The organism is Micromonospora sp. BQ11 (assembly GCF_052068135.1).
GTDB lineage: Bacteria > Actinomycetota > Actinomycetes > Mycobacteriales > Micromonosporaceae > Micromonospora.
The window spans coordinates 57,223-114,893 of record NZ_JBQHDB010000017.1 but is presented as its reverse complement, the minus strand read 5'-3'; the positions used below and the strand labels follow the sequence as shown (position 1 = coordinate 114,893).

Genomic DNA, 57,671 nt, shown 5'->3' with positions numbered 1-57,671 from the left:
GTCGCCGGGCACCGCTGGTGCTGGAGATCGGTTCGGGAATGGGCGACACCACCGCCACGATGGCCGCGAACGACCCGGATCGAGACTATCTGGCGGTCGAGGTGCACACGCCGGGAATCGCCAACCTGCTGGACCTGATCGAGCAGCGTGGGCTGCGTAACGTGCGGGTGGCCGAGGGGGACGCGCTCGACCTGGTCCGGAGCCTGCCGGAGGGTTCGCTGGACGCGGTGCACGTGTTCTTCCCCGACCCGTGGCCGAAGTCCCGACACCACAAGCGGCGGATCATCCAGCCCACCCACGTGGCACTGCTGCGCTCCCGGCTGCGGCCGGGTGGCACGCTGCACTGTGCGACGGACTGGGCCGAGTACGCCGAGGCGATGCGGGACACCCTCGACGGTGATCCGGGGCTGGTGAACGCGTACGACGGCTTCGCCCCGCGCCCGGCGCACCGCCCGGTGACGAAGTTCGAGCGCCGCGCCCTGGTCGCGGGCCGGCCGATCGCGGACCTCATCCACGTGAAAGGAAGGGCCCCCGCTTAACGCCTGGTGAGGTGGAAGGGCCCCCTCTTAACGCCGAGCAAACGCCGAGCGCCCACCCGGCTGGCGCGGCGGCTCATGATCCAGGCACCATGGGAGCCGCCATGACACTCACCGCCGCGCTGCCGAAGAGCCCAGACCCCGACACCCTGTACGACGCGTTCGCCAGTTGGGCGTCCGAGCGCGGCCTCAACCTCTATCCCCACCAGGAGGAGGCGGTCATCGAGATCGTCTCCGGCGCCAACGTGATCATGAATACGCCGACCGGCTCGGGCAAGAGCCTGGTCGCGATCGCGGCGCACTTCGCGGCCCTGGCCGACGACCGCACGACCTTCTACACCGCCCCGATCAAGGCGCTGGTGTCGGAGAAGTTCTTCGCGCTGTGCGAGGTGTTCGGCGCGGAGAACGTCGGCATGCTGACCGGTGACGCCAGCGTCAACGCGGACGCGCCGATCATCTGCTGTACGGCGGAGATCCTGGCCAACCTCGCCCTGCGGGAGGGTTCCCGGGCCGACGTCGGCCAGGTGGTCATGGACGAGTTCCACTTCTACGCCGAGCCGGACCGGGGCTGGGCGTGGCAGGTGCCGCTGATCGAGCTGCCGCAGGCGCAGTTCGTCCTGATGTCCGCCACGCTCGGCGACACCACCCGGTTCGTCGACGACCTGACCCGGCGCACCGGCCGGCCGACCGCCACCGTCCGCTCGGCCGAGCGGCCGGTCCCGCTCCTCTTCTCGTACGCGATGACGCCGCTGCACGAGACCCTGGAGGAGCTCCTGCAGACCAAGCAGGCCCCGGTGTACGTCGTGCACTTCACGCAGGCCGCCGCGCTGGAACGCGCGCAGGCACTGATGAGTGTGAACGTCTGCACCCGGGCCGAGAAGGACATGATCGCCCAGGCGATCGGGAACTTCCGGTTCACCTCCGGCTTCGGGAAGACCCTGTCCCGGCTGGTCCGGCACGGCATCGGCGTGCACCACGCGGGCATGCTGCCCAAGTACCGCCGCCTGGTGGAGACCCTCGCCCAGGCCGGCCTCCTCAAGGTCATCTGCGGCACCGACACCCTCGGTGTCGGCATCAACGTGCCCATCCGCACCGTGCTGTTCACCGGCCTGTCGAAGTACGACGGGGTACGCACCCGGCTGCTCAAGGCCCGGGAGTTCCACCAGATCGCCGGGCGCGCCGGCCGGGCCGGCTTCGACACCCTCGGCCGGGTCGTCGTCCAGGCTCCCGAGCACGTCATCGACAACGAGAAGGCCCTCGCCAAGGCCGGCGACGACCCGAAGAAGCGCCGCAAGGTGGTCAAGAAGAAGCCGCCGGAGGGCTCGATCGGCTGGGGCGAGCCGACCTTCCAGCGCCTGGTCGAGGCCGAGCCGGAGCCGCTGACCTCCAGTTTCCAGGTCAGCCACTCGATGCTGCTCAACGTCATCGGCCGCCCCGGCGACGCGTTCGCCTCGATGCGGCACCTGCTCACCGACAACCACGAGGACCGGGCCGCCCAGCGGCGGCACATCCGCCGGGCCATCGCGATCTACCGGGCGCTGCGCGCCGGTGGGGTCGTCGAGCAGCTCGACGCGCCGGACGAGGCCGGTCGACGGGTCCGACTCACCGTCGACCTGCAGCTCGACTTCGCCCTCAACCAACCCCTGTCGCCGCTCGCCCTGGCCGCGATCGAACTGCTCGACGTGGCGTCCCCGTCGTACGCCCTCGACGTGCTCTCGGTGATCGAGTCGATCCTCGACGACCCCCGCCAGGTGCTGTCCGCGCAGCAGTTCAAGGCCCGCGGCGAGGCGGTCGCCGCGATGAAGGCCGAGGGCATCGAGTACGAGGCACGCCTCGAACTGCTCGACGAGGTCACCTGGCCCAAGCCCCTGGCCGAGCTGCTGGACTCGGCGTACGAGATGTACCGGCAGGGTCACCCCTGGGTCGCCGACCACCAGCTCTCCCCCAAGTCCGTCGTACGGGACATGTACGAGCGGGCGATGACCTTCACCGAGTACGTGCAGTTCTACTCCCTCACCCGCTCCGAGGGGCTGGTGCTGCGCTACCTCGCCGACGCGTACAAGACGCTGCGGCAGACCGTGCCCGAGGACGCCAAGACCGAGGAACTGGTCGACCTCATCGAGTGGTTGGGCGAGCTGGTCCGCCAGGTCGACTCCAGCCTCATCGACGAGTGGGAGCGGCTGCGCAACCCGTCCGACGTGGCCGAGGTGGCCTCCAGCCTGGAGGACCGGCCACCGGCGGTCACCCGCAACGCGCGGGCGTTCCGGGTGCTGGTGCGCAACGCGCTGTTCCGCCGGGTCGAGCTGGCCGCGCTTCGCCGTTGGGACCTGCTCGGCGAGTTGGACGCCGCGTCCGGGTGGGACGCCGACGCGTGGGCGGACGCCCTGGAGCCGTACTTCGATTCCTACGACGCGATCGGGGTCGGGCCGGACGCGCGCGGGCCGGCGCTGCTGATGATCGAGCAGGGCTCCCAGCGGTGGACGGTGCGGCAGATCCTGGACGACCCGGAGGGCGACCACGACTGGGGCATCAGCGCCGAGGTCGACCTGGCCGCCTCCGACGAGGCGGGTGCCGCGGTCGTACGGATCACCTCGGTCGGTCAGCTCTGAGCCCGTCACACGGATCGGCGGGGGTGGGACCGGGTCTCCGGTCCCACCCCCGCCGGGTGTACTGGCGCTGATCAGTCGCGCGGGGCCTGCAGCACCACGCGGCGACGGCGGAACAGCACGAGCAGGACGGCACCGAGCGCGAGCACGGCGACGCCGGTGCCCGCGAGGGCCATCGCCGGAGCGCCGGTGACCGGCAGCCCGCCGCCGGAGCCGCCGTCGTCGTCCCCGCCGGAACCGCCGCCGGAGGCGAAGACGATGCGGGCGGTGTTGTTCGCCGGCTTCGACTCGGTCGACGAGGTGGCGCCGTCGACGACGATCGTGCCGTCGGCACCCGGCGCGGACTTGATCTTCAGCTTGACGGTGGCCGTGATCCTGCCGTAGCCCGAGGCGACGGACGGGAACTCACTCTCGAAGTTGCACCGCAGCTTCGCCGATTCCGGCTCGACCCGCCCCGGGGTGCCGTCGGTGTAGCACCACTCGGCAGGCAGCAGGACCGTGCCGGTCGGCGCGGTGATGAGCACACCGGGACCACCGCCGTCCGACGGTCCGTTGTTGACGACCTCGTAGGTGAGGTCGACGGTCTGCCCGACCGTGCCCGTGACCGGCTTGGCGGTGACGGCGACGTCGAGGGTGTTCGGCTTGCTCCAGAACAGGAAGTCCGCGTAGTTGTCCTGGTCGTCGAGCTCGCGCTGCACGACGCTCTGCCGGGCGAGACCGGCCTTCACGGCCTTCGCGTGCAGCCCACGGGCGGCAGCGGCGAACGACGGCCCGGTGCCCTTGGCGCGCGCGCCCGCCTTCGCCGCGCGTGCCTCCTCGGCGAGGGCGGTGCTGAACAGCCCGTAGTGCTCCTGCGGACCGGACAGGTTACGGCCGAACGTCAGGTTGAACAGTGACGTGCCGGTCTCCTCGTCGAAGAACAGCAGACCTTCACCGGGTGCCAGGGTGAGCGGAACCACGCAGGTGACGGCACTCGGTCCGTACACGTAGGGCGCACCGGTGTCCTTCGGGTAGTAGTCCGTGTAGGTGCAGTCGCTGTAGCGCTCGGCGAAGGTGGCGCCGGTCGGCGCGTCGACGGAGATCGTGAAGTTCGTCGCGTCGCTGTCGCCCTCGTTGTAGACGCCGGTGTGCAGCGGAGCGGTGTCACCGGGGCCGAGACGGGCCGCCTCGCTGTTCAGGTTGTCGGCGGCGGCGACCAGGTCAGCGCCGGACAGACGCACCGTGACCGGGAACGTGGTGGTGTTGTCGTCCGGGTTCGCGTCGTCCTCCGCGCCGGCGATGGCGACACCGACCGAGCCCGCGTCGCCGGCTGCGGCACCCGGGCGGCTGGCGAGCGACAGCGGGTACACCGTCTCGGTCTGGCCCGCCTCGAGCACTCCGATGAGGCAGGTGACCTTCTCGCCCTCGAGCTTGCAGGACTCCATCCACTCCGGAACGGAGGCGACGACGCGGTCGGAGACCCCGCTCAGGTCGAGGGTGATGGTGACCGCGGTGGCCCGCGCCTCGCCGTAGTTGTAGAGGAACATGCCGATGTACGTGCCGCTGTTGTCGATCTCCGCCACCGGGTCGGTGGTGAACGAGACGGACAGGTCGGGCAACGGGTCCGCGGCGCGGGCGGGCGCCGCGGGGCCGAAGAGTGCGGTCGTGGCCAGCACCGCCACGACGGCGGCGAGGCGCGGCCAACGGGCCGTCAGGGATGTCATCTGTGCTCCGAGGGTGACGATGGGAGCCCGCACTCTAACCAAAGATCACCTGCGCTGATGTCCCGCCTCGTGCGGCCGTGCCCACAATGGGCCGATCGGGCCGTGGGAACAGTCCACACACCCCACCTCGCGGAAGTCCTCCCAACCCCTGGGCGATGTCACTCCCGTCGATTAGAATGTATGTACTAATCGAGTTGTTGACCTGGGAGGACGCCCGTGACCGCGCCCACCTCCACCGCCCCACTGACCCCCTACGCCACCCTCCTCGGGTTCACCCGCTACGTCGACCGCACCGGGCCCACCAAGGCCACCTTCGTCGGCGGGTTGCGCAAGCAGCGGGCCAGCCGCTCCGGCTTCAACCCGCACGGCCAGTTCGTCAAGGCGCTCAAGGCCGACATCGCCTTCCACACCGGCGGCACCCACCTCGACCAGGTGGTCGACGTGGTCAAGCCCCGCTGGCGTCCGCTCTACCAGGCACTCGTCCCGGGGGCGACCGCCTGGCTGCACTCGCTGGGCGAGCCACGCGACGTCGACCTGGCCCAGACCCGGGACGCACTGGCCATGCTGGGCGACCTGCCAGTCAAGATCAACCCCCACTTCGGCGTACGCCACGCCGACGGTCGCGTGCAGGCCGTCCGGCTGCACTTCGACGAGGCCCCGCCCAGCGAGGAGGCGGTCCTCGCCACCCTGCACCTGATGGCCCGCCACATGGACGCGGTGCTGCCGCACGCCGAGCCGGTCCTGGTCGACGTTCGCCGCGGCCAGGCCCACCAGATGCCCGAGAGCGCCAAGACCGACCAGATCGAACAGTGGCTGGCCGGCGAAGCAGCGGCCTTCCAAGCCATCTGGTCCACCGCCGCCTAACCCCCTCGCCCCCTCGCCCCCTCCCCCTCCCCCTCCCCCTCGCCCCCTCCCCCTCCCCCATCGCGATTGCGGCTGCATTTACCGAGAAAGAGTGGCTATTCGGCGAAGAATGGCCACTCTTTCTCGGTAAGTGCGCCGATCGGGCCGGACGTGTGGGTTATCCTCAGGGGGTTACGTGGCGGGTGGGGGCGGGAGAGGCTTGCCGGTATGGCTCGCGCACCTCGCCGTCCGGCCGGACTGGCCGGGCAGGTCTTCTTTGCCCGTGACGTCATCCATCGAGGTCTTCTCACCAGGAACGAGCTACGCACGAGCGCGTGGCAGCGCCTGTTCCACAACGTCTATGCGGACGCGCGACTGGCGATCTCACATCGCACCCGCTGCCGAGCGGCCGCATCCTGGCTCTTTCCGCCGGGCTGCGTGATCGCGGGCAGGTCGGCGGTAGCGCTGCACGGTGGTCCGGAACCCCAGCCAGACGAGCCGGTCGAGGTCCTGGTCGATCCCACCTCCCGGTTCGGCCCGTTCGGCGGCCTTCTCATCCACGTCGCCCCGTTGCGCGACACCGACATACAGCGGCTCGACGATGTGCCGGTCACCACCGCCGTACGCACGTGTTGGGATCTGACGTGCTGGCTGGAGACCGGTGAGGCCGTGGCGCACATCGACGCGCTTCGTCGGATGGGCCTGGTCCACCTCGAGGATCTCGAGCACTACCTGTTCGAACACCGTGGTGCGAGAGGCTGGCGACGGTTCGCGGAGGCGGTGAGTTTGAGCGATGCGGGCGCAGAATCCCTGCCCGAATCGCGACTTCGCGTTCGCATCGTGAAGGCCGGTCTACCCCGCCCGGTCACCCAGCACGTCATCAACCGCAACGGTTGTTTCGTCGCCCGCGTCGACCTCGCCTGGCCCGACCTGAAAGTCGCCGTCGAGTACGACGGCCTCTGGCACCGGGACCCCACCCAGTTCCACCGGGACCGCCAACGACTGAACAAGATGCTCGGAGACGACTGGCTCGTCCTTCACGTCACCAGCAAGCGGATGCGCGAAGACTTCGACAGCTTCCTCACCGAGCTCCGCAGCGCCCTCACCTCCCGCCGCCGGTAACCCCCCTCCCCCCGCGCGGGTAGATCGGCCACCACTTACACGGAAAGAGTGGCCATTCAGCGTGGAATGGCCACTCTTTCCGTGAAACTGCCCGGTGGGGGCGGGGGGTGGGGGCGGGGGGGGTGGGGGTTAGGCGGTTAGGTACTTGGTTAGGTCGTCGAGGATCTTGTTGGCGGCGCCGACGCCGATGCCGGTCATCCAGACCTCGTCGCTGACGACGTGTGCCTTGCCCGCCTTGACCGCGGACAGGTTCTTCCACAGGCTGCCGCCGGTGACGGTGCCCTGCTCGGCGACGGCCTTCTGGCCGTACGCGGTCACGAAGATGACGTCGCCGTCGACCTCGCTGATCCGTTCGGGGCTGACCAGGTCGAAGCGCTTGTCCTCCTTGCCGGCGAGCTTCTGCCGCTCCGGGCGGCCGAGGCCGGTGTCCCCGATGACGATGCCGGAGAACGAGTCCGGGCCGTACACGCGGATGGCGCCGGGGATGAACCGCACGATGGAGATCTCGCGGGTGGCGGCGTCGCCGAGCGTCGCGCCGAAGTCCTTCGCCCGCTTCTCGTAGGTGTCGAGCAGCCCACGGGCCTCCTGCTCCTTGCCGAGGGCCTTGCCGTCGAGGAGGAGGTTCTCCTTCCAGGTGATGCCCACCTTCTCGGTGAAGACGGTGGGCGCGATGGCGGCCAGCTCGTCGTAGAACTTCTCCTGGCGGAACTTGCTGCCGAGGATCAGGTCCGGCTTGAGGGCGTTGATCGCCTCCAGGTCGGGCTCGGTGAGCACCCCGACCTCGGTGATCCCGGCGAGCTTGTCCTCGCCGAAGTACGTCGGCCAGCTCTTCGCCTCGCCGGCGGTGGCGGCACCGACCGGCTTCACACCGAGGGAGAGCGCGGTGTCGATCTTGTCGGTGTCGAGCACCACGACCCGCTTCGGCTCCGCCGGCACCTTGGTGGTGCCCATGGCGTGGGTGATCTCCCGGGTCTCCCCGGTGGAGGTGTCGGCGACCGGGTCGCTCTCACCGCAGGCGGTGAGACCGACGCCGAGGGCGAGCGCCGCGGTGAGTGCGGCGGCGAGACGACGCATGAGGTTCCTTTCGAGGTACGAGCCGGTGCGCGGCACGCCGCGCCGACCGGTCAGGGCTGGCGGGACACCGGAGCGGTGGCCGCCGGAGCGGAGGGGGTCGGAGCGGAGGGGGTCGGAGCGGAGGGGGTCGGAGCGGCCGTCGGGCCCGGAGCCGGAGCGGGCACCGGGACGACAGGTGCCGGGGCGTGGGCGGTGGGCGACAGGGACGGTGCGGTGAGACCGGGCACCACGAGCGGCGCACCGGTCACCGGGCAGGGGACGACGACGCAGTCGAGGCCGAACACGTCCCGGACCAGGTCGGCGGTGAGGATCTCCCGGGGTGGCCCGGCGGCCACCACGGCACCGGAGCGCATGGCGATCAGGTGGTCGGCGTACCGGGCGGCCTGGTTGAGGTCGTGCAGCACGGCCACGACGGTCCGGCCCCGTTCGACACGGAGGCGGTGTAGCAGGTCCAGCACCTCCACCTGGTGCGCCAGGTCGAGGAAGGTGGTGGGCTCGTCGAGCAGCAGCGCCTCGGTGTCCTGGGCGAGCGTCATGGCGATCCACACCCGCTGCCGCTGCCCGCCGGAGAGGGTGTCGACCGGCCGGTCGGCCAGACCGGCGACGTCGGCGAGGGCCATCGCCCGGTCGACGGCGGCGCCGTCCTCGTCGGACCACTGCCGCCACCACCGCTGGTACGGCTGCCGGCCCCGCCCGACCAGGTCCGCGACGGTGACGCCCTCGGGCACGAGCGGGCTCTGCGGCAGTACGCCGAGCCGGCGGGCGACCTCGCGGGTGGGCAGGTCGCGGATGGCGGTGCCGTCGAGCAGCACGGTGCCGCGCCGGGGCGTGAGCAGGCGGGCCATGGTGCGCAGCAGGGTGGACTTGCCGCAGGCGTTGGGACCGACGATGACGGTGAAGGCGTCGGCGGGCAGGTCGAGGTCGAGCCCGTCCAGCACGGTCCGCTCGTCGTAGCCGGCGACCAGGTCGCGGGTCGAGAGCATCACGCCTCCTTGCAGGGGTCGGCGAACGGGAGCGTGACGGCGGCGCCGCCACGGTGGCCGACGCGCGGCCCGGTGACCTCCGCCGCCAGGCCGGGAGCGGAGGCGGTCACGACGGCCTCCGGCGGCCGCGGAGCAGCAGGAACATCAGGTACGGGCCGCCGATGGCGGCGGTGAGCACCCCGGCGGGCAACTGGGTCGGGGCGAACAGCCGACGGCCGGCCAGGTCGGCGAGCACCAGCAGCAGCGCGCCGACGAGGGCGGCGCAGACCATCGGGGGACGCTCGGCGCGGACCAGGCGCCGGGCCAGTTGCGGGGCGACCAGGGCGACGAAGTCGACCGCGCCGACCTGCGCGGTGACCATCGCGGCGACGACGACGCCGGTGCCGGCGAGGCCGATCCGGCGGGCCGTGGGCCGCAGGCCGATGCCCCGGGCGGTGTCGTCGTCCAGGGCGCTGCTGTTCAGGGCCCAGCCGGCCCAGGCCAGCACCGGCAGCAGCACGGCGAGGGTGGCGGTGATCCAGAGCGTCTCGGTCCAGCCCTTGCCGGCGAGGGTGCCGATCAACCAGATCTGCGCCCGCAGCCCGTCGATGGGGTCGGCGGTCAGCAGCACCACCTCGGTCAGCGCGCGCAGGGCGAACGCGACCGCGACGCCGGCGAGCACGAACCGCTGCGCGGCCAGCCCGTGCCGGGCGCCGAGGGCGAACAGCAGCGCCGCCGCGACCAGCCCTCCGAGCAGCGCGCTGGGCGCGACGACGACGGCGGCGGCACCACTGGTGAGAGCGACCGTGGCGGCCAGGCCGGCACCCTGGGTGATGCCGATGACGTCGGGACTCGCGAGGGGGTTGCGGGCCACGCTCTGGATCAGCGTGCCGGCCACGCCGAACGCGGCACCGGCCGCGGCGGCCAGCACCAGCCGGGGCAGCCGCAGATCGAGGACCACCAGGTCGTACGGGGTGCCGACGCCGGAGAGCGCACGGAGCACGTCGGCGGTGGCGACGTACGGGGTGCCGAGGGAGAGGCTGAGCAGACCGGCGACCAGCAGCAGCACCGTCGTCGCGGCGGCGACGAGCACCGCCCGACGGCGGATCTGCACGCTGACCGGGCCGACCCGCAGCAGCGACCGCCCGGGCAGGCCGGTGACAGCGGTCTGCCCGGTCACGCCGTCACCACCTTGGCGCGGCGGACCAGGACCGCCAGCAGCGGAGCACCGATCAGGGCGGTGACGATGCCGGCCGGCACCTCGCCCGGCGGGTCGATCAGACGGCCGACGACGTCGGCGCCGAGCAGCAGCGCGGGCCCGAGAAGGGCGGACACCGCGAGGGTCCAGCGGTGGTCGGCGCCGACGAGTGCCCGGGCGAGGTGCGGGACGGCGAGACCGACGAAGGCGATCGGACCGGCGGCGGCGACCGCGGCACCGGTGAGCAGCACGGCGGCGGCGCCACCGCCGAGGCGGACCAGGCCGATGCGGTGGCCGAGGCCCCGGGCGACGTCGTCGCCGAGGGCGAGCGCGTCGAGGCCCCGGGCGACCAGGACCGCCAGGACGAGGCCGGCGAGGACGAACGGCAGCACCTGGACGGCGACCGACATGTCCCGGCCGGTGAGCCCGCCGACCACCCAGAACCGGTACTCCTCGAAGGTGCGGGCGTCGATGCTGAGCAGCGCGTACACGACGGAGGCGAGACTGGCGTCGAGCGCCGCGCCGACCAGCGCGAGGGTGACCGGGCTCGCGCCGTCGCGGGCCCGCGCGGCCACGGCGAAGACCAGCACGCCCGCGCCGAGCGCGCCGGCGATGCCGAACCACACGTACCCGGCGAGGGTGGTCGCCCCGAACACGGAGATGGCCAGCACCACGCCGAACGAGGCGCCGGCGCTGATGCCCAGGATGCGCGGCTCGGCCAGCGGGTTGCGGGTGAGGGCCTGGAGGAGCACCCCGGCGACGGCGAGCGCGAGGCCGACGATGAGCCCGAGGGCCGTACGGGGCATGCGCAGGTCCCGGACGATGGTGGTGGCCTCGCCGCCGTCGGGGGCGACCAGCGCGTGGAAGACCTGCGCGACGGCCAGCGACCGGCTGCCCAGCGCGAAGCTGGCGAGGACCGCGAGCACCAGCACCACCGCGGCCGCGACGGTGACCGCGAGGCGGCGGCCCGTCCGGCGGTCCGGCCGGGTGCCGGCGGCGGGGGCCGTCGGGGTGGCGAGGGTGGTCACGTCTCTCCTGAGCGTTCGGCTTAGGGTCGCCTTACCTTAGCCGAAGTACTTAGGTGAGCCTAACTCGCCGTGGTCGATCCGACCCGTCCGGCGGCGAAGGCTCACCGGTGCCCCGGTACGGCCCTACGCTGGGAGGATGCGATTCGACCAGCACACGGTCGTGCTCCTGGTGCGCCCGCCGGACGCGCCGGAGCTGCCGCCCGAGGCGGCGGACCGGTTGCAGGACGCCCACCTCGCCCACCAGGCGGGGCTGGTGGACCAGGGGCTCGTGCTCGCCGCCGGCCCGTTCGTCCAGACCGACGACGAACGGCTGCGCGGCTTCGTCGTGCTGTCGGTGGATCCGGTGGCGGCTCGCGAGCTGTACACGAACGACCCGGCGGTCCGCGCCGGTCGGCTGGCGGTGCAGGTGATGAGCTGGATGGTGCCCGAGGGCATCCTGCGCTTCGAGGACGTGCCGCTGCCCCGGTCGATGCTGGAGGCCGCCGCCGGCGACTGAGCGGGCCGCCGCCCTGGCGTGACCCCGCTACCCTCGGCGCCGTGAGCGACGGACAGCAGCACGGGCACCGGCGACTGGTCGTCGCGGCGGTGCTCGCCGGGGCCGGCGCGCTCGCGCTGGTGGCGCTCGGGTGGTGGATGCGCGACTGGGAACACCGCACCGACCCGGCCCGACTCGTCGACTTGTCCTGGTGGAGCGGTGCGGGGGTCAGCGCGCTGGGCTACCTCGGGCTCGGCAAGGCCGGCCTGAAGCTCGGCCTGCTGGCCGCCGGGGGCGCCGCCGGCCTGGCCGTCTGGCTGCGCGGACGCCGGCGGCGTGGGGACGGAGGCGACGTCGGGGGTACGCCCGACCAGCCGGGGATCCCGGACTGAGGCACCCGCCGCGGCGGTGACCTCAGTCCTCGACACCCGAGCGGGGTGCCGGGAGGACGCCGTCGAGCCGGTGGTCGGCCCCCGCGTACGTCTCCGGCGGCAGCGCGGCGATCGGCACCACCCGCAGCCCGTCCAGCGGTCCGACGATCACCCGGATGGTCGGGAAGTAGTCGTGCAGGACCTGCCGGCAGCGCCCACAGGGCGCGACGACCGCGCGCCCCCGGTCCCCCACGACGACGATCGTCTCCAGGTCGGTGACGCCCTGCGTGGCGGCGGTGCCCACCACCACCACCTCGGCGCACGGCCCGCCGGTGACGTGGTGGACGTTCACGCCGGTGAAGACCCGACCGTCGACGGTCCGCGCGGCGGCGGCGACCGTGTGGTTGGCGCTGCGGCAGCGCAGCTTGGCGACCGCCGTGGCCGCCTGCACCAGCGCCCGGTCGGTGTCCCGCAGAATCATCGTTCGCCCCCCGTGCGCCCCGGTGATCGTCCGGGCCGGGCCCGGAGACGTCGGTCAACTGTAGGACGGCGACGACCGGCGGTAACCCGCGGGCGGTACGGCGGCGGGCTGCCTATCCTTGGCGACGACATGCAGAATCCAGCCGCCGCCGCCGCGCCCGACTCCGTCCGCGAGCTGCACCGCCGCACCGACCCGCTGATGTTCCGCGACCAGCGCCGCATCCAGCGGCGGCTGGAGGACGTACGGAAGCTGCGCGACATCGACCGGCGGTCCTCGGCGCTGGCCGAGATCGCCGTCGAGGTGGCCCGGGCCGAGGCGCGGCTAGCCGAGCGCCGGGCGGCGGTGCCGGTCGTCACCTATCCGGCGGGACTGCCGGTCAGTGAGCGCAAGGACGATCTCGCCGCGGCGATCCGTGACCACCAGGTGGTGATCGTGGCCGGCGAGACCGGCTCCGGCAAGACCACCCAGCTGCCCAAGATCTGCCTGGAGCTGGGGCGCGGGATCACCGGGCTGATCGGCCACACCCAGCCCCGGCGACTGGCCGCCCGGACGGTCGCCGACCGAATCGCCGAGGAGCTGGGCACGGAGCTGGGCGACGTGGTCGGCTACAAGGTCCGCTTCACCGACCAGGTCAGCGACCGCAGCCTGGTCAAGCTGATGACCGACGGCATCCTGCTGGCCGAACTGCAGACCGACCGGATGCTCCGCCAGTACGACACGCTGATCATCGACGAGGCGCACGAGCGCAGCCTCAACATCGACTTCATCCTGGGCTACGTCCGGCAACTGCTCCCCCGCCGGCCCGACCTGAAGGTGATCATCACCTCGGCGACCATCGAGACCGACCGGTTCGCCCGCCACTTCGCCGGCCCACCGACCGAGGAGCACCCCGACGGCGTGCCGGCGCCGGTGGTGGAGGTGTCCGGGCGGACGTACCCGGTGGAGGTGCGCTACCGGCCGCTGGTCGAGGTCACCGGGGCCGAGGGTGACGACTCCGAGGACGAGGAGAACGTCCGCGACCAGGTCCAGGCCATCGGCGACGCGGTCGAGGAGCTGGCCGCCGAGGGGCCCGGCGACGTCCTGGTCTTCCTCTCCGGCGAGCGGGAGATCCGGGACACCGCCGACGCGCTGGGCAAGCTGGTGCAGTCCAAGCGGTCGCTGCTGGGCACCGAGATCCTGCCCCTGTACGCCCGGCTGTCCTCCGCCGAGCAGCACCGGGTCTTCGCCCCGCACACCGGGCGCCGGGTGGTGCTCGCCACCAACGTCGCGGAGACCTCGCTGACCGTGCCCGGCATCAAGTACGTGGTGGACCCGGGCACCGCCCGCATCTCCCGCTACTCCCACCGGCTCAAGGTGCAGCGGCTGCCCATCGAACCGGTGTCCCAGGCGTCGGCCAACCAGCGCAAGGGCCGCTGCGGGCGGACGTCCGACGGCATCTGCATCCGCCTCTACGACGAGCAGGACTTCGCGTCCCGGCCGGAGTTCACCGACCCGGAGATCCTGCGCACCAACCTCGCCTCGGTCATTCTCCAGATGACCGCCATCGGGCTCGGCGACATCGCCGCGTTCCCGTTCATCGACCCGCCGGACCGGCGCAACGTCGCCGACGGCCTCAACCTGCTGCACGAGCTGGGCGCGATCGACCCGGCCGAGACCGACCCGGCGAAGCGGCTCACCGCGCTGGGACGGCGGCTGGCCCAACTGCCGGTCGACCCGCGACTGGCCCGGATGGTCCTGGAGGGCGAGCGCAACGGCTGCGCCACCGAGGTGATGGTGATCGCCGCCGCGCTGTCCATCCAGGACCCGCGCGAGCGGCCGGCGGAGAAGCAGGCCCAGGCCGACCAGGCGCACGCCCGCTTCGCCGACCCCGAGTCGGACTTCGTCGCCCTGCTCAACCTGTGGCGGTACCTGCGCGAGCAGCAGCGCGAACTGTCCTCCAGCGCCTTCCGCCGGATGTGCAAGGCGGAGTACCTGAACTACCTGCGGGTCCGCGAGTGGCAGGACATCGTCAGCCAGCTGCGCCAGGTCCTGCGTACGCCCGAGCAGGGCGACGGGCGGCGCGGCCGGGGCGGCGCGACGGAGGCCGCGCCCGACGGGGGCCGGCGCGGCCGGGGCGCGGACCTGCCGGAGGAGATCGACACCCCGAAGGTGCACCAGTCGCTGCTCGCCGGCCTGCTGTCGCACGTCGGGCTCAAGGACCCGCAGAAGCACGAGTACCTGGGCGCGCGCGGCGCGAAGTTCGCGCTGTTCCCCGGCTCGGCGCTGTTCAAGAAGCCGCCGCGCTGGGTGATGGCCGCCGAGCTGGTGGAGACGTCCCGGCTGTGGGGGCGGGTGAACGGGCGGGTCGAGCCGGAATGGGTCGAACCCCTGGCACAGCACCTGGTCAAGCGCAGCTACAGCGAGCCGCACTGGGAGAAGAAGCAGGCGGCGGTGCTCGCCTACGAGAAGGTCACCCTGTACGGCATCCCGATCGTCACCTCCCGCAAGGTGAACTTCGGTCGCATCGATCCGGCCCTGAGCCGAGAGCTGTTCATCCGGCACGCCCTGGTCGAGGGCGACTGGTCCACGCACCACCGGTTCTGGACGGACAACAAGCGGCTGCTCGGTGAGATCGAGGAGCTGGAGAGCCGGGCCCGGCGGCGCGACATCCTGGTCGACGACGAGACGATCTTCCAGTTCTACGACGAGCGGATCCCCGCCGACGTGGTGTCCGGGCGGCACTTCGACGCCTGGTGGAAGAAGACCCGCCGGGAGCGGCCCGACCTGCTCACCTTCACCCGCGACCTGCTGGTCAACGCCGGCCGGGGCGGGGTGGACGAGGCCGACTACCCCGACGAGTGGAGCGCCGACGGGGTGACGCTGCCGCTGACGTACCGCTTCGAGCCCGGCACCCCGACCGACGGCGTGACCGTGGACATCCCGCTGCCGCTGCTCAACCAGGTGCCCGCCGAGAGCTTCGACTGGCAGGTGCCCGGCCTGCGCGAGGAGCTGGTCATCGCCCTGATCCGGTCGCTGCCCAAGGCGATCCGGCGCAACTTCGTGCCGGTGCCCGACTACGCCCGCGCGGCGCTCGCCGCCATGCCGGCCGGCGAGGAGCCGCTGCTGGACGCGTTGACCCGGCAGCTGCGTCGGATGACCGGCGTCACCGTGCCGCGCGACGCCTGGGACACCGCGAGGCTCCCCGCGCACCTGCGGGTCAGCTTCCGGGTCCTCGGCGAGGACGACAAGCCGGTCGCCGAGGGCAAGGACCTGCCGGCCCTGCAACGCCAACTCAAGGCCGAGGTACGCCAGGTCGTCGCCGCCGCCGCGCCGGACGTCGCCCGGACGGGCCTGCGGGAGTGGAGCATCGACGTTCTTCCCCGCACCATCGAGCAGGTCCGGGCCGGCTACGCGGTGACCGCGTACCCGGCGCTGGTCGACGAGGGCACCACCGTCGGGGTGAAGGTGTTCGACTCCGCCGCCGAGCAGGAGGCCGCCCACTGGGCCGGCACCCGGCGGCTGCTGCGGCTGACCGTGCCGTCCCCGGCGAAGTTCCTCCAGGGACGCCTGAGCAACGAGGCGAAGCTGGCGCTGAGCCGCAACCCGCACGGCGGCGTGCAGGCGTTGATCGAGGACGCGACCGGGGCCGCGATCGACAAGCTCATCGCCGACACGGGCGGCCCGGCCTGGGACGCCGAGGGCTTCGCGGCGCTACGGGAGAAGGTCCGCGCCAACCTGGTCGACACCGTCGTCGAGGTGATGGACCGGGTGCGTCGGGTGCTCGCCGCCGCGTACGCCGTGGAACAGCGCCTGGGCGCGACCCGGAACCTGGCCGTGGTGGCCGCCCTCGCGGACATCCGCGCCCAGCTGAACGGCCTCGTGTACAAGGGGTTCGTCACCGAGACCGGGTACGCGCGCCTGCCCGACCTGCTGCGCTATCTCACCGCCATCGATCGGCGGCTGGACCGGCTGCCCGGTGACCCGGCGCGGGACAAGTCTCAGCAGGACCGGATCGCGGTGGTACGGAAGGAGTACGACGACCTGCTCGCCGCGCTGCCGCCGTCCAGACGCCAGTCGGCGGCGGTACGGCAGATCCGCTGGATGATCGAGGAGCTGCGGGTCAATGTGTTCGCGCAGGCCCTCGGCACCCCTTACCCGGTCTCCGAGCAGCGTATCTATCGCGCCATGGACGACGCCGAGGGGCGGTGAGCCGCCCGCCGGCGTTCGCGGGGGCACCGGGGGTGGTTCGCGGGGGCTAGCCTGTCGGCACTGCGACAGGGGGTGGGCTCGTGGGTCGTCGGATGCCGTTCGTCGCGATGCTGGTCCTGGGCGGTGTGCTCCTGGGCACGGTCGGCCTGAGCGTCGGTTCGTGGTGGGGCGGTCGCGGCAGCACGCCACTCGAACCCGAGCGGGCGCGGGTCGTGGCGGCGGAGCTGCTCCCCACGGTCGAGCCGACCGGCAGCTCCACGAACGTCCGCGCCGCCCGGTACGGGGTCCTCCTGGCCACCGACGACTTCGGTTCAGGTCGAATCGAGTTCCAGTACGGCGAGCGTGCCGACTGCGGGCTCTCCGACCAGCTCCGGCGCAATGCCACGGCCCAGGGATGGCAGGGCCTGCGTCGGGTGTCGGCCGGTCCCTGCGACGGCTGGCGGGCCGAGAAGCGTGGGTTGACGGCGATGCTCACCCACCGGTCGACCGGATCGACGTTGGGCCTCGCCTCGGCCGCGCCCGACGGGTTCCTCGCCGCCACGGTCACCGGCACCCTCATCGGCGCCGCCACCGGTGCGACCCTGTTCGGGCTGCTGGCGCGACGACGTCCGCCCGTACCCCTACTGGCCGGCACACTGGCGACGGTGGGCCTGCTGCCCGGCGTCGTCCCGACCTGGTGGGACCTGAGCACGACGGGGCTCGCCGAGCCGGTGTGGCCGATCTGGCCGGCGCTCGCTCCCCTGCTGGTGCCGCTGTGGCTCGTGTTCCTGCTGGTGGGCTGGATCGTTGCCAGCAAGCGAACGACCCGGACCGGTCCCACCGCCGCGCCGGCCACCGGAGAACCCGCGATCCGTTGACCCGGCACGGCCGGAGCTACAGCGGCTCCACGCCGGGGGGCAGCTCGCCGTCGGCGGTGGCGTCCCGGACGTAGTCGAGCAGTATCCGGCGCAGCTCCCGGCCCGCGTGGGTGGGCACCACGTCCCGGCGGCGGGCCACCCCGATCGTCCGGCGTACGCCGGGTGGGGCGAGCCGGGTGACCCGGACACCCGGCCGGCGCGCGACCACGATGCCCGGCACGACCGCCACACCCAGTCCGGCCTCGACGAAGCTGAGCACGGCGTCCATCTCGCCGCCGTCCACCGCCACGGTCGGCTCGAAGCCGGCCGCCCGGCACGCCTGGAGGGTGGCGTCGCGCAGGTCGTAGCCCTCGCGGAACATCACCATCGGCTGGTCACGCAGGTCGGTGATGCGCAGCTCCCCGGTCCCCGTCGCGTCCGGCAGCGCGTCCACCGAGGCGACGACGAGGCTCTCCCGCAGGATCGGGTCGGCGCGCAGCCCGGGGTCGGTGCCCTGCGCCGGCATGATGATGAGCGCCAGGTCCAGGTCGCCGCGGAGCAGGTCACGGACGAGGTCCTGGGAGCCGCCCTCCTCGACCTTCAGGTCGACGGTGGGGTGGGCGTCGCGGAAGCGGCGCAGCACCGGCGGCGCGAGGGAGGTCGCCAGGCTGGGGGTCGCGCCGAGGCGTACGCGTCCGCGGCGCAGGCCGACCAGCTCCTGCACCTCGCGGGTGGCCGTGTCCACGTCGGCGAGGATCCGCTTGGCCAGCGGAAGCAGCACCTCCCCGGCGGCGGTGAGCGCGATGTTGCCCCTTACCCGCTCGAACAGAGGTGCCCCCAGGTCGGTCTCCAGGGCGTGAATTTGCTTACTCAGCGAGGGCTGGGTTATCCCGACGATGTCGGCTGCTTGGGTGAAATGTCGTACTTCTGCGACCGCCACGAAGTACCGGAGCTGATGGAGCTGCATCTAGATAGCCTACGGCTATCAACACTGCGAGTTCGATGCATTGGACGACTGATCAAATCGCTCCTAGCGTCGATCGCGTGGTAGTCACGAGAACTCGGTCGCCCATCCGTTCCAGCGTCGGCCTGAAGGCCGTCATGGCGGTGACGGGCATCATGCTGGTGCTGTTCCTCGTCGCGCACATGCTCGGCAACCTGAAGGTCTTCACGGGCGCGACGTCCTTCAACCACTACGCGGAGTGGCTGCGCGAGCTGGGCGCACCCCTGCTGCCGGGCGTGTGGGCCCTGTGGATGCTGCGGATCGGCCTCGTGGTGGCCGTGGTCGGCCACATCTGGGCCGCCACCACGCTCGCCCTGCGGGCCCGCGCCGCGCGCCCGGTGCGGTACGCGCACCGCAAGAAGGTTCAGGGCAGCTACGCGGCCCGGACGATGCGCTGGGGCGGTGTGATCATCCTGCTCTTCGTGATCTACCACATCCTGGACCTGACCACCGGCACCCTGAACCCGGTCGGCGACCCCACCCGCCCGTACGCCAACGTCGTCGCCGACTTCGCGCCGGAGCGCTGGTACGTCACGCTCTTCTACACCCTGGCGATCGTCTCCATCGGCTTCCACCTGCGCCACGGCATCTTCAGTGCGGTACGCAGCCTCGGCCAGCAGACCCCGCGCGGTGAGCGTCGGGCGAAGAACGTCGCGCTGGCCTTCTCCGTCGCGCTGTGCGCCGGCTACCTGGTGGTCCCGTTCGCCGTACTCACCGGATTGGTGTCCTGACCATGGATCTCTTCACCGAGGGCGACCCGATCGCCGACACGAAGGCTCCCGAGGGCCCGGTCGAGAAGCGCTGGGAGACCCGCCGCTTCGAGGCCAAGCTGGTCAACCCGGCCAACCGCCGCAAGATGACGGTGATCGTGGTCGGCACCGGCCTGGCCGGCGGCTCGGCCGCCGCGACCCTCGCCGAACAGGGCTACCGGGTCAAGTCCTACTGCTACCAGGACAGCCCGCGGCGGGCGCACTCCATCGCCGCGCAGGGTGGCATCAACGCCGCCAAGAACTACCGCAACGACGGCGACTCCGTGCACCGGCTGTTCTACGACACCGTCAAGGGCGGCGACTTCCGCTCCCGGGAGTCGAACGTGCACCGGCTGGCCGAGGTCTCGGTCAACATCATCGACCAGTGCGTCGCGCAGGGCGTCCCGTTCGCCCGCGAGTACGGCGGCCTGCTGGACACCCGCTCCTTCGGTGGCGCACAGGTGCAGCGCACCTTCTACGCCCGGGGCCAGACGGGCCAGCAGCTCCTGCTCGGCGCGTACCAGGCGCTGGAGCGGCAGATCGGCCTGGGCAACGTGGAGATGAACGCCCGGCACGAGATGCTGGAGCTGGTCGTCGTCGACGGCAAGGCCCGGGGCATCGTCGTCCGGGACCTGGTCACCGGAGAGATCACCACCGAGTTCGCGGACGCCGTCGTGCTCGCCTCCGGCGGCTACGGCAACGTCTTCTACCTCTCCACGAACGCCAAGGGCTGCAACGTCACGGCCACCTGGCGGGCGCACCGCAAGGGCGCGTACTTCGCCAACCCCTGCTACACGCAGATCCACCCCACGTGCATCCCGGTCTCGGGCGACCACCAGTCGAAGCTGACCCTGATGAGCGAGTCGCTGCGCAACGACGGCCGGGTGTGGGTGCCCAAGGCCAAGGACGACGACCGGGCACCGCGGGACATCGGAGAGGACGAGCGCGACTACTACCTGGAGCGCATCTACCCGTCGTTCGGCAACCTGGTGCCCCGGGACATCGCCTCCCGGGCCGCGAAGAACGTCTGCGACGAGGGCCGCGGTGTCGGGCCGAGCAAGCTCGGCGTCTACCTGGACTTCGCCGACGCCATCGACCGCCTCGGTCGCAAGGCCATCGAGGCGAAGTACGGCAACCTCTTCGAGATGTACGAGCGGATCACCGGCGAGGACCCGTACGAGGTCCCGATGCGGATCTACCCGGCCGTGCACTACACGATGGGCGGCCTGTGGGTCGACTACGACCTCCAGTCGAGCATCCCCGGCCTGTTCGTGATCGGTGAGGCGAACTTCTCCGACCACGGCGCGAACCGGCTCGGCGCCTCGGCGCTGATGCAGGGCCTCGCGGACGGCTACTTCGTGCTGCCCACCACGATCGCCAACTACCTGGCGGCCGGCCCGTTCGAGCCGGTGGAGGCCAGCAACCCGGCGGTGGTGCAGGCGCGGCGCGACGTCGAGGACCGGATCCAGCGGCTGCTGGCGGTCAACGGCGACCGGACCGTCGACTCGTTCCACCGCGAGCTGGGCCAGATCATGTGGGAGCACTGCGGCATGGAGCGCTCCGAGGCCGGACTCCGCAAGGCCATCGACGAGATCCGGGCGCTGCGGGAGCAGTTCTGGCAGCGGGTGCGCGTGCCGGGTGACGGCGAGGGGCTCAACCAGTCGCTGGAGAAGGCCGGCCGGGTGGCCGACTTCTTCGAGCTGGCCGAGCTGATGTGCATCGACGCCCTGCACCGCGAGGAGTCCTGCGGCGGCCACTTCCGGGCCGAGCACCAGACCCCCGACGGCGAGGCGCAGCGCGACGACGACCGGTTCGCGTACGTCGCGGCCTGGGAGTTCACCGCCACCGGCGAGCCCGCGGTGCTGCACAAGGAAGACCTGAAGTTCGAATACGTCCACCCCACGCAGCGGAGCTACAAGTGAACCTGACCCTGCGCATCTGGCGCCAGTCCGGCCCCGAGGACAAGGGTCGGATGGTGACCTACAAGGTCGACGACGTCTCACCGGACATGTCGTTCCTGGAGATGCTCGACGTGCTCAACGAGCGGCTGATCCTCGCCGGCGAGGAGCCGGTGGCGTTCGACCACGACTGCCGCGAGGGCATCTGCGGCATGTGCGGCCTCATGATCAACGGCAACGCGCACGGGCCGCAGCGCGGCACCACCGCCTGCCAGCTGCACATGCGGCAGTTCGCCGACGGCGACACGATCGACATCGAGCCGTGGCGGGCCCGCGCCTTCCCGGTCGTCAAGGACCTGGTCGTCGACCGGAACGCCTTCGACAAGATCATCGCTGCTGGCGGGTACATCACCGCCCCCACCGGCAGCGCCCCCGAGGCCCACTCCACCCCGGTGGCCAAGGCCAACGCCGACGCCGCCTTCGAGTCGGCGGCCTGCATCGGCTGCGGCGCCTGCGTGGCGGCCTGCCCCAACGGCTCCGGCATGCTGTTCACGGCCGCCAAGGTCACCCAGCTCTCGCTGCTGCCCCAGGGCCAGCCGGAGCGGTACACCCGGGTGATCGGCATGGTCGACGCCCACGACGAGGCCGGCTTCGGCGGCTGCACCAACGCCGGCGAGTGCACGGTGGTCTGCCCGAAGGGCATCCCGCTGAACACCATCGGCCGGCTCAACCGGGACTACCTGGCCGCCACCCGCAAGGGCGGGGGAAACACTCCGGGCTCCTGAGGCCCGGCTCCGCTCTGGCTCTGGCTCCGCGATGATGCCGCCGCATCCCATCAGGTGCGGCGGCATCGCCGTATCCTGCCCGGGGCAGCGGATGCGGTTCACGCGCTGTCGAGCTGAGTCATCCACGACATCACCGGCGCCTCGGGGTTGACCAGAGCGGGTCGCACCGCATGGTCAACTCGGGTTCAGTGAAGTCGGGGCGTCAGGCGGCCTCCGACGGACCGACTTCAGTGAAGTCGAGTGGATCATGCTTGTCGGCGGCCGGGACGTGCCCGGCGGAGGTGTTGGGCTCCACGCCACGCCCTTCACCCAGCCACCGGGCCAGCAGGCCACCTGGCATCGGGACCGGCCACCGGCCACCCGGCACCGGACGACGGCCATCCGACACCCGGCACAGAACGACGGCCACCCGGCACGGGGCGACGGCGCGCTCGGCGCGGGGGCCGGGCCGGTGGGCGATTCCACCCGGCGATCCATCGGCGTCATCAGCTCGACAGGGCCCGTCCGGGCGTACCGCGCGTTGCCGCACGCGTCCTCGTCACCGGCAGCGGACCCGCCCGGGAAGACGCGGAGGTCGGTTCAAGTCTTCGTGGGCGGGTAGCACCCCGGGCGACGGCACGACGGCGGCGGCGACGACGACGACGACGACGAGGGGAACACTGGCATGAAGGCACTGACCTGGCAGGGCAAGCGGGACGTACGGGTCGAGGAGGTGCCCGACCCCCGGATCGAGGAGCCGACCGACGCGATCGTCCGGATCACCTCCACCGCCATCTGCGGCTCCGACCTGCACCTCTACGAAGTGCTCGGGCCGTTCCTGAAGCCGGGCGACGTACTCGGTCACGAACCCATGGGCATCGTCGAGGAGGTCGGACCGGGGGTGACCCGGCTGAAGCCCGGCGACCGGGTGGTCGTCCCGTTCAACATCTCCTGCGGCTCCTGCTGGATGTGCGACCGTCAGCTGTACGCCCAGTGCGAGACCACCCAGGTCACCTCCGAGGGCAAGGGCGCCGCGCTGTTCGGCTACACCTCGCTGTACGGGTCGGTGCCCGGCGGGCAGGCGGAGTACCTGCGGGTGCCGCACGCCCAGTTCGGCCCGATCAAGGTGCCCGAGACCGGGCCCGACGAGCGGTGGCTCTACCTGTCCGACATCCTGCCGACCGCGTGGCAGGCCGTGAAGTACGCCGACACGCCGCCCGGCGGCACCCTGGCCGTCTTCGGGCTCGGACCGGTGGGCCAGCTCGCCGCCCGCATCGGCCGGCACCTCGGCGCGGACCGGGTCATCGGACTGGACCTGGTGCCGGAACGGCTGGAGATGGCCCGCCGGCACGGCATCGAGGTGCTCGACGTCACCGACCTGGACGACGTGCCCGGCGCGCTGATCGACCTGGTCGACGGGCGCGGCCCGGACGCGGTGATCGAGGCGGTCGGCATGGAGGCGCACGGCTCCACCACCGGGAAGCTCGCCCAGACCGCCGCCGGCCTGCTGCCGGACAAGCTGGCCCAGACGATGACCGACAAGGTCGGGGTGGACCGGCTCGTCGTGCTCAAGGCCGCGCTGAAGGCCGTCCGGCGGGGCGGCACGGTCTCCATCTCCGGGGTGTACGGCGGTGAGGTCGACCCGATGCCGCTGATGGAGATGTTCGACCGGGGCATCCAGCTGCGGATGGGCCAGTGCCACGTGCGCCGCTGGACCGACGAGATCCTCCCGCTGCTCTCCGGCGACGACGACCCGCTGGGCGTGGAGGACCTGCGGACCCACCGGGTGCCGTTGCAGCGCGCGCCGGAGGCGTACGAGATGTTCCAGAAGAAGCAGGACGGGTGCGTCAAGGTCGTGCTCGAACCGTGAGCCGTACGGTGGTCGTCACCGGCGCGACCAGCGGGATCGGCCGGGCGGCGGCCCGGGAGTTCGCGGAGCGCGGGGACCGTCTGGTCCTCGCCGCCCGCTCCCCCGCCACTCTCGCCGACGTCCGCGCGGAGTGCGAGAAGGTCGGCGCGGAGGTGCTGGACGTACCGACGGACGTCACGGCCGACGGCGCCCTGGCGGCGCTGGCCGACGCGGCGGTCCAACGGTTCGGCGGCGTGGACGTGTGGGTGCACACGGCGGCGGTGATGGCGTACGGGCGCTTCGACGAGACCCCGGAGCGGGTCTTCGAGCAGGTGGTCCGCACCGACCTGATCGCCGCCGCGGCGGTGGCCCGGGTGGCGTTGCGGCACTTCCGCGGCAACGGCGGCGGGACGCTGATCCTCACCGGCTCGGTGCTGGGGCACATCACCGCGCCCTTCATGAGCGGATACGTGGCGAGCAAGTGGGGTCTGCAGGGGCTCGCGCGGGCATTGCAGCAGGAGGCCCGGGAGACGCCCGGAGTGAACGTCTGCATCGTCAGCCCGGGCAGCGTGGACACGCCGGTCTACCAGCAGGCGGCCAACTACCTGGGACGCGTGGGTCGCCCGCCGCTGCCGATCAGCAGCCCGGAGCGGGTGGCGCGGGCCATCGTGGACTGCGCGGACCGGCCCCGGCGGGAGGTGTCGGTGGGCCGGCTCAACGTGGTCATGCGCTTCGGGTTCACGGTGCTGCCCGGCGTCTACGACGTCCTCGTCGTACCCCTGATGCGCCTCGCCGGGCTGACCAACCGACCGGTCGCGCCGCACGATGGGGTCGTGTTCGCGCCGAACCCGGCGGGTGAGTCGGTGAGCGGCGGGTGGCGGCCCGACCTGGCGCAGGTGGTACGCAGTGTCGGCGCGCTGCCCTGGTCGATCGGCGGCGCCGTCCGACGACGACTGCGGTGAGCATCGTGCGGGATCACCGGCGTCGATCGTTTCGCCTAGGGTGGTGGGCCGGGCGCTCCGGCCCACCACGACGGGAGAGACGATTGACCATCCGGGTTAACCGCAGGACGGCACTGGGACTGGGCACGGTGGCCACGGCAGGGACGGTGCTCGCCGCCGCCACCCCCGCGTCCGCAGCGACCGAGGGCACCGAACCGGCCCCGGCCACACCGGCGCAGGCCGCGCGGCGCGTCGCCGCCGCCTACGAGCGGGAGACCGCACGGGCCGGCGGCAACTGGCAGGCGTACGTCAGCGTCGCCGACCCGGCCGGTGAGCCGGTGGTCGCGGTGGCCGACGAGGCCGACCGGCGGATCGAGGCGTACAGCGTCAACAAGGTCGCGGTCGCCGTGGCGGTGCTCGACAAGGTGGACCGTGGCCTGCTCACCCTCGACCAGCGGGTCGAGGTCACCGCGGCGATCGTGGTGCCGGGCGGTGACGGCATCTTCGGGCTGGACGGCGCGTACCCCAGCTCGGTGACCCTCGGCCATGCGCTGGCCGCCCTGCTGACCGTCTCTGACGACACCGCCGTGCGACTCTGCGGCCTCGTCTGCCCGGCGGCGGAACTCAACCAGATCCTGCGGGACAAGGGCTTTGAGAACACGCAGGTGCAGCCGGTCGCCAACCCGAACCGGTTCTTCCTCGGCACCAGCACCCCCCGGGAGACCCACGACCTGCTGCGGGCGCTGGTCGGCGGGACCCTGCTGTCCCCGGCGTCGACCGCGTACGTGCTGAAGCTGCTGCGCTCCCCCATCGCGTACACCGACGGGATCCGGCAGGAGATGTCGTCGGCGCAGCGGGCCCGGATCGCCACCAAGGCCGGCTGGTTCGGCGACGCCCGGCACGAGGCCGGCGTGGTCTTCGACGCGGCCGGGGCGCCCGTGCTCACGTACGCCCTCTTCGCCGACGGCCAGGCCGGCGCGGACGACTTCGGCGCCACGCACCCGGCGGTGGCGGCCCGGTCCCGGCTCGGCCGCCGCCTCCTCGCGGCGGTCGACCGCCTTCCCGGCGTGGGCACCACCCACCGGGCAGCCCCGCACCGCCCCAGCAACGGCGGCTGATCGGCGCAAAGGAAGGGCCCCTTCTTAACGCCTCCGGTAGAGGAAGGGGCCCTTCTTAACACCGGGAGCTACCGTGTACGTCGTGACTCGGGCGGAGGGACGGCGATGACGGCACCGGAGAGCGGAGACCTGGAGCGGTCGCTCGGGCGGCGGATGGGCGGGGCGGCCGGCCTGGCCGCGCTCGCCGGCCTCGCCTGGGTGGCCCGCGACGTGCCGTTGGCGCTCGGCGGCCGGCTGATCGGGGCCCGTGCCGAACGGGCGGCCCGCTCGCCGCAGTTCCGCGACGGCACCTTTCGCAATCCGGCGAGCAGCCGCCCGATGGCCGGTACGCCGGACCGGAGCCTGATCCGGGAGCTGATCTTCGGCAAGCAGAAGCGCCGGCCGGGCAGCGCCGTGCCGCTGCTGCGTCCGACCGAGCGACGGCTCGACGGCGACGACGCGCAGACCGAGCTCGGCATCGTCTGGTACGGGCACGCGTCCGTGCTGGTCGAGATCGAGGGCCACCGGGTGCTGCTCGACCCGGTGTGGAGCGAGCGGTGCTCCCCCTCCGCGGCGGTCGGGCCGAAGCGGCTGCACGAGCCTCCGGTACGCCTGGACGACCTGCCCCGGCTCGACGCGATCCTGATCTCCCACGACCACTACGACCACCTCGACCTGGCCACCGTACGGGAGCTGACTACCCGGCAGTCGGCGCCGTTCGTGGTGCCGCTCGGTGTGGGCGCGCACCTCGACCGGTGGGGCGTGCCGGCCGACCGGATCGTGGAGCTGGACTGGTCGGAGAGCCACGACCTCGGCGGCATCGAGCTGACCGCCACCCCCGCCCAGCACTTCTCCGGCCGGGGCCTGCGCCGCGACGGCACCCTCTGGAGCTCCTGGGTGATCGCCGGCACGCACCGGAAGGTTTTCTACACCGGCGACTCCGGCTACTTCCCGGGGTACGCCGAGATCGGTGCCGAGCACGGCCCGTTCGACGTGACGCTCATGCAGATCGGCGCGTACGACCGGGCGTGGCCGAGCATCCACATGTTCCCCGAGGAGGCCGTCGCAGCCCATGTCGACCTGCGCGGCGGACTGATGATCCCGGTGCACTGGGCGACGTTCAACCTCGCTCTGCACGCCTGGTCCGAGCCGGTGGACCGGATCTGGGCCGAGGCCAAGGCCCGGGACGTCCGGCTCGCGGTGCCCCGTCCCGGCGAGCGGGTGGTGGTGGACGACCCGCCGGCCGTGGACGGCTGGTGGCAGGCCGTCGCCTGACGCGCCCGGCGGTTGTTAAGAGGGGGCCCTTCCTCTACCGGAGGCGTTAAGCGGGGGCCCTTCCTTACCCGCCTACAGGACGAAGGCGTCGGTCCACAGGGCGCCGGAGCGGCCGGACAGCGCGTCCAGCATCGCCACCGCCTGACCGTCGGTGAGCTGCGCGACGAAGTCGACGATCGCCCGGCCCCGGGCCTTGTCGATCCGGTCCGCCGTACGCGGGTGCAGCTCCGCCTCGGCCAGCTCGACGAGGTCGTGCAGGCGGCGGGGCAGCCGGGACTCCTCGGCCGGGTCCAGCAGCCACTCCCACAGCGCCTCCACCAGGGTGCCCAGCAGTCGCGCCTGACCGCGCTGGTGCAGCGCCAGGTCCGGGCGGGCCAGCACGAACCGGTGGTGCACGAACTTGAGCACCTGGACCTCGTGCCACTGGGCCGGGGCGAGCAGCACGTGCCCGGACCGCACCGAGGGGTCCTCCACGACGGTGATCGCGTCGACGAACCGCGTGGTCCAGCGGGCGGAGAAACGGGCCACGTACTGCTCGGCCTCGATCGAGCCGTCGAACGGCATCGCGAGCAGACCCTCCACCAGTTCCTCGCGGACGTGCTCGACGGCGGCGGCGAACGCGTCGTCGTCGGCGATCCACCCGTCCTTGCGGTGCAGCTGCCGGCGCAGCCGCTCGATCGCCGCGCCGGGCCGGCGGGCCGCCCCGGTCAGTGCGGGCCCGGTGATCGCCCGGAAGTGGCCGCTCTCCCGTTGCCAGGCGGTGAGTTCGGCGGCCACCGCCCCCTGCTGGAGCACACCGACCCGGTAGAAGTCCTCCACGTCGTGGATGGCGTACGCGACGTCGTCGGCGGTGTCCATCACCGACGCCTCGACGGTCTGCTGCCAGTCGGCGATCCGCCCGACGAACGGCTCGCGGGCCTGGCGCAGGTCGTCGACCTCGGTGCGGTACGCCCCGAACTTCAGCGACCCGCTGTCCGGGTCGTCGGGCGGTGGGGTGGCCCCGCGCGGCGCCGGGTCCAGCAGGCGAGGGTGCGGGTCCGGATGGTCCAGCCGGGTCCACGGGTACTTCAGCAGGGCGGCCCGGACCGCCGCGGTGAGGTCCAGGCCGGTGGTCGCGGCGCCGCGGATCTCGGTGGAGGTGACGATCCGGTACGACTGGGCGTTGCCCTCGAAGCCGTCGGTGAGCCCGAGCCGGTGGCGGGCCAGCCGGTCCAGCACCCGCTCCCCGAGGTGCCCGAAGGGCGGGTGGCCGAGGTCGTGGGCGAGTGCGGCGGCCTCCACCACGTCCGGGTCGCAGCCGCCCAGCTTCTCCAGCAGGTCGCGGTGCGCCGCGTCGGCGGTGAGCCGCTCGGCGATCGCCCGGGCCACCTGGGCGACCTTCAGGCTGTGGGTGAGTCGGTTGTGCACCAGCAGGCCCGAGCCGCCGGGGCTGACGACCTGGGTGACGCCGTTCAGGCGGGCGAAGAACGGCGAGGCGACGATCCGGTCCCGGTCGGCCCGGAAGGGGCTCGCGGCCAGGTCACCGAGGGTTCGGGCACTGCCGCCGAACAGCCGCCGCGCCCGGGGCTCCGCAGGTGGTTCCATGATCGCCACGCTAGCGCGGCAGAATGCAGGGCGGAAACCACTCCCGAAGGCGGATCGAGATCGTGACCCTCTCTGTTCATCAGCGGATCGCCGAGGAGCTCGGCGTCGCCGAGCGCCAGGTACGCGCGGCCGTGGAGCTGCTCGACGGCGGCGCCACGGTGCCGTTCATCGCCCGCTACCGCAAGGAGGCCACCGGCCTCCTCGACGACAGCCAGCTGCGGACCCTGGAGGAGCGGCTGCGCTACCTCCGCGAGCTGGACGAACGGCGTACGGCGGTGCTGGAGTCGATCCGCGGTCAGGGCAAGCTCGACGAGGCCCTGGAAGCGCAGATCATGGCGGCCGACTCGAAGTCCCGCCTGGAGGACATCTACCTGCCGTACAAGCCGAAGCGGCGGACCCGGGCGCAGATCGCCCGGGAGGCGGGCCTGGAGCCGCTGGCCGAGTCGCTGCTGGCCGACCCGTCGCAGGACCCGAGGACCGTCGCCGCCGGCTTCGTCGACGCGGACAAGGGCGTCGCGGACGCCGCCGCCGCACTGGAGGGCGCCCGCGCCATCCTCATCGAACGCTTCGCCGAGGACGCCGACCTCATCGGCACGCTGCGCGAGCAGATGTGGTCGCGGGGCCGGCTGGTGTCCCGCGTACGCGAGGGGCAGGAGACGGCCGGCGCCAAGTTCGCCGACTACTTCGACTTCGCCGAGCCGTACCCGAAGCTGCCCTCGCACCGGATCCTCGCCATGTTCCGGGGCGAGAAGGAGGGCGTGCTCGACCTGACCATGGACCCGGAGTCCGACGGTGACTCCGACGCGGCGGTGACCGGCCCGACCCGCTACGAGGCGGCCATCGCCGGCCGCTTCGGCGTCCGCGACGCCGGCCGCCCCGGCGACCGGTGGCTCGCCGACACGGTGCGCTGGGCCTGGCGTACGCGGATCCTCATCCACCTCGGCGCGGACCTGCGGATGCGGCTGTGGCAGGCCGCCGAGGAGGAGGCCGTCCGGGTCTTCGCCACCAACCTGCGGGACCTCCTGCTCGCCGCGCCGGCCGGCGCCCGGCCGACGATGGGGCTGGACCCGGGCCTGCGTACCGGCGTGAAGGTCGCGGTGGTGGACGGCACCGGCAAGGTGGTCGCCACCGACACCATCTATCCGCACGAGCCGCGCCGGCAGTGGGACGCCTCCATCGACACCCTGGCGAAGCTGGCCGCCGCGCACGGCGTCGAGCTGGTGGCGATCGGCAACGGCACCGCCAGCCGGGAGACCGACAAGCTGGCCGGTGAGCTGATCAAGCGGCACCCGGAGCTGACGCTGACCAAGGTGGTGGTGTCCGAGGCGGGCGCGTCGGTCTACTCCGCGTCCGCGTACGCCTCCCAGGAGCTGCCCGGGCTGGACGTCTCGCTGCGCGGCGCGGTGTCCATCGCCCGCCGCCTGCAGGACCCGCTCGCGGAGCTGGTGAAGATCGACCCACGCTCGATCGGCGTCGGGCAGTACCAGCACGACCTGTCCGAGGTGAAGCTGTCGCGCTCGCTGGACGCGGTCGTCGAGGACTGCGTGAACGCGGTGGGCGTGGACGTGAACACCGCCTCCGCCCCGCTGCTCACCCGGGTCTCCGGCATCGGCGCCGGCCTGGCCGAGAACATCGTGCTGCACCGGGACGCCAACGGGCCCTTCCGTACCCGTGGGGAGTTGAAGAAGGTGGCGCGGCTCGGCCCGAAGGCGTTCGAGCAGTGCGCCGGCTTCCTGCGCATCCCCGGCGGCGACGACCCGCTCGACTCCTCCAGCGTGCACCCCGAGGCGTACCCGGTGGTGCGGCGCATCCTCGCCAGCACCGGCCAGGACCTGCGCGGGTTGATCGGGAAGTCGACGATCCTGCGGGGCCTGCGCGCCACCGACTTCGTCGACGACCGGTTCGGCCTGCCCACCGTCACCGACATCCTCGCCGAGCTGGAGAAGCCGGGCCGGGACCCGCGCCCGGAGTTCCGCACGGCGACCTTCGTCGAGGGCGTCGAGAAGATCGGCGACCTCACCCCCGGCATGATCCTGGAGGGCGTGGTCACCAACGTCGCGGCGTTCGGCGCGTTCGTCGACGTCGGGGTGCACCAGGACGGCCTGGTGCACGTCTCCGCCATGTCCCGGACGTTCGTCAAGGACCCCCGCGAGGTGGTGAAGTCGGGCGACGTGGTGCGGGTGAAGGTGCTCGACGTCGACGTACCCCGCAAGCGCATCTCGCTGACGCTCCGCCTGGAGGACGACGCGGAAGCCGGGCGCGGCGGGCCGCAGCGGCAGCAGCGGCAGCAGGGACAGCAGGGACAGGGACAGCAGGGACAGCAGCAGCGGCAGCAGCGGCAGGGACAGCAGGGGCGAGGGCAGCAGGGGCGAGGTGGTGCTGGCCCGGCGCCGGCCAACGACGCCATGGCCGAGGCGCTGCGCCGGGCCGGCCTGGCCTGAGGAACGAGCCGCCACCGGATACGGGGGCCGGGCGCTGTCGAGCTGATGTCGTCGATGGATCGCGGCAGGGTGATGTCGTGGACGACTCAGCTCGACAGCGTCGCTGACCGCATGAGCCGCCGGGCAGATCCGGTCTCGGGGTGCCACGCCGCCCGCGGTCGCGCGGGCCCTCGCGTACCGTCGGGGTCGTGGTTTCCGAGGACGACCTGGACTGGCGGGAGCGGCAGCGACGAGCGGTGTCGGCGCACGCGGCGGCCGACGAGCGACGCCGGGCGGCGGAGCAGGCCGAAGCGGCGGAGCTGGTGGCCCGGTTCGTCGCCGAGGCGGTCCGGCGTGGGCTGCCGACCACGCGGCTGACCGCCCGCTCCTACGACGGGCGGGGCCGGTACCGGACCGCGCTGCGCGGTTGGTACGTGGACCGGGCCCGGAGCCGTGCCGTCGACACCGACGGCCGGTTCCACCTGCTGACCGTGCCCGGTGGCCTACGGGCCCGGCTGTTCGGGGCCGACCCGCAGCCCAGCCCGCCACCGCTGGTCGTCGGCGCGGGCGGACGCGACGGCGAGTCGATCCCGTTGGAGGTCCTGCTCGCCCGGCGGCTCGACGGCGACGGTTCCTGACCGCGGTCAGCGCGCGGACGAGTCCCGTCGGGCCACGTACGCCCACCAGCCGCCCTGCACCGCGAGGGTGAGCAGCCCGGCCAGCACGATCGCGCAGATATTGATCACGAGTTGCAGGGCCGAGCCACCCGCCTCGTCCCACTTCCCATACGCGACGGCGACCGCGACGTTCGCGGCGGCCGGCACGGTGGTCACCGAGATCAGCACGCCCACCAGGGACCCGGACTTCTTCGCGGTAAGCGACAGCATGCCGGCCACGCCGGCGAGCAGGCCGACCACCCAGGACAGGGCGTCGGGTTGCCAGATGAAGCTGGTCAGCGGGCGCTCCGCCTCCAACATCTCGCGGCTGACCAGGTCGGCGGCGGTGAGCGCCCAGGTGCTCAGCACGGTCGCCACCATGGCGACGAGGAAGCCCACCAGCAGCGCCTGCACCGAGCGGGCGACCGTCCGGGGCTTGCGCCGCAGCAGCGCCACGCAGAGCGCCGCGAGCGGGCCGAACTCGGGGCCGACGACCATCGCGCCGACGATGAGGATCGGCTGGTCCAGCAGGACGCCGATGCCGGCGATCATCGTGGCGACGGTGATCAGCACCAGGAAGGTGCCGGACAGCACGGTCTGCTCACCGGTCTTGGCGGCGATCTCGTCCCAGACCACCGCGTCGTCGCCGTGCCCCGGCGCGTCGCGGGCGGCCTTCCGCGCGGCCGCCGAGAGGGTCAGCTCGACGTCGTCCGCGGAGATGCCGCCGCGCGCCTCGATCCCGAGGTCCTGAAGCTGCCCCAGCAGACGGTCGGCGCTCTCCCGGACCACGTCGCAGAGGATCAGGTCGCCCTCGGGCTGGCGCGCCGCGCCGGGCACGACCACCAGGTGGGCCACCCCCGGGTCGTCGGCGAGCAGGTCGGCCACCGCGTCTGAGCGGTCGGTCGGCGCGATGATCCGCAGGTGCAGCAACGTCGTCCCCGTCGTGAGCGCCGGTAGGGCCGTCGAGCACTCTACTGCCGCCCCGAGCAGGGCCTTCGGGCACGGCGTACGGCCACGACGCGCCGACGACGCGTGTCCCCGAGGCGGTCGAGTCGGTTGAGAGACCTGGACTGCCCAGTTGTCGCGATTCACCGGACGTGAGCGGTTCGTCCCAGATACAACACTTCTGTTGCTTCCCGTTCCCTCTCCTGGAGGTCGAGCTGTGTCGCTGCCCGGTCACGTGGTCGCACCCCATCGCGATCGGCACACCCGGCAGGACCGGGTCAAGCGTGCTGTCGACGTGGTCGGTGCGGCGGCCCTGCTGCTGGCCGCCCTACCGATCCTCGCGGTCGTGGCGGTCCTGGTCGCCGTCGGGCTCGGCCGGCCCGTGCTGTTCCGCCAGTGCCGGGCCGGGCAGTACGGCCGCCCGTTCGAGCTGGTCAAGTTCCGCACCATGCACGCGCCCGATCCGCGCCGCGGACGTGCCACCGACGGTGACCGGCTGACGCCGCTGGGCCGGTGGTTGCGCGCCACCAGCCTCGACGAACTGCCGACGCTCTGGAACGTGCTGCGGGGCGACATGAGCCTGGTGGGCCCCCGGCCGCTGCTCAGCCACTACCTCGACCGCTACTCCCCCACCCAGGCACGCCGGCACGAGGTGCGGCCCGGCGTCACCGGGCTGGCCCAGGTGCGGGGACGCAACGCGCTGAGCTGGGAGGAGAAGTTCGAGCACGACGTCTGGTACGTCGACAACCGGAGCCTCCGGCTGGACGTCCGGATCCTGGCGGAGACCGCGCGCACGGTGGTGCGCCGGGACGGCATCAGCGCCACCGGGGTGGCGACCGCGCCCGAGTTCCTGGGCAGCGCCGACTGGTCCCCCCGGGACCGGACACCGGTGTGACGCGGATCGGAGCCGTAGACCTCTCACTCTGCGCGAACTTCCCCGGGGGCCACTCGTTGAGTGGTAGAACCGCTGGGGTCATTTAGTTTGATATCTATATCAAGAGTATCTTTCGCCATTTTTGTTCGTTCGCGGTGCAACCGGCCGCGGCGCCTGCGGGGCGACCACCGCCTCCCGGAAGGGGACCGATGAACCGGACCGTCCACCTGTCACCGCCCGACGTCGGGCCGCTCGAGGAGTCGTACCTGCTGGCCGCCCTCCGCTCCGGCTGGGTCGCGCCGGTCGGGCCGGACCTGGAAGCCTTCGAGCGCGAGGTGGCGGAACGGGTCGGCACGCGGGGCGCGGTCGCGGTCAGCTCCGGCACCGCCGCGCTGCACCTGGCCCTGCTCGGGGTCGGGGTCGGGCCGGGCCAGATCGTGCTGGTCCCCACCCTCACCTTCGTCGCCACGGCCAACGCGGTCGTCTACACCGGGGCCCGGCCGGTCTTCGTCGACTGCGACCCCCGCAACGGCAACGTCGACGTGGCGCTCGTCGCCGAGGCGCTGCACCGGCTGCGCGCCGAGAACGAGCGGGTCGGCGCGGTGGTGCCCGTGGACATGTTCGGCACCTGCGTCGACTACACCGCGCTCCTGCCCGTCTGCGCGGAGGCGGGCGTACCGGTCGTGGAGGACGCCGCCGAGGCGCTCGGGGCCACCCACCGGGGACGACCGGCCGGATCCTTCGGCCGGGTGGGCGCGTTGTCCTTCAACGGGAACAAGATCATCACGACCTCCGGCGGTGGGATGCTGGTCTCCGACGACACCGCCCTGCTCGCCCACGCCCGGCACCTCGCCACCCAGGCCCGCGAGCCGGTGCCGCACTACGAACACCGGCACATCGGCTACAACTACCGGCTCAGCAACCTGCTCGCCGCGCTCGGCCGGGCCCAGCTCGTCCGGTTGGACGCGATGATCGCCCGGCGGCGCGTCCTGCGCGACCGGTACGCCAAGCTCTTCGCCCCGGTGCCCGGCGTACGCCTGCTCGGCGACGAGGACGGCACCGGCAACTGTTGGCTGACCAGCATCGTCGTCGACCCCGGGCAGGCCGGCTGGCGGGCCGCCGACCTCGGCACGCACCTGGCCGGACACGGCATCGAGACCCGCCCGGTGTGGAAGCCGATGCACCGGCAGCCGGTCTTCGCCGGTGCCCGCGGCTTCCTCACCGGCGCCGCCGAGCGGCTCTTCGCCAACGGGCTCACCCTGCCCAGCGGGTCCGCCCTCGACGACATGCAGGTCGACCGTGTGCTCGCCGCCGTCGAGGAGTTCGTCACCGCCCACACGGGAGCGACCGCGGCATGACCACGAACCTGGTGATCGTCGGCTGCGGCGGTCACGGCCGCGAGGTGCTCGGCATCGTCCGGGCCGTCAACGACGCCGCCCGCACACCGGCCTGGTGTCCGCTCGGCTTCGTCGACGACCGCCCCTCCGAGGTCAACCTCAAGCGCGTACAGCGACTCGACGTGCCGTACCTCGGCGGCCTGGACCGACTGCGCGACCTGCCGCCGGACACCCACCTGGTGATCGGCATCGGCGACCCGCGGGTCCGTCGCGCGGTCGGCGGCCGGCTCGCCGGCCCGGGGCTGCCCGCCGCGAGCGTCGTGCACCCCGACGCCACGGTCGGCCCGGACCTCACGCACGGTGCCGGCCTGGTGGTCTTCGCCGGCGCCCGGGTCACCACGAACGTGACCCTCGGCCGGCACGTCCACCTCAACCAGAACGCGACCGTCGGCCACGACAGCCGGCTCGACGACTACGTCTCGGTCAACCCCCTGGCCGCCGTGTCCGGCGACTGCCACCTCGCCGAGGGCGTGCTGATCGGTACGAACGCCGCCGTCCTGCAGGGACTGCGGGTCGGCGCGGGCAGCGTGGTCGGCGCCGGCGCGTGCGTGGTCCGGGACGTCGCGGACGGCGTCGTGGTCAAGGGAGTGCCGGCGCGATGAGCAGCGGGACGACACTCACCCGGGTCCCCGCCGCAGCCGCCTCGGGGCCGTACGCGGCGGCGCCCGCCCGCCGCGGGCGCCGCAGCGCGCCCGGTCCCGGCCTCTCCGGGCTGGTCGGCGCCGCCGCCAGCACCGCCGCGGCCCGCGTCGGCTCGCTGCTGATCAGCCTCGTCGCCGGGGTGCTCTCGGCGCGCGCGCTCGGTCCGCACGACCGCGGTCTGCTCGCCGTCGCGATCGCCTGCTCCGCCGTCTTCAGCACCCTCTGCGCCGTCGGCCTGGACACCGCGAACCTTCGCCTGGCCGGGCGCTCGACCGCCGCGCACCGGCACACCGTACGGGCCAGTCTCCGCTACGCCGTCACCCTCGGCTCCTGCGTGGCCGCGGTGTGGGCGGTCGCCGGCCTCACCGTCGCGGAGCCCGTCCGCCTCGGTCTGGACCCGCTCACCTTCGGCATCACCGCGGCCCTCTGCCCGGTGGTGCTGCTCAGCGCGCTGCTCGGGGCCACCGAGATCGGCCGCGGCCGGGCCCCCGCGTACAACCTGGTCGTGGTGGCCTCGCTCACCACCTACCTGGTCGGCCTGGCGGCCGTGGTCGCCGCCGGCCGGACCACGCCCGCCACCGTGATGGCGGTGTACGCCGCCGGCCAGGTCGTCGGGCTCGGTGCCCTGCTGGTCCGGTCCCGGTCGGCCGTGCCGGTCGACGGGGAACCCGTCGCGGACACCGAGTACCGCTCCTCGGCCCGCCGGGCCTACCTGCCGAACCTCGCCCAGTTCGGCATGATCCGGACCCAGGTCCCGGTGATCCAGCTGCTGGTCGGCGCGAGCGCGGTCGGTGTCTACTCGGTGGCCCTCGCACTGGCCGAGGTCCTCCTGATCATTCCGATCGCGGTGAGCCTCGTCCTGGTGCCGACCGTCGCCAACGGCGCCGCCTCCTGGCGGTCGGTGGCCCGGCTCGGCGTACGCACCCTGCTGCTCACCGCGGTCGGCGCCGGTCTCCTCGCCGCGGCCGGACCCACCGTCGTACCGCTGCTCTACGGACACCACTTCGCGCCCGCCGTACCGGTGCTCTGGGCGTTGCTGCCCGGCGTGGCCGTCTTCGCCCTGGCGCGGGTCGCGCAGAGCTACCTGACCGCCGTCGACCGGCCGGCGGCGACGACGGTGGCCGCGGTCACCGCGGCGCTGGTCGGTCTCGGCGGCATGGCCGTGCTGGTGCCCCGGTTCGGGGCGGTCGGCGCCGGACTGGCCGGCAGTGCCGGTTACCTGGTGTACGCCGCGGTGATCACACCGGCCTTCCTGCGCGCCGACCCGGCCCGCGCCGGGCGACGCCGGCCGGCCAGGGCGCCCCGCAGGCGGGACTGGAACGTCCGACCGTTGCTGGTCACCGCGCTCGTCCCGGTCGTGGCCGCCGCCTGCGGCGTCGCCGCCACGAAACTGGAGGGACTGCCGATCCCGCTGCCGCTGGTGGTGGCCGGGATCGCGGTGTTCCTGGCGGTGCTGCTGGTACCCGTGCTCGGCCTCGTCGGTCTCGCCCTCGGCGCCGCGGCCGGTCAGCTGCCCGAACCGTTCGCCGTCGGCACGCCGTCGCTGCTCCTGCTCATCCTCTGCTGCCTGGCCGGGACGCTGCTGCGCCGGAAGGTCTCCTGGCGGGACCCCCGCTGCACGGGCCTGGTCGCCGCCCTGGTCGTCCTGCTGCTGGTCGGCGCCGTGCTGAGCAACCCGCAGCTGGCACCGCTCGCCGCGGTCGGCCCGGTCGCGGTGGTGGCGGTGCCGCTGGTCTGCCTCCCCCTGATCTCCCGCGGTGGGCCGGCCGACCACCGCGCGCTGCTCGCCTTCGCCTTCGCCGCCACCGGCGTCGGCCTGCTGCACGCCGCCGAGACCATCCGGCGGGGCGGGCCGCAGGAGATCGTCGAGATCACCAACACGGGCGTCAACCGCAACGTGTGGGGGCCGATGCTCGTCGTCGCGTTGGCCATCCTGCTGAGCCGGCTCACCCGCCCGAGCCCGCTGGTACTCCGGATCGCCGCACTGGCCGCCCTGCCGATGATCGCGGTCGCGCTGGGCTACTCGTACAGCCGCTCGTCGTACCTGGGGGCCGGAGCGGTGCTCGTCTGCTTCGCCCTGCGCCGGCTGGTCCGGGCTGGTCTCTGGGTCGGTGCCACCGTCGCGGTGGCGGCCACGCTCGGTGTCACCACCGCCCTGGTTCCGAGCACGATCATGGACCGGGTCACCGCGACCACCGCCGACGGCGGCCTCGACGTCTCCTCCGCACTCCGGGTCGACCTCTGGTCGGCGGCCGTCGAGATGAGCAAGGACTTCCCCGTCTTCGGTGTCGGCTACCTCGGCTACAACGGCCGTCTGCCGGAGTACTTCGTCCAGCACTTCACCGCCGCCTGGTACCAGCCCAGCTCCCAGCTGCACCTTCTGGCGCACCCGCACAACTTCTTCCTCACCGTCCTGGCGGAGACGGGCGTGGTCGGCGCACTGCTGCTCGGCGCCCTGCTCTGGCTGGTCTACCGCCGCGTCTGGCGGGACTACCGGACCCGGATCGGCTGGGCCGCCGAGGGTGCGCTGCTCGCCGGCGTGGGCGTCGCCGTGTCCTCCCTGACCGGCGAACCGCTGCTCGCCCTGCCGGTCCTCGTTCCCTTCGTGCTCCTGCACGCCGTCGCGACCCGGAGAGCCACATGACACCCGCCCGCCGCCCCGACGACCGTCCACTGCGGGTCCTCCAGGTGACCACCACCCCCGACGGCGGGTCGTGGTTCCACGACCAGGTGGTCGGGCTGACCCGGCGCGGACACCACGTCCGCGCGGTGGTGCCCGCCGAGGGCTCCCTGGCGACCCGCCTGCGCTCCGCCGGGGTTCCCACCGAGATCGTGCCGCTGTGCGGGTGGCGACCCCGTCAGCTCCCCCGTGTCGCCGCCGCCGAGCTGCGGCTGGTCCGGCTGATCCGGGAGTTCCGGCCGGACGTGGTGCACGCCCACCTGCTCAAGGCGAACGTGGCGTGCCGGATCGCCAGCCTGGCCGGCGGCCGCAACCTGCACATCAACCAGGTCACCGGAATCAACCACCTGCGCAGCCCCATCCTGCGCCGGATCGACCTGGCCACCCTCTCCCGCGCCGACGTGCTGATCGGCTCGTGCACCGCGTTCGCCGACCGCTACCGCCGGTACGGGGCCCGCCGGGTCGCGGTCAGCCACTACGGCTGCGACGTCCGCAGACTCGACCCCGCCACCGGGGGCGACGCCTTCCGCGCTGAGTTCGGCCTCGCCCCGGACACCCCCACCGTCGGGATGGTGGCGCACATGTATCCGACCCGGCTCAAGGCGTTCCGGGAGATCGGCGTCAAGGGGCACGAGGTGCTGCTCGACGCCGTGCCCCGGCTGCTCGCCCGGGTACCGGGAGCGCACGTGTTCGTCATCGGCGACGAGTTCGTCGGGACCGGCGACTACCGGCGGGCGCTGGAGGACCGCGCCGTTCGACTCGGGATCGCCGACCGGGTGCACTTCACCGGCCACCGCTCGGACATCCAGAACGTGCTGGCCGCGATGGACGTGATGGTCAACCCGTCCCTGGAGGAGTCCGCCTGCTACGCGATGATCGAGGCGCTCCTGATGGAGAAGGGCGCGGTGGCCAGCGACGTCGGCGGCCTGCCGGACACCGTGCAGCACGGGGAGACCGGCCTGCTGGTGCCGCCGGGTGACGCGGTCGCCCTGGCCGACGCCGTCGCCGACCTGCTGACCGACCCGGCGCGTCGCCGGGAGATGGGCCGCCTCGGCCGCGCCCGCTGCCTGGAACGGTTCGACATCGAACGGACCGTCGCCGACGTCGAGGCCGTGTACCGGAAGGCCCTGGCCGAGCGCGCGGGGGTGCGCTGGTGACGGCGGTCCGCACCCTGCTCGCCCGGGGGGTACGCGACCTGCGGGTACGCCGCTACCCGGTGGCGCCCGACGCCCGGCGGGACGGGCGGGGGCCGTACCCGCTGGTGTGGACGGACCTGCCCGGCGGCACCGCCCTGGACGACGACGGTGTGGTGGTGGCGCGCGGCCCTTCGGGCGAGCGGTACCCGAACCCGGTCTCCATGTGCCTGTACGCGCTCGGCGAGCACAGCCGGGCGCTCACCACCCCCGGGCCCGACCCGGACCGCTTCGGCCCGTTCCTGACGCAGGCCACGTGGCTGCGCACGCACCAGGACAGAAACGGCGGCTGGCGCTACCCGGTACCGGTCCCCCGCTACGGCGTCGCGCCGGGGTGGTACTCCGGGATGGCGCAGGGCATGGCGGCCTCCACCCTGCTGCGCGCGCACGACCTGACCGCCGACCGGTCCTTCCTCGACGCCGCCGACGGCGCGGTCGACCTGCTGCTGCTTCCGGTGTCGCGGGGCGGCTGCGCAGACTACGACAGGCAGGGCCGGCCCTTTCTGGAGGAGTGCCCCTCGGACCCGCCGAGTCGGGTGCTCAACGGCGCCCTGTTCGCGCTCTTCGGCCTCGTCGAGCACCAGCACCGGCGGGGCGGCGACGCCCACCGGCTCGCCGCCGACCGGCTCGCCGCCGACCTGGACCACTTCGACCTGGGCTGGTGGTCCCGCTACGACCTGCGCTGGCCCTGGCCCGCGTCGGCGAACTACCACGCGCTGCACGTGTCGCTGCTGCGGGCGGCCGGCGTGCTGACCGGACGGGACGTCTTCGCGCGTACGGCCGAACGCTGGCGTCGTGACCTGCGTGACCCACGCCGTCACCTGCGGGCGCGGCTGGTCAAGGCCGCCCGGGTCTGGCAGCACCGGCATGGCTGAGCCGGGTGGCGGTCGTACCGCCGAGGTGCCGGACGCCGACCGGTCGGGCGCCGTGGCACCGGCCGTGGTGCTGCTGCTCGGGCCGGCGCACTCGGTGCACACCCGACGCTGGGCCAGCGCGCTCGCCGGACGCGGACACCGGGTGGTGGTGACCGGCTGGGCGCCGGCCGCGCCGCTGCCCGGCGTGGAGATCCGGGTACCGGGTGCCGGCGGGCGGACGGTCGGTGGCCCGGTGGGCGGGGCGTGGCGGCTGCTGACCACCGGCTGGTGGCTGCGCCGGCAGGTCCGCCGGCTCCGGCCGGACGTGGTGCACGTGCACTCGGTGGGGCGGGCCGGCCTGCTCTCCCTGGCCGTTCCCCGCGACGTCGTGCGGGTGGTGACACCGTGGGGCAGCGAACTGCGGACGGCGACGTCGTCGGTGTTGCGCGGCTGGGTCACCCGCAGCGCGTTCCGCCGGGCCGACCTGGTGCTCCCCACGTCGGCGTCGGTCACCGAGGAGGTGACGACGCGGTACCGGATCCCGGCGTCGCGTACCGCGACACTGTCCTGGGGGGTCGACGACTCCCTGTTCCGGCTCCGGGACACCGTGCGTCGGGCGGACGTCCGGCGTGGCCTCGGCGTACCCGTCGACGCCACCGTGGTGCTCGCGCCGCGCGGGGTCTCTCCGGTGTACCGGACCGACGACGTCCTGCGGGCCTTCGCCCGCGTCGCCGCCGAGCGACCGGACCTGCACCTGGTGGTGCTGGCCGGGCACGAGCCGGCCGAGCCGGGCGCGGCACGCGCGCGGGCCGACGGGCTGCTCCGGGCGGCGGCGCTGGCGGAGCAGCTCCCGGAGCGGGTGACCCTCGTCCCGCGGACCCTGACCCCGGCGGAGACGTTCGCCCTGATGTGCGCCAGTGACGTCGTCGTGTCGGTGCCCCGGTCGGACCAGCGCAGCTCGTCGGTGCTGGAGGCGGCACTCGCGGGCTGCCGGCTGCTCCTGGCCGACCTTCCGCCCTACCGGGAACTGCGGGCCGACGGACTGGTCGCGGACCTGGTGGCCGAACCGCTGACACCCCGGCTGGCCGACGCGTTGCGGACGGTCGGGCCGCTGACATCCGCCCAGCGGTCGACCAACGCCGACCTCATCGGGGCCACGGAGACCTGGTCCCGGCAGGTGTCGGCGATGCAGGACCTGTACCGCCGTCTCTGCGCGGAAGGCCGTCCGGGTGGCCGCTCGGCGCGACACCGCCCCCGTTCCGGGGAGCGTTCGTAACCACACCGCACACCAAGGACGAACCATGGCTACTTCCTCCGGCCGGACCCCGCACGTGCTGGTTCTCAACCACTACGCCAAGCCGCTCTCCGAGCCCGGCGGCACGCGGCACGTCGAGTTGTTCGGCAGACTGACCGGTTGGGACTGGACGATCATCGCGGGCGACCGGGACGTCTACTCCCGGCACCGCTTCACCGGTCGGGAGCCGCACTTCGTCCGCGTCCGGGTCCCCGGGTACTCCCGCAACGACCACCGCCGGGTGCTGAACTGGCTCGGGTACGCGGGAGGGGCGCTGCTGCGGTCGCTGCTGCGCCGCCGTCCAACGGTGGTGTACGCGTCGTCGCCGCACATCCTGACGCCGGTCGCCGGCTGGCTCGCCGCGACGGTCTGGCGGGTGCCGTTCGTGCTGGAGATTCGCGACCTGTGGCCGGAGTCCATGGTCGACACCGGCTACCTGCGCCGGGGTTCCCTCCTGCACCGGCTGTTGAGCGGGCTGGAGCGGTGGCTGTACCGGCGGGCCGACCGGATCGTGCTGGTCGCCGAGGGCTGGCGGTCGTACTTCCGGGACCTGGGTGTCAGCGACGAGAAGCTGGCCTGGGTGAGCAACAGCGCCGAGCCGTCGGCGTTCGACCTGCGCCACGACCGGTACACGCCGCTGCGGGACCGGATCCCGGTACGCGGGCGGCTGATCGTGTTCGCGGGGGCGCACGGGCAGGCCAACGGCCTCGACGAACTGCTGGACGCCGCGGCGGAACTGCCGGAGCACACCTTCGCCCTGATCGGTGACGGGATCGAGAAGCCGCGACTGGTGGCGCGGGCCCGTGCGGAGGGCCTGTCCAACGTGCACTTCCTGGACATGATCCCGAAGGCCGAGTTCGCCGGCATCCTCGGCGGGGCGGACATCGGCGTACACGCGCTGGCCGACGCCGACGTGTTCCGGCTGGGGGCCAGCCCGAACAAGCTCTACGACTACCTCGCGGCGGGGGTGCCGGTGGTGACGAACTGCCCGGGAGAGCCGCACGACGTCGTACTGGCCTCGGATTCCGGAGCGGCCGTCGCGCCGGGGGGCCTCGCGGTGGGGCTGCGCAAGCTGGTGACGCTGGATTCCGAGGTGCTGCGTCAGATGGGCGAGCGGGGCCGCCGGTTCATCGGTCGGCACCGGTCCCGGACGGCGATGGCGGGCCGGTTGCAGCGGGTGCTCGACGACGTGGTCGCCGAGCGGACCCACCGGGGTGGGGGCGGTCGGGTGCCGCAGCGGGACGACCGGCGGATGCCGGAGGAGCTGGGTAGCCGGACCTGACGGCCATTAATTCCGACGTCGTACGCGAAACAGACACGAAGCGCCCAAAACTCCCTGTAAGCACTATATGACGCACAGAGGCCGTTCCTGCTCGACCACGAACGACCCAAGACCCCCAGGGAGTTAGTACATGCCGCCGGAAGCAGAAGTTCCCGAGCGCACCCCGACGACCCGACGCACCAGATCCCGTCGGCGGACCCTGAGTTTCCTCGCCAGCGACGGCGCTGCCTGGGCCGGCGGCTTCCTCGCCGCCACCTGGGCCCGCTACGAGTTCGACCTGACCGTCGGGCAGGCCGCCCGGGCGGTGGGGATCGGCGCGCTCGCCGCCGTGCTGCACCTCCTGGTGTCCGCCCTGCGCCGGGTCTACTCCGGCCGCCACCCACTGGGCAGCCTCCCCGAGATCCGTGGCCTCGCCGGCACCACGGCCGCCACGACGGCGCTGGTGCTGGTCGCCCTGGTGCCGCTGGGGAACCGACCGGTCCCGGCCAGCGCGCCCGTCGTCGGCGGCGCCCTGACCCTGCTGCTGATGCTCGCCGCGCGCCTCGCCCACCGGCACCGTCACGACCTCGCCATGCGCCCGGACGCCCGGTCGGCGACGAAGGTGCTGCTGTTCGGCCTCGGCGACGCCGGCCAGGGTCTCCTGCGGGCCATGCTCAGCGACCCCCGCGGGCGGTACCTGCCGGTCGGCGTGCTCGACGACGACCCGGCCAAGCGGGACCTGCGGGTCGGCGACGTCCGCGTGCTCGGCGGCCGTCACGACGTCGCGGCGGCGGTACGCCGCACCGGCGCCACCACGGTCATCTTCTCGGTGGCGAACGCGGACGCCGCGCTGATCCGGCAGATCCGGGAGGCCACCCTCCAAACCGGCGCGGCCTTCAAGGTGCTGCCGCCGGTACGGGACCTCGTCGACCACCGGATCACCGTCACCGACGTCCGGGACGTCCGGATCAGCGACCTGCTCGGCCGCCGACAGGTGGTCGGTGACCTGACGCTGTCGGGCAACGGTCTGACCGGCCGGCGGATCCTGGTCACCGGCGCGGGCGGCTCGATCGGCTCGGAGCTGTGCCGGCAGATCATGCAGGCGGATCCGGGTGAGCTGATGATGCTCGACCGCGACGAGTCGGCCCTGCACAGCCTCCAGATGTCCCTGTCCGGTCGCGCCCTGCTCGACGGGCCGGAGCTGATCCTCGCCGACCTGCGCGACGACGAGGGGATCCGGCGGATCATGCGGGAACGCCGGCCGGAGATCATCTTCCACGCCGCCGCGCTGAAGCACCTCACCCTCCTGCAACGCCACCCGGGCGAGGCGGTCAAGACCAACGTCTGGGGCACGATGTCGGTGCTCGACGCCTGCCGCGACGTGGCCCGGTTCGTCAACATCTCCACCGACAAGGCGGCCGACCCGGTCAGCGTCCTGGGCTACTCCAAGCGGATCACCGAGCGGTTGACGGCGCACGCCGCGGCCACCTACCCGGGCACGTTCCTCAGCGTGCGCTTCGGCAACGTGCTCAGCAGCCGGGGCTCGGTGGTCACCGCCTTCCAGCGGCAGATCGAGTCCGGCCAGCCGGTGACGGTGACCCACCCGGACGTCACCCGGTACCTGATGACCGTGCAGGAGGCGGTGCACCTGGTCCTCCAGGCCACCGAGATCGGCCGGGACGGAGAGGCCCTCGTGCTCGACATGGGGGAACCCGTCCGGATCCTGGACCTCGCCCGCCAGATGATCGAGCAGGCGGCGAGCAGCGTGCCCGTCGTCTACACCGGACTGCGTCCGGGCGAGAAGCTGCACGAGGACCTGCTCGGTACCGGCGAGGAGGACGTGCGGCCGCTGCACCCGCTCATCTCGCACGTGACCGTGCCGGCCCTGGACCCGATCGAGGTAGCCGGGGTGGACCCGTTCGACGACCCGGAGAAGATCATCGCCCAGTTGGCGGCGCTGTGCACCCAGCCCACGACCCCGAGGGTGGAGGGCGTCATCCGGCTGCCGCTGGCGCGCTGACCCGCACCGGATCGGGGGCGGGCCGTCGGGCCCGCCCCCGATCCGTGCCCGACGGCGGGAACACCGGGTGTGGCGAAAGGACCACCGACGGTGCGAGATTAGCCTCTTCGGGCATTGACATGCCTCACCGCCCCCGACAGGCTCGCGTCAATGGTCCTTCCACACCAGGAGGCGCGATGAGGCGCACACGGCTGGCGATCGCCGGCGTGTTCACTCTGGTCGGCGCATTGACGCTGACCACACCGGCGAGCGCGCGGCCGCCGTCCGATCCGGACGGCCGCGACGGGCTGGAGGTGTACGTCGGCACGGTCAACCCGGAGCAGGTGGAGAAGCTGCGCGCGGCCGGCGTCGACCTCGGCCACGACCACCAGGAGTCCGACCGGGCCGGCAACACCACCATCGAGACCGTGCTCAGCACCCGTCAGGCCGAGCGGCTGGCCCGCCAGGGCGTGAAGCTCGACGTCAAGAAGGTCGACGGCAAGGCGGCCTCGCAGGCCCTGCGCGAGCAGGCCGCGGCCGGCTGGTCGGCGTTCCGTTCGTACAGCGAGCCGGGCGGCATCCGCGACGAGATCACCGCCACGGCCGCCCGGTTCCCGAAGCTCACCAAGCTGGAGACGATCGGGCGCACCCACCAGGGCAAGCCGATCCTCGCGGTCAAGGTCACCAAGGACGCGAAGAAGGTCCGCGACGGCAAGCGGCCGGCGGTGCTCTACGCCAGCACGCAGCACGCCCGCGAGTGGATCACCCCGGAGATGACCCGGCGGCTGATGCACCACGTGCTCGACAACTACGGCACCGACCCGGTGATCACCCGCCTGGTCGACACCACGGAGCTGTGGTTCCTGCCGGTGGCCAATCCGGACGGTTACGACCACACCTTCACCCCGGGCAACCGGCTGTGGCGCAAGAACCTGCGGGACAACGACGGCGACGGCAAGATCACGACCGCCGACGGCGTCGACCTCAACCGCAACTTCGCCTACAAGTGGGGATACGACAACGAGGGCTCCTCGCCCGACCCCAACAGCGACACCTACCGGGGACCGGGCCCGAACTCGGAGCCGGAGACCAAGGCGCTGGACCGGCTCTTCAAGCGGGTCGGCTTCGAGTTCCTCGTGAACTACCACTCCGCGGCGCAACTGATCCTCTACGGCGTCGGCTGGCAGGTGAGCACCCCGACCCCGGACGACGTGATCTACGAGGCGATGGCCGGTGACGACGCCCACCCGGCGGTCCCCGGTTACGACCCGGACATCTCCGCCGAGCTGTACACCACCAACGGCGACACCGACTCGCACGCCACCGTCCGGTACGGCACGCTCGGCTTCACCCCGGAGATGTCGACCTGTCAGGCGGCGTCGGCCTCCGACCCGGACGACGAGTGGCTCCCGGAGAACTGCGTCAGCGGGTTCATCTTCCCCGACGACGAGGAGTTGATCGCCGCCGAGGTGGCGAAGAACCTGCCGTTCGCCCTGGCCGTGGCGAAGTCCGCGCACGACCCGGACGACCCGGTCTCGGTGGTCGGCCGCAGCACCCCCGACTTCGTGGTCGACGCCTTCGAGACCTCGTACGGGCGGGACCAGCAGGTCGCCGCGACCGTCCGGCGGGAGCTGCGCAACGTCCGGATGCACTGGACGGTCGACGGCGGCCGGCCGAAGTCGGTCAAGGTCACCGAGTGGCAGGGCGGCGAGCGGTACGGCGACACCCACGACGACTACTACGCCGAGCTGCGCGGCAAGGTGACCGGGGCACGACCGGGCAACCGGGTCGAGGTCTGGTTCACCGGCACCAAGCCGGGCAGGGGCGTGGTCGCCAGTGAGCACTTCACCTACCGGGTGCACTCGGACATCGGTGGGGACGTGCTGGTGCTCGCCGCCGAGGACGTCACCGGTCTCAGCCCGGTGCAGGACGCCACCAGCGCCAAGTACGCCGACGAGGTGACGGCGGCACTGACCGCCGCCGGGCGGACCAGCGACGTGTACGACGTCGACGTGATGGGTCGCAAGGCGCCGCACCCGCTGGGTGTGCTGTCGCACTACGACACGGTGGTCTGGGAGACCGGCGACGACGTGATCCCGCGCGCCGCCAACCAGGTGCCCGGCACGGTCGCCCGCTCGGCTCTGGAGACCGAGCTGGCCGTCCGGGACTACCTCAACGAGGGCGGCAAGCTGCTGGTGAGCGGTAAGTACGCCCTCTTCGCGCAGTCCGCCAACGGTGCGTACGCGTACCAGCCGAACGGGCCGGCGGAGTGCACCAACGCCGACGACGCGACCTGCCTGCCGCTGCTGAACGACTTCCAGCAGTACTGGCTGGGGGCGTACACGTACGTCAGTGACGGCGGCACCGGCGAGGACGGCCCGTACGCGGTCAAGGGCTCCGACGGGGCCTTCGCGGGTTTCGACGGCACCCTCAACGCGGACGGTTCGGCGAAGAACCAGGACCACACGGCCTCGTTCCTGACCACGTCGAGCTTCCTGCCCCGCGACCAGTTCCCGCAGTTCGCCAGCTCCGCCCCGGTGGACTGGGTGCGGCCGGGCGCCGCGCCGTTCGACCCGCGCACCGGTGAGTGGTACCTGTGGAGCGGTCAGGCCGACGAGTCGTACAAGCGGCTCACCCGCACCGTGGACCTCACCGGGGCCACCAGCGGCGAGCTGCGCTTCGCCACGTCGTACGACATCGAGCCGAACTGGGACTTCCTGATCGTCGAGGCGCACGAGGTGGGCAGCGACGACTGGACGACCCTGCCGGACGCCAACGGGCACACCGGCCGGGCGACCGGGGAGAGCTGCGAGTCCGGGTGGGCGGAGACGCTGCACCCGTTCCTGAAGCACTACGTGGGCGCGGACTGCTCGCCGACCGGCACCACCGGTGAGTGGCACGCGGCCACCGGCGCGTCGAACGGCTGGCAGGAATTCAAGATCGACCTGTCGGCGTACGCCGGCAAGCAGGTCGAGGTGTCGATCTCGTACGTCTCCGACTGGGGCACCCAGGGCCTGGGTGTCTTCCTGGACGACGCCCGCGTGGTCGTCGACGGCGCGACCGTCGCGGAGACCTCGTTCGAGACGGCCGACCTCGGCGGCTGGACGGTGGCCGGTCCCCCGACCGGTTCGGCGGGCAACGCCACCGACTGGTCGCGCAGCCAGCAGGCGTTCGAGGAGGGGGCGGCGGTGGTCACCGCGGACACCGTCTACCTCGGCTTCGGCCTGGAAGGGCTGGCCCCGGCGGCCCGGAACGACCTGGTCGCCCGGTCGCTGGCGCACCTGACGGGGCAGCCACGCCCCTGACGTTCCGCCACGGGTGCGCCGGTGGTCCTCCGGGACCACCGGCGCACCTGCCGTTTCCGCCCGCGCGGATCGCCCGGAGTGTGGTGAGCTGGAGACATGGAGCGGATCCGGCTCGGGCTGATGCTGCACCCGACCCGGGACGTCACCGAGGTGGTCGCCATCATCGAGCGCTGGGCGGCGCGCCAGAAGATGAGCCTCGCGGTCCGGATCGAGGACCGGCACCGGGTGCCGGCGAGCGTCGAGCCGCTGCCCGCCGACCAGGTGGCCGACGCCTGCGACGCGCTGATCAGCATCGGCGGCGACGGCACCATGCTCGGCGCGCTGCGCGCGGCCGTCCGGAACCCGAAGCCGGTGCTCGGCGTACACCTGGGTCGGCTGGGTTTCCTGGTGGAGGTCGAGCCGCCGGAGTTACCGGCGGCGTTGGACCGGGTTGCCGCCAAGGACTTCACGGTGGAGCGGCACAGCTGCCTCGTCTGCGAGGTGTGCGACGACGACGTCGTGGCGTTCAACGACCTGGCGCTGGTGCGCCATCCCGGCTCCGGCTTCGTCTCGGCGACGCTCGCCGTCGACGGGCAGCGGTACGGCTACTACCGTTGCGACGCGCTGGTGGTCAGCACGCCCACCGGGTCGACCGCGTACAACTACGCCGCGGGCGGACCGCTGGTCTCCCCCGCCAGTGACGCGGTGGTGGTGACGCCCTCCGCGCCGATGGCCGGCATCTCCCGCGCGGTGGTGCTCTCCGGGGACGAGACCATCCGGCTGGAGCTGACCCCGGGCTCCGCCGCGGTCGCCATCGAGATGGACGGGGTGATTCTCCAGGAGGCCGCCACAGAGGGCGCGGTGCAGGTGGGCTACCGCCGCGACGCCGGCCTGGTGGTCCGCCTCGACCCCCGCCGCTACCAGGAACGCAACCAGCTCAAGCTGAGCCTGATCGACCTGCCGCTGCTGCCGGCGCAACTGCGCGAACTGCTCCCCGATGAGCTCCGCGAGCAACTCGACCGCCGCGAGCTGCCGCCACCGCGCTGAGTCCCGCCGGCCCGGTCAGCTTCCGCCTGGTCGTCCTCGCCGCGACCACGAACTCCTCCGGCGGTCGGCGGTCGGCAGTCGGCGGTCGGACAGGGTGCGCCGCGGCCCTGTCGAGCTGACGTCATGGATGGATCACGCCACCGACCGGCGGCGCCGCCCGACGCCCGGGACGAGGAGGACCTGGCGGCGGTGATGACGTAAATGGCTCAGCTCGACAGTGCCCGACCGCGTTACCTGTGGGTCCGGGCCGGCGCTGGACCCCGACCGTCAGGCCTTGGCGAGCACCTCCGACACCAGGTCCTTCGCCTCGGACTGGATGCGCGTCAGGTGCTCCGGGCCCTGAAACGACTCGGCATAGATCTTGTAGACGTCCTCGGTGCCGGAGGGACGGGCGGCGAACCAACCCGACTCGGTGGTGACCTTGAGGCCGCCGATCGACGCGCCGTTGCCGGGCGCCGTCGTGAGCGTCGCGGTGATCGGCTCACCGGCCAGCTCGGTCGCGGTCACCTGCTCCGGCGAGAGCTTGCCCAGCACGGCCTTCTGCTCCCGGGTGGCCGGGGCGTCGATGCGGGCGTACGACGGCGCGCCGAAGCGCTCGGCCAGCTCGGCCCAGTGCTCGCTCGGGGTCCGGCCGGTGGTGCCGATGATCTCGGCCGCGAGCAGGCAGAGCAGGATCCCGTCCTTGTCGGTGGTCCAGGTGCCGCCGTCGCGGCGCAGGAACGACGCCCCGGCGCTCTCCTCGCCGCCGAAGCCGACCGCCCCGTCGAGGAGGCCGGGCACGAACCACTTGAACCCGACCGGCACCTCCAGGAGCGGCCGGCCCAGGTCGGCGGCGACCCGGTCGATCATGGAGGAGGACACCAGGGTCTTGCCGACCGCGGCAGCCGGGCCCCAGTCGCCGCGGGTGCGGAAGAGGTGGCCGATCGCCACCGCCAGGTAGTGGTTGGGGTTCATCAGGCCCGCGTCGGGGGTGACGATCCCGTGCCGGTCGGCGTCGGCGTCGTTGCCGGTGGAGACCGCGTAGTCGGCGCGGGCGGCGATCAGCGAGGCCATCGCGTTGGGCGAGGAGCAGTCCATCCGGATCTTGCCGTCACCGTCGAGGGTCATGAACCGCCACGTCGGGTCGACCGTCGGGTTGAGCACGGTCAGGTCGAGACGGTGCCGCTCGGCGATCTCGCCCCAGTAGGCCACGCTCGCCCCGCCGAGAGGGTCGGCGCCGATGCGTACGCCGGCGTCGCGGACCGCGTCGAGGTCGAGCACCGCCGGGAGGTCGTCGACGTAGCGGGCGAGGAAGTCGTACGAGCCGGTGGTGTCGGCGGCGCGCGCCCGCGCGTACGGGATGCGCTTCACCTCCTTGAGCCCGGCGGCCAGGATCTCGTTCGCGCGGTCCTGGATCCACCGCGTCACGTCGCTGTCGGCGGGCCCCCCGTGGGTGGGGTTGTACTTGAAGCCGCCGTCGTCCGGCGGGTTGTGCGACGGGGTGATGACGACCCCGTCGGCGAGCCCGCTGGTGCGGCCCCGGTTGTGGGTGAGGATCGCGTGCGACACCGCCGGGGTGGGCGTGTAGCCGTCCCGGCTGTCCAGCAGGACGGTGACCTCGTTCGCGGCGAGCACCTCCAGGGCGTCGACCGTCGCCGGGGCGGACAGGGCGTGGGTGTCGCGGCCGAGGAAGAGCGGGCCGTCCAGGCCCTGCTCCCGGCGGTAGTCGCAGAGCGCCTGGGTGACCGCGAGGATGTGGTCGGAGTTGAAGGCGCGACGCAGGCTCGACCCCCGGTGGCCGGAGGTGCCGAAGGAGACCTGCTGCGCCGGGTCGTCCGGGTCGGGGTGCTCGGCGTAGTAGGCGGTCACCAGCATCGGCACGTCGACCAGGTCGGACGGCTGGGCGGGCTGGCCCGCGCGGGGGTGACTGCTCACGGTTCCACCTTCTGACCCTTGCCGATGACCACGATGCCGTTGTCCGAGACGGTGTAGCGCTGGCGGTCCTTCTCCAGGTCCACACCGATCTCGGCGCCCTCGGGCACGATCACGTTCTTGTCCAGGATGGCCCGCCGGACCACGGCGTGCCGGCCGATGTCCACGCCCTCCATCAACACCGCGCCGTCGACGTGCGCCCAGGAGTGGACCTTGACCTTCGGCGACACCACCGAGTTCTCCACCAGCGAGCCGGAGACCACCGCGCCGGGCGAGATCATCGAGCCGACCGCCCGGCCGACCCGCTCGCCCCACTGGTGCACGAACTTCGCCGGCGGGTACGGCGGCTGGTCGGTGTAGATCGGCCACTCGAAGTTGTAGAGGTTGAACACCGGGTGCACGTTGATCAGGTCCATGTGGGCGTCGTAGAACGAGTCGAGCGTCCCCACGTCCCGCCAGTAGCCGCGGTCGCGGTCGGTGCTGCCCGGCACCTCGTTGTCGCGGAAGTCGTAGACGTTGGCCTCGCCCCGCTCGACCATCATCGGGATGATGCTGCCGCCCATGTCGTGCTTGCTGGTCTTGTCCTCGGCGTCCCGCTCCACCGCCTCGCACAGCGCCCGGGTGGTGAACACGTAGTTGCCCATCGAGGCGTAGATCTCGTCGGGCGCGTCGGGCAGGCCGACCGCGTCGGTGGGCTTCTCCCGGAAGGCCCGGATCCGCCTGCCATCCTCACCGACCTCGATCACACCGAACTGGTCCGCCATGGACAGCGGCTGCCGGATCCCGGCCACGGTCACCGACGCGCCGGAGGCGATGTGGTCCTCCACCATCTGCCGGGGGTCCATCCGGTAGATGTGGTCGGCGCCGAAGACGATCACGTAGTCGGGCTGCTCGTCGTTGATCAGGTTGAAGCTCTGGTAGATCGCGTCGGCCGAGCCGGCGAACCACCACGGGCCGCGGCGCTGCTGCGCCGGAACGGGGGTGACGTAGTTGCCCAACAGCGTCGACATCCGCCAGGTCTTGGTGATGTGCCGGTCGAGCGAGTGGGACTTGTACTGGGTCAGCACGACGATCTTGAGATAGCCGGCGTTCGCCAGGTTGGACAGGACGAAGTCGACCATGCGGTACATCCCGCCGAACGGGACGGCCGGCTTGGCCCGGTCCGCGGTGAGCGGCATGAGGCGCTTGCCCTCCCCGCCAGCCAGGACGATCGCGAGCACCTTGGCAGCCATGTCCCGACGCTATCCATCCGACCGCGACTTCACCACTCGTACGGGCACAGTTCTGCGTCGCGTGCGGGGCGGTTTTCTGCACTAGGGTGCCGGGCATGACCGATCTTCCACGGCTGCGCGTCGACCTGCTCACCCGGGAGTACCCGCCGGAGGTCTACGGCGGGGCCGGGGTGCACGTCGAGTACCTCGCCCGCGAGCTGCGCCGGCTCGCGGACGTACGCGTGCACTGCTTCGGCGCGCCGCGCTCCGAGCCGGGCGTGACCGCGTACGCCGAACCGGCCGGCCTGGGCGGCGCGAACGCCGCGCTGCGGACGATGGGCGTGGACCTGGAGATGGCCGCGGGGTGTGCCGGCACGGACGTGGTGCACAGCCACACCTGGTACGCGAACCTGGCCGGGCACACCGCGAAGCTGCTGCACGGGGTGCCGCACGTGGTGACCGCGCACAGCCTGGAGCCGCTGCGGCCGTGGAAGGCCGAGCAGCTCGGCGGCGGCTACGCGCTCTCCTCGTGGTGCGAGCGCACGGCGGTGGAGGCCGCCGACGCGGTGATCGCGGTCAGCGAGGGCATGCGGCGCGACGTGCTGACCGCCTACCCGGCGGTCGACCCGGACCGGGTCCGGGTGGTCTACAACGGCATCGACACCGCCCAGTACGCCCCGGACCACGGCACCGACGTGGTGGACCGGCTCGGCATCGACCCGACCCGCCCGAGCGTGGTGTACGTGGGCAGGATCACCCGGCAGAAGGGCCTGCCCTACCTGCTGCGCGCCGCGCGGGAGCTGCCCGCCGACACGCAGGTGGTGCTGCTCGCCGGCGCCCCCGACACCCCGGAGATCGCCGCCGAGGTGGAGGAGCTGGTCGCGGAGCTGCGGGCGGGGCGTTCCGGGGTCGTCTGGGTGGCCGAGATGCTGCCCAAGCACGAGGTGATCCAGGTGCTCACCCACGCCACGGTCTTCGTCTGCCCCTCGGTCTACGAACCGATGGGCATCGTCAACCTGGAGGCGATGGCCTGCGAGACGGCGGTGGTGGCCACGGCCACCGGCGGCATCCCGGAGGTGGTCGCCGACGGCGAGACGGGGCTGCTGGTGCCGATCGAGCAGGCCGCCGACGGCTCCGGTCGGCCGCTGGATCCCGGGAAGTTCGTCGCCGACCTGGCCGCCCGGATCAACGAGGTGCTCGCCGACCCGGCGCGGACCACGCAGCTCGGCCTGGCCGGCCGACGGCGCGCGGTGGAGCATTTCTCCTGGGACGCCGTCGCGCAGCGGACGCTGGAGGTGTACCGCTCGGTCGGCGCGGCGGGCTGAGGGCCAGCGGGCCGCCTTGCGCCGCCTGGCGTGGCGCCGGTGGTAGAGCGAAAACGCCGGGCGGGAGCGGCTAGTTCTCGGCGATGTAGGCGCCCGCGATGTCTGAACGCACTGTCCATCCGAGAGTCGTGTACAGGGCGCGTCCCGCGTCGGAGGCGACGAGAATCCCGGTGTGCGCGTCCAACTCGATCGCGCGGGCGGCGAGCAGGGTCATCACGGCGCGGCCCAGTCCGCGCCGACGGTGTGCCGGCTCGGTGACGACCTGGTCCATGATGGCGAACCCGCCGGCACACGCGAGCCGCCCGGCGGCGGCCCGTTTCCCCTGTTCGCCCAGGACCGTCGCGATGGTGACCTCGCCGTCGGCGGTGAGCCTGGCCGTATACGGTGCGGGCGTCTCGGCTCGGGTCACGGCCAGCGTCGTGGTCATCAGGTGCCCGGGGGCGTCCATCGTCCAGGAGGCGGGCAGGGCCGCGCGGAAGCCGGCCGGATCTCCGCTGACCTTGATCCACGTGCCCGGCGTGGTCAACTCCCGGCCGAGCCGGGCCAGAGAGTCGAGGGTGTAGGTGTGCAGCACGTGCCGTACCCGGTGACCGGGGGCACCCACCTCGACCCGGAAGCCACCCACGATCGGGACCGGCGCGGGAGTACCCCGCGAGACTGTCCAGGCCTGACCCCAGGCCATCATGAGATCCGGGACCGAGGCGACCCGGCGGTAGAGATCATCAAGCATGATCGTTATTCTGGTGGCCCTCTGCATCGCGCCCCATAGCCAACGCGCGTCACGTGGCCATCTGGCTCGGTCAAGATACGGATAGTTCCGTCGCAGCCCGATCTGACCGGTCAACCGTGTGCACCGTCAGTAGTCGCCCTGGGCGTGCGGGGCTTGGCACGTACGTGCATGCGTTCGCCTTGGCGGCCGAGGATGCTGAGGATCTCGACGGGTTGTTCCCCGGTGCTGCCGAACCAGTGCGGCACCCGGGTGTCGAACTCGGCCGCCTCGCCGGCACGGAGCACGAAGTCGTGCTCGGCCAGGACGAGGCGGAGCCGCCCGGAGAGCACGTAGAGCCATTCGTAGCCCTCGTGGACGCGTAGGTCCGGCTCGGTCTGGTCCACGGGGATGATCACCTTCCAGGCCTGCAGGGAACCGGCCTGCCGGGTCAACGGCAGCACGGTGCGGCCGTTCGCCCGGCGGGGGACGAGACGTACCCGCGGGTCGCCGACCTCAGGTGCGCCGACGAGTTCGTCCAGCGGCACCTGGTGGGCCTGGGCGATCGGTAGCAGGAGTTCCAGGCTGGGCCGGCGTTGGCCCCCCTCCAGTCGGGACAGGGTGCTCTTGGAGATGCCGGTGGCCTCGGCCAGCGCGGTCAGGGTGACGCCGCGCTGGGTGCGCAGGCGTTTGAGGCGGGGGCCGATCTCGGCCAGGGCGGCGGCGATCGCGGGCGGGTGATCCATGGGCTCAGTCCACCCCACTCTTCCCGGAATCAGCAACAATAGTTGCCGCTTCCGGACGGCTCGGAGCAGCCTGGGCGCCATGAACGAGCACGCATTGAAAAAGTACGACGTCGTGGTGGTGGGCGGCGGCCCCGCCGGATTGAACGCCGCCCTGGTGCTGGCCCGAGCCCGGCGCCGGGTCGCGGTCGTGGACGCCTGCCGGCCACGCAACGCCCCCGCCACCCACCTGCACGGATTTCTGTCCCGCGACGGCATGCCGCCGCACGATCTGCTCACCGCCGGGCGGGCTGAGGTGGCCGGGTACGGCGGTGACTTGATCGACGACACCGTGGTTGGCATCGAACCCGGCTTCCGGGTCCACCTGGCCACCGCAGGAGCGCTGAGCGCCCGACGCGTCCTCGTGGCCACCGGCCTGCGCGACGACCTGCCCGCGATCCCGGGCCTCGCCGAGCGGTGGGGCCGGGACGTGCTGCACTGCCCGTACTGCCACGGCTACGAGGTCCGTGATCGGCCGCTCGGCGTGCTGGGCGGCACGGCGGACGCGGTGCAGCACGCGCTGCTGGTGCGGCAGTGGTCACCCGACGTCGCCTTCTTCGCGCACACCCACGACCTCACCCCGCATGAACGGGAGCGGCTGACTGCCCGCGATATCCGCATCGTCGACGGCACGGTGGCGCGGCTCGTGATCGACCGTGACCGGCTCGCCGGCGTCGAACTGGACCGCGGCAGCGTCGTCGCCCCCGCGGCGATCTTCGTCCGGCCCCGGTTCGTGCCGGCCAACGGCCTGCTCACCGGCCTGGGCTGTCAGGTGGACGGCAACGGCTGGGCGGTCGTCGACCAGACGGGCCGGACCAGCGTGCCCGGCGTGTGGGCCGCGGGCAACGCCGTCGACCCGCGCGCCCAGGTCATCACCGCCGCCGGCGCCGGATCGGCCGCCGCCATCGGCCTGCACGCCGACCTGGTCGAGCAGGACGTCCAGCGCGCCGTCGCGGACGCCCGCCCGTTCTCGGCCGCACAGGAACGGCACGTCACCGAGGCCGTCCTCGCCGACCGCCGCCACGGCTACTGAACCCACAACCCCATCATCGTCGAAGGAGAATTCACCATGTCCGAGGACTCGATCACCCGTCCGCCGATGCGCCTCGGGCCGCCGCCCCGGCATCACCTGGCCCTCATGATCTGGCTGGCAGTCTTCCCCACCCTCACCGTCCTGCAACTGCTCCTCGACGACCTGCTCCGGGACACGCCGACGGTGCTGCGCACCCTGACACTGGCCACCATCGCAGTCCCGATCGTCATCTACGGCCTCTTGCCGCCGCTACAACGCCTGCGCATGTACGTGATCAGCCGTCGAGACTGATCGAGTGGCTTTCGGCGGTGGAGAAGATCCTGCGTCGGCAGGCGGCGGTGGTGGTGGTGGTGGCGACCGTGCCGAACTCAGTCAGGTCGGATCCGTCAGATGACGTGGAGGGTGGCGGCGAGCTGGGCCAGACCGGCCGGAGCATCGGCCGACCGCGCCACGACGGCGACCAGCTCCCGCGCCGCCGGCCGGTCATGCACCTCGTTGCGGGCGGTGCGCTCCGCCTCCAGCACCACCCGACCGGCCCGGAACATCTCGCCGGCCAGGGTGTAGGCGCGGGCCACATCGAGGAGGTACGCGCCCCGGTGCTCGGGCGGCAGCCACCGCCACTCGTCGCCGGCCACCAGCCGCTCGTGCCGTACCGTCGCCGCCGCAACCTGGCCGAGGGCCGCCTCGGCCACCACCCGGGCCGCCTCGACCGCCGCACGGCCGAACTCCGCGTCACCGGCCCCGACGTGACGGGTGATTTCCGCAGCCTGGTCGAGCAACTGGTGGGCACCGCGCTCGTCTCCCCGGCCCGCGGCGGCGAGGGCGGCCTGGAGGAGCAGCGTCCCGCGCAGCGACGAGCCGGCCGGGGAACCACCATCGGACCGGGACACCCTGATCCGCTGCGCGGCGACGAGCGCGACCTCCATGGCGGATCGAGGCCGACCCCGGGAGCGCAGCGCCTGACTCAGTGCCACGGCGGCGACGGCGGCCACCTGCGGGTCGTTCGTGGCGAGGGCGACGGCCGTGCCACGGTCGGCGGCCAGCCAGGCCAACTCCCCATGGTCGACCTTCACCAGCACCAGGGCGATGAGCCCGTACACCGACACCAGCAGCGCGTCGCTCTCCCCGCCGGGGCCGGCGGCCTGCGCCTCGCGGGCGTCGTCGAGCAGGCCGGGCAGCAGGGCGAGAAGCACCGGGTACCGCGCGTGCCGGTAGCTCTGGTCGGCGTGGGCCAGCCGGGCGCGCAGCTCCTCGACCGCCGGCGTCGGGGTCGAGCCCCGCACGTGGTACCGGGCCAGCGCGGTCCGGATCCCCTCGACGCCACCGGCGACGGGGTCCGGCCGCCCGGGTCCCTCCGCCAGCAGCATGTGCAGGTCGATCCGGAGCGCCTCGGCGATGTCCCGGAGGTTGGACACGTGCTCCAGCCGGCGTACTCCGCGCTCGACCTTGTCCACCCAGCTCTTGGACTTGCCGAGGCGGTCGGCGAACTGCTGCTGGGTCATGTTCCGCCGCGCCCGCCACTGGGCGACCCGGCGGCCCACCGGCAGCTCGTTCACCGTCGGCCCGTCCCGCTC

Annotated in this window: 46 protein-coding genes (2 of these 46 only partly in view); 31 read left to right on the top strand and 15 right to left on the bottom strand. The window is 72.6% G+C overall.

Annotated features, from left to right (window positions below):
• Nucleotides 1-539: the 3' portion of a tRNA (guanosine(46)-N7)-methyltransferase TrmB gene (trmB, locus tag ACTMSW_RS27895; RefSeq protein ID WP_441183693.1), read on the top strand. It extends 175 nt beyond the left edge of the window; 539 of the gene's 714 nt are visible here — the last part of the coding sequence; its start codon lies beyond the left edge, outside the window; its stop codon occupies nt 537-539.
• 101 nt (nt 540-640) lie between these two features.
• A complete protein-coding gene (locus tag ACTMSW_RS27890; RefSeq protein ID WP_441183692.1) occupies nt 641-3,145 on the top strand; it encodes a DEAD/DEAH box helicase in 2,505 nt (834 codons plus the stop codon).
• A gap of 71 nt (nt 3,146-3,216) precedes the next feature.
• Here ACTMSW_RS27890 and ACTMSW_RS27885 read toward each other — a convergent pair whose 3' ends face one another.
• Nucleotides 3,217-4,845: a peptidase gene (locus ACTMSW_RS27885; RefSeq protein WP_441183691.1), complete on the bottom strand. Its 1,629-nt coding sequence runs from the start codon at nt 4,843-4,845 to the stop codon at nt 3,217-3,219.
• Nucleotides 4,846-5,061: 216 nt separating this feature from the next.
• Here ACTMSW_RS27885 and ACTMSW_RS27880 point away from each other — a divergent pair, with 216 nt between their 5' ends.
• Together ACTMSW_RS27880 and ACTMSW_RS27875 are read left to right on the top strand one after the other, a co-directional pair.
• Nucleotides 5,062-5,709: a hypothetical protein gene (locus ACTMSW_RS27880; protein ID WP_441183690.1), complete on the top strand. Its 648-nt coding sequence runs from the start codon at nt 5,062-5,064 to the stop codon at nt 5,707-5,709.
• Nucleotides 5,710-5,775: 66 nt separating this feature from the next.
• Complete coding sequence (locus tag ACTMSW_RS27875) at nt 5,776-6,810, top strand: hypothetical protein (RefSeq protein ID WP_441183689.1); 1,035 nt, start codon at nt 5,776-5,778, stop codon at nt 6,808-6,810.
• 129 nt (nt 6,811-6,939) lie between these two features.
• On the opposite strand, the gene ACTMSW_RS27870 is transcribed toward ACTMSW_RS27875, so the two are convergent.
• From ACTMSW_RS27870 to ACTMSW_RS27855, 4 genes are all read right to left on the bottom strand, one after another.
• Nucleotides 6,940-7,884, bottom strand: coding sequence for an ABC transporter substrate-binding protein (locus ACTMSW_RS27870; protein WP_441183688.1), 945 nt, complete (start codon nt 7,882-7,884; stop codon nt 6,940-6,942).
• Between the two features lie 50 nt (nt 7,885-7,934).
• Nucleotides 7,935-8,867 carry an ABC transporter ATP-binding protein gene (locus ACTMSW_RS27865; RefSeq protein WP_441183687.1) on the bottom strand — a complete coding sequence of 311 codons (933 nt, stop codon included), beginning with the start codon at nt 8,865-8,867 and terminating at the stop codon, nt 7,935-7,937.
• A 106-nt stretch (nt 8,868-8,973) separates the two neighbouring features.
• A complete protein-coding gene (locus ACTMSW_RS27860; protein WP_441183686.1) occupies nt 8,974-10,026 on the bottom strand; it encodes a FecCD family ABC transporter permease in 1,053 nt (350 codons plus the stop codon).
• The gene (locus ACTMSW_RS27855) at nt 10,023-11,072 is read right to left on the bottom strand and encodes a FecCD family ABC transporter permease (protein ID WP_441183684.1); all 1,050 of its coding nucleotides are present in this window, start codon (nt 11,070-11,072) and stop codon (nt 10,023-10,025) included. The genes ACTMSW_RS27860 and ACTMSW_RS27855 overlap by 4 nt, the downstream gene beginning before the upstream one ends.
• A 136-nt stretch (nt 11,073-11,208) precedes the next feature.
• Here ACTMSW_RS27855 and ACTMSW_RS27850 point away from each other — a divergent pair, with 136 nt between their 5' ends.
• Nucleotides 11,209-11,568: a YciI family protein gene (locus tag ACTMSW_RS27850; RefSeq protein ID WP_441183683.1), complete on the top strand. Its 360-nt coding sequence runs from the start codon at nt 11,209-11,211 to the stop codon at nt 11,566-11,568.
• 41 nt (nt 11,569-11,609) lie between these two features.
• Nucleotides 11,610-11,939, top strand: coding sequence for a hypothetical protein (locus ACTMSW_RS27845; RefSeq protein ID WP_441183682.1), 330 nt, complete (start codon nt 11,610-11,612; stop codon nt 11,937-11,939).
• Nucleotides 11,940-11,961: 22 nt separating this feature from the next.
• Here the strand turns inward: ACTMSW_RS27845 and ACTMSW_RS27840 are convergent, their stop codons facing one another.
• Nucleotides 11,962-12,399, bottom strand: coding sequence for a cytidine deaminase family protein (locus ACTMSW_RS27840; protein WP_441183680.1), 438 nt, complete (start codon nt 12,397-12,399; stop codon nt 11,962-11,964).
• Between the two features lie 129 nt (nt 12,400-12,528).
• Between ACTMSW_RS27840 and hrpA the strand changes: the two genes are divergently transcribed.
• The gene (gene hrpA, locus ACTMSW_RS27835; protein WP_441183679.1) at nt 12,529-16,587 is read left to right on the top strand and encodes an ATP-dependent RNA helicase HrpA; all 4,059 of its coding nucleotides are present in this window, start codon (nt 12,529-12,531) and stop codon (nt 16,585-16,587) included.
• 80 nt (nt 16,588-16,667) lie between these two features.
• Nucleotides 16,668-17,444, top strand: a complete 777-nt coding sequence (locus ACTMSW_RS27830; protein WP_441183678.1) for a hypothetical protein — start codon at nt 16,668-16,670, stop codon at nt 17,442-17,444.
• A 16-nt stretch (nt 17,445-17,460) separates the two neighbouring features.
• Here ACTMSW_RS27830 and ACTMSW_RS27825 read toward each other — a convergent pair whose 3' ends face one another.
• On the bottom strand, nt 17,461-18,390 hold the full coding sequence (locus tag ACTMSW_RS27825) for a LysR family transcriptional regulator (RefSeq protein WP_441183677.1): 930 nt from the start codon (nt 18,388-18,390) through the stop codon (nt 17,461-17,463).
• Nucleotides 18,391-18,425: 35 nt separating this feature from the next.
• On the opposite strand from ACTMSW_RS27825, the gene ACTMSW_RS27820 reads away from it, so the two are divergent.
• From ACTMSW_RS27820 to ACTMSW_RS27790, 7 genes are all read left to right on the top strand, one after another.
• Nucleotides 18,426-19,157, top strand: a complete 732-nt coding sequence (locus tag ACTMSW_RS27820; protein ID WP_441183676.1) for a succinate dehydrogenase cytochrome b subunit — start codon at nt 18,426-18,428, stop codon at nt 19,155-19,157.
• A 2-nt stretch (nt 19,158-19,159) separates the two neighbouring features.
• The gene (locus ACTMSW_RS27815) at nt 19,160-21,097 is read left to right on the top strand and encodes a fumarate reductase/succinate dehydrogenase flavoprotein subunit (RefSeq protein ID WP_441183674.1); all 1,938 of its coding nucleotides are present in this window, start codon (nt 19,160-19,162) and stop codon (nt 21,095-21,097) included.
• On the top strand, nt 21,094-21,858 hold the full coding sequence (locus tag ACTMSW_RS27810; protein ID WP_441183672.1) for a succinate dehydrogenase/fumarate reductase iron-sulfur subunit: 765 nt from the start codon (nt 21,094-21,096) through the stop codon (nt 21,856-21,858). The genes ACTMSW_RS27815 and ACTMSW_RS27810 overlap by 4 nt, the downstream gene beginning before the upstream one ends.
• Before the next feature lie 664 nt (nt 21,859-22,522).
• A complete protein-coding gene (locus tag ACTMSW_RS27805; RefSeq protein WP_441183671.1) occupies nt 22,523-23,707 on the top strand; it encodes a zinc-dependent alcohol dehydrogenase in 1,185 nt (394 codons plus the stop codon).
• A complete protein-coding gene (locus ACTMSW_RS27800) occupies nt 23,704-24,648 on the top strand; it encodes an SDR family NAD(P)-dependent oxidoreductase (RefSeq protein ID WP_441183670.1) in 945 nt (314 codons plus the stop codon). Before ACTMSW_RS27805 ends, ACTMSW_RS27800 begins: the two co-directional genes overlap by 4 nt.
• Before the next feature lie 83 nt (nt 24,649-24,731).
• A complete protein-coding gene (locus ACTMSW_RS27795; RefSeq protein ID WP_441183669.1) occupies nt 24,732-25,745 on the top strand; it encodes a serine hydrolase in 1,014 nt (337 codons plus the stop codon).
• 105 nt (nt 25,746-25,850) lie between these two features.
• On the top strand, nt 25,851-26,999 hold the full coding sequence (locus ACTMSW_RS27790) for an MBL fold metallo-hydrolase (RefSeq protein ID WP_441183668.1): 1,149 nt from the start codon (nt 25,851-25,853) through the stop codon (nt 26,997-26,999).
• 72 nt (nt 27,000-27,071) lie between these two features.
• Here ACTMSW_RS27790 and ACTMSW_RS27785 read toward each other — a convergent pair whose 3' ends face one another.
• A complete protein-coding gene (locus tag ACTMSW_RS27785; RefSeq protein WP_441183667.1) occupies nt 27,072-28,583 on the bottom strand; it encodes a deoxyguanosinetriphosphate triphosphohydrolase family protein in 1,512 nt (503 codons plus the stop codon).
• A 62-nt stretch (nt 28,584-28,645) separates the two neighbouring features.
• On the opposite strand from ACTMSW_RS27785, the gene ACTMSW_RS27780 reads away from it, so the two are divergent.
• Both ACTMSW_RS27780 and ACTMSW_RS27775 read left to right on the top strand, forming a co-directional pair.
• The gene (locus ACTMSW_RS27780; protein ID WP_441183665.1) at nt 28,646-31,024 is read left to right on the top strand and encodes a Tex family protein; all 2,379 of its coding nucleotides are present in this window, start codon (nt 28,646-28,648) and stop codon (nt 31,022-31,024) included.
• Nucleotides 31,025-31,212: 188 nt separating this feature from the next.
• Entirely contained in the window at nt 31,213-31,641 is a 429-nt protein-coding gene (locus ACTMSW_RS27775) for a hypothetical protein (protein ID WP_441183664.1), read from the top strand.
• 6 nt (nt 31,642-31,647) lie between these two features.
• Here the strand turns inward: ACTMSW_RS27775 and ACTMSW_RS27770 are convergent, their stop codons facing one another.
• Nucleotides 31,648-32,589 (bottom strand): DUF389 domain-containing protein, encoded by a 942-nt coding sequence (locus ACTMSW_RS27770; protein WP_441183663.1) that lies wholly within the window; start codon nt 32,587-32,589, stop codon nt 31,648-31,650.
• A 232-nt stretch (nt 32,590-32,821) separates the two neighbouring features.
• Here ACTMSW_RS27770 and ACTMSW_RS27765 point away from each other — a divergent pair, with 232 nt between their 5' ends.
• The 11 genes from ACTMSW_RS27765 (at nt 32,822) to ACTMSW_RS27715 (ending at nt 49,129) form a co-directional block, all read left to right on the top strand.
• Nucleotides 32,822-33,499: a sugar transferase gene (locus tag ACTMSW_RS27765; protein WP_441183662.1), complete on the top strand. Its 678-nt coding sequence runs from the start codon at nt 32,822-32,824 to the stop codon at nt 33,497-33,499.
• 188 nt (nt 33,500-33,687) lie between these two features.
• Nucleotides 33,688-34,836, top strand: coding sequence for a DegT/DnrJ/EryC1/StrS family aminotransferase (locus ACTMSW_RS27760; RefSeq protein WP_441183661.1), 1,149 nt, complete (start codon nt 33,688-33,690; stop codon nt 34,834-34,836).
• On the top strand, nt 34,833-35,477 hold the full coding sequence (locus ACTMSW_RS27755; protein WP_441183660.1) for an acetyltransferase: 645 nt from the start codon (nt 34,833-34,835) through the stop codon (nt 35,475-35,477). The genes ACTMSW_RS27760 and ACTMSW_RS27755 overlap by 4 nt, the downstream gene beginning before the upstream one ends.
• The gene (locus ACTMSW_RS27750) at nt 35,474-38,161 is read left to right on the top strand and encodes an O-antigen ligase family protein (RefSeq protein ID WP_441183659.1); all 2,688 of its coding nucleotides are present in this window, start codon (nt 35,474-35,476) and stop codon (nt 38,159-38,161) included. The genes ACTMSW_RS27755 and ACTMSW_RS27750 overlap by 4 nt, the downstream gene beginning before the upstream one ends.
• Nucleotides 38,158-39,354 (top strand): glycosyltransferase family 4 protein, encoded by a 1,197-nt coding sequence (locus ACTMSW_RS27745; RefSeq protein ID WP_441183658.1) that lies wholly within the window; start codon nt 38,158-38,160, stop codon nt 39,352-39,354. Before ACTMSW_RS27750 ends, ACTMSW_RS27745 begins: the two co-directional genes overlap by 4 nt.
• Nucleotides 39,351-40,265, top strand: coding sequence for a D-glucuronyl C5-epimerase family protein (locus ACTMSW_RS27740; RefSeq protein ID WP_441183657.1), 915 nt, complete (start codon nt 39,351-39,353; stop codon nt 40,263-40,265). Before ACTMSW_RS27745 ends, ACTMSW_RS27740 begins: the two co-directional genes overlap by 4 nt.
• Nucleotides 40,258-41,520: a glycosyltransferase family 4 protein gene (locus ACTMSW_RS27735; RefSeq protein WP_441183656.1), complete on the top strand. Its 1,263-nt coding sequence runs from the start codon at nt 40,258-40,260 to the stop codon at nt 41,518-41,520. Before ACTMSW_RS27740 ends, ACTMSW_RS27735 begins: the two co-directional genes overlap by 8 nt.
• 25 nt (nt 41,521-41,545) lie before the next feature.
• Nucleotides 41,546-42,820 carry a glycosyltransferase family 4 protein gene (locus ACTMSW_RS27730; RefSeq protein ID WP_441183655.1) on the top strand — a complete coding sequence of 425 codons (1,275 nt, stop codon included), beginning with the start codon at nt 41,546-41,548 and terminating at the stop codon, nt 42,818-42,820.
• Nucleotides 42,821-42,950: 130 nt separating this feature from the next.
• Entirely contained in the window at nt 42,951-44,819 is a 1,869-nt protein-coding gene (locus ACTMSW_RS27725; RefSeq protein WP_441183654.1) for a polysaccharide biosynthesis protein, read from the top strand.
• A 176-nt stretch (nt 44,820-44,995) separates the two neighbouring features.
• Nucleotides 44,996-48,103, top strand: coding sequence for a M14 family zinc carboxypeptidase (locus tag ACTMSW_RS27720; RefSeq protein WP_441183653.1), 3,108 nt, complete (start codon nt 44,996-44,998; stop codon nt 48,101-48,103).
• A 96-nt stretch (nt 48,104-48,199) separates the two neighbouring features.
• Nucleotides 48,200-49,129, top strand: a complete 930-nt coding sequence (locus ACTMSW_RS27715) for an NAD(+)/NADH kinase (protein ID WP_441183652.1) — start codon at nt 48,200-48,202, stop codon at nt 49,127-49,129.
• Nucleotides 49,130-49,396: 267 nt separating this feature from the next.
• On the opposite strand, the gene pgm is transcribed toward ACTMSW_RS27715, so the two are convergent.
• Nucleotides 49,397-51,043 (bottom strand): phosphoglucomutase (alpha-D-glucose-1,6-bisphosphate-dependent), encoded by a 1,647-nt coding sequence (gene pgm, locus ACTMSW_RS27710; RefSeq protein WP_441183651.1) that lies wholly within the window; start codon nt 51,041-51,043, stop codon nt 49,397-49,399.
• On the bottom strand, nt 51,040-52,272 hold the full coding sequence (gene glgC / locus ACTMSW_RS27705) for a glucose-1-phosphate adenylyltransferase (protein WP_441183650.1): 1,233 nt from the start codon (nt 52,270-52,272) through the stop codon (nt 51,040-51,042). The genes pgm and glgC overlap by 4 nt, the downstream gene beginning before the upstream one ends.
• 95 nt (nt 52,273-52,367) lie before the next feature.
• Between glgC and glgA the strand changes: the two genes are divergently transcribed.
• The gene (glgA, locus tag ACTMSW_RS27700; RefSeq protein WP_441183649.1) at nt 52,368-53,576 is read left to right on the top strand and encodes a glycogen synthase; all 1,209 of its coding nucleotides are present in this window, start codon (nt 52,368-52,370) and stop codon (nt 53,574-53,576) included.
• 70 nt (nt 53,577-53,646) lie between these two features.
• Here the strand turns inward: glgA and ACTMSW_RS27695 are convergent, their stop codons facing one another.
• Both ACTMSW_RS27695 and ACTMSW_RS27690 read right to left on the bottom strand, forming a co-directional pair.
• Nucleotides 53,647-54,306 (bottom strand): GNAT family N-acetyltransferase, encoded by a 660-nt coding sequence (locus ACTMSW_RS27695; protein ID WP_441183648.1) that lies wholly within the window; start codon nt 54,304-54,306, stop codon nt 53,647-53,649.
• Nucleotides 54,307-54,416: 110 nt separating this feature from the next.
• Complete coding sequence (locus ACTMSW_RS27690) at nt 54,417-55,028, bottom strand: helix-turn-helix domain-containing protein (RefSeq protein ID WP_441183647.1); 612 nt, start codon at nt 55,026-55,028, stop codon at nt 54,417-54,419.
• 79 nt (nt 55,029-55,107) lie between these two features.
• Here ACTMSW_RS27690 and ACTMSW_RS27685 point away from each other — a divergent pair, with 79 nt between their 5' ends.
• Both ACTMSW_RS27685 and ACTMSW_RS27680 read left to right on the top strand, forming a co-directional pair.
• Complete coding sequence (locus ACTMSW_RS27685) at nt 55,108-56,097, top strand: NAD(P)/FAD-dependent oxidoreductase (RefSeq protein ID WP_441183645.1); 990 nt, start codon at nt 55,108-55,110, stop codon at nt 56,095-56,097.
• Between the two features lie 36 nt (nt 56,098-56,133).
• On the top strand, nt 56,134-56,388 hold the full coding sequence (locus ACTMSW_RS27680; protein ID WP_441183644.1) for a hypothetical protein: 255 nt from the start codon (nt 56,134-56,136) through the stop codon (nt 56,386-56,388).
• Nucleotides 56,389-56,483: 95 nt separating this feature from the next.
• Here the strand turns inward: ACTMSW_RS27680 and ACTMSW_RS27675 are convergent, their stop codons facing one another.
• Nucleotides 56,484-57,653 carry a helix-turn-helix domain-containing protein gene (locus ACTMSW_RS27675; RefSeq protein WP_441183643.1) on the bottom strand — a complete coding sequence of 390 codons (1,170 nt, stop codon included), beginning with the start codon at nt 57,651-57,653 and terminating at the stop codon, nt 56,484-56,486.
• A 16-nt stretch (nt 57,654-57,669) separates the two neighbouring features.
• Nucleotides 57,670-57,671 carry a 2-nt sliver of a hypothetical protein gene (locus ACTMSW_RS27670; RefSeq protein WP_441183642.1) on the bottom strand. It continues 196 nt past the right edge of the window, so a 2-nt sliver of its 198-nt coding sequence is all that appears in the window; its start codon lies off the right edge, out of view; the stop codon is cut by the window's right edge — 2 of its three bases fall inside, at nt 57,670-57,671.

Bases quoted from the DNA above. Each gene is read 5' to 3' on its own strand.
- ACTMSW_RS27890 (WP_441183692.1), top strand. From the start codon at position 641: ATGACACTCACCGCCGCGCTGCCGAAGAGCCCAGACCCCGACACCCTG.
- ACTMSW_RS27885 (WP_441183691.1), bottom strand. From the start codon at position 4,845: ATGACATCCCTGACGGCCCGTTGGCCGCGCCTCGCCGCCGTCGTGGCG.
- ACTMSW_RS27870 (WP_441183688.1), bottom strand. From the start codon at position 7,884: ATGCGTCGTCTCGCCGCCGCACTCACCGCGGCGCTCGCCCTCGGCGTC.
- ACTMSW_RS27865 (WP_441183687.1), bottom strand. From the start codon at position 8,867: ATGCTCTCGACCCGCGACCTGGTCGCCGGCTACGACGAGCGGACCGTG.
- ACTMSW_RS27850 (WP_441183683.1), top strand. From the start codon at position 11,209: ATGCGATTCGACCAGCACACGGTCGTGCTCCTGGTGCGCCCGCCGGAC.
- ACTMSW_RS27840 (WP_441183680.1), bottom strand. From the start codon at position 12,399: ATGATTCTGCGGGACACCGACCGGGCGCTGGTGCAGGCGGCCACGGCG.
- hrpA (WP_441183679.1), top strand. From the start codon at position 12,529: ATGCAGAATCCAGCCGCCGCCGCCGCGCCCGACTCCGTCCGCGAGCTG.
- ACTMSW_RS27825 (WP_441183677.1), bottom strand. From the start codon at position 18,390: ATGCAGCTCCATCAGCTCCGGTACTTCGTGGCGGTCGCAGAAGTACGA.
- ACTMSW_RS27820 (WP_441183676.1), top strand. From the start codon at position 18,426: ATGCATTGGACGACTGATCAAATCGCTCCTAGCGTCGATCGCGTGGTA.
- ACTMSW_RS27815 (WP_441183674.1), top strand. From the start codon at position 19,160: ATGGATCTCTTCACCGAGGGCGACCCGATCGCCGACACGAAGGCTCCC.
- ACTMSW_RS27805 (WP_441183671.1), top strand. From the start codon at position 22,523: ATGAAGGCACTGACCTGGCAGGGCAAGCGGGACGTACGGGTCGAGGAG.
- ACTMSW_RS27790 (WP_441183668.1), top strand. From the start codon at position 25,851: ATGACGGCACCGGAGAGCGGAGACCTGGAGCGGTCGCTCGGGCGGCGG.
- ACTMSW_RS27785 (WP_441183667.1), bottom strand. From the start codon at position 28,583: ATGGAACCACCTGCGGAGCCCCGGGCGCGGCGGCTGTTCGGCGGCAGT.
- ACTMSW_RS27760 (WP_441183661.1), top strand. From the start codon at position 33,688: ATGAACCGGACCGTCCACCTGTCACCGCCCGACGTCGGGCCGCTCGAG.
- ACTMSW_RS27755 (WP_441183660.1), top strand. From the start codon at position 34,833: ATGACCACGAACCTGGTGATCGTCGGCTGCGGCGGTCACGGCCGCGAG.
- ACTMSW_RS27750 (WP_441183659.1), top strand. From the start codon at position 35,474: ATGAGCAGCGGGACGACACTCACCCGGGTCCCCGCCGCAGCCGCCTCG.
- ACTMSW_RS27745 (WP_441183658.1), top strand. From the start codon at position 38,158: ATGACACCCGCCCGCCGCCCCGACGACCGTCCACTGCGGGTCCTCCAG.
- ACTMSW_RS27735 (WP_441183656.1), top strand. From the start codon at position 40,258: ATGGCTGAGCCGGGTGGCGGTCGTACCGCCGAGGTGCCGGACGCCGAC.
- ACTMSW_RS27730 (WP_441183655.1), top strand. From the start codon at position 41,546: ATGGCTACTTCCTCCGGCCGGACCCCGCACGTGCTGGTTCTCAACCAC.
- ACTMSW_RS27725 (WP_441183654.1), top strand. From the start codon at position 42,951: ATGCCGCCGGAAGCAGAAGTTCCCGAGCGCACCCCGACGACCCGACGC.
- ACTMSW_RS27720 (WP_441183653.1), top strand. From the start codon at position 44,996: ATGAGGCGCACACGGCTGGCGATCGCCGGCGTGTTCACTCTGGTCGGC.
- ACTMSW_RS27715 (WP_441183652.1), top strand. From the start codon at position 48,200: ATGGAGCGGATCCGGCTCGGGCTGATGCTGCACCCGACCCGGGACGTC.
- glgC (WP_441183650.1), bottom strand. From the start codon at position 52,272: ATGGCTGCCAAGGTGCTCGCGATCGTCCTGGCTGGCGGGGAGGGCAAG.
- glgA (WP_441183649.1), top strand. From the start codon at position 52,368: ATGACCGATCTTCCACGGCTGCGCGTCGACCTGCTCACCCGGGAGTAC.
- ACTMSW_RS27695 (WP_441183648.1), bottom strand. From the start codon at position 54,306: ATGCTTGATGATCTCTACCGCCGGGTCGCCTCGGTCCCGGATCTCATG.
- ACTMSW_RS27690 (WP_441183647.1), bottom strand. From the start codon at position 55,028: ATGGATCACCCGCCCGCGATCGCCGCCGCCCTGGCCGAGATCGGCCCC.
- ACTMSW_RS27685 (WP_441183645.1), top strand. From the start codon at position 55,108: ATGAACGAGCACGCATTGAAAAAGTACGACGTCGTGGTGGTGGGCGGC.
- ACTMSW_RS27680 (WP_441183644.1), top strand. From the start codon at position 56,134: ATGTCCGAGGACTCGATCACCCGTCCGCCGATGCGCCTCGGGCCGCCG.